Raw genomic sequence first — 57,671 nt, 5'->3', positions numbered from 1 at the left:
TACTTAAAACAGGAAGGGCAACCCAATTCCAGCATTACGGTTTCCGGTTTGGTTAGTAAGTTTGATAAAAAGGTAGAGGAAGCACTATTATTGTTCAAACAATTACCAGAATCCGAACTGACCATGGCCCGCACGGTGGGTCGTAAAAAACTACCCTCTACGGTACTCGGTCTCTTATTTCACGCTGCAGAACACAGTCAGCGCCATATTGGCCAGATGTTGGTGACTATACGCGTGTTATAATAAGACTATACCTTCTGTAATTGCTTCTTAAAATCTAGCAGCTTCCTTTTGCGCTTCTTTAAATTCAGTAATCATATCCTGAACAATGGTTGCAGCAGGTCTTATATCGTGGATGATGGCTGCCACCTGACCAATTTCTAGCTCTCCTTCTTCCATATCTCCTTCAAACATTCCACGTTTTGCTCTAGCACGTCCCAATAAAGTTTTAAGATCCTCTACGGTAGCTCCCTTAGCATATGCATCTTGAATATCGTGAAAAAACTTATTTTTAAGCATTCTCACGGGGGCAAGCTCTTTTAAGGTCAGTTTAGTTGCTCCTTCACCGGCTTCTACTACCTTTTGCTTAAAGTCGGGATGAGATGAAGCCTCATCACTAGCCACAAACCTACTTCCTACTTGAACCCCATCGGCCCCTAAAACCATAGCAGCCAACATTGATTTTCCTGTAGCGATTCCGCCAGCAGCAATAATAGGTATGTTTATTTTCTCCTTAACAGCAGGTAGTAGCGTTAGTGTAGTAGTTTCGTCCCTTCCATTGTGACCTCCTGCTTCAAACCCTTCTGCTACAATGGCGTCTACCCCAGCTTCTTCTGCCTTTAGGGCAAACTTTACACTACTCACCACATGTACTACGGTAATGCCCTTTTCCTTTAAAAAGCCGGTCCAGGTTTTTGGATTTCCTGCTGAGGTAAAAACAATTTTCACCCCTAGCTCCACAATAATATCCATGTGCTTATCAATATCTGGATATAACATGGGAACGTTTACGGCAAAAGGCCTGTCCGTGGCCTGCTTACATTTAAGAATATGTTCTCTAAGCACTTCTGGGTACATAGACCCAGCGCCAATAACTCCCAAGCCACCTGCGTTTGATACTGCAGAAGCCAATCGCCAGCCACTGGCCCAGACCATACCTGCCTGAATTATAGGATAGGAAATATTAAAAAGCGTAGTGATTCTGTTCTGCATTAATTGCCCGAATTTTGGAATGAATAACTTAGTGGATTAAATCCATTTGATATCGTAAAAGCTCAATAAAAAATCACCCAACAACCTTCTCAATAAATGAAGGAGTTATGGACAATTAAGATATTACTCCCGAACCTACTAATTCTTCACCAATATACCAAGCTACGAACTGTCCCTCTGTCATAGCGGATTGTTTTTCCTCAAAATCTACGTATAGACCAGCATCAATTCTGTATAGCGTAGCTTTCTGTAAAGGTTGACGATAACGTATCCTAGCCATAACCTCCATGGATTGGTCCACTTCCAAAGCCAAATCTGTGCGCACCCAATGAAGTTCTTCTAGATTTACAAAAAGCGTTTTTCTAAAAAGTCCAGGGTGCCTCTTGCCTTGCCCGGTATAAATTACATTCTCCTCAACATCGGTTTCAATGACAAACAAAGGCTCCTTGGTTCCACCAACATCTAGCCCTTTTCGCTGGCCTTTAGTAAAATAATGTGCTCCTTGGTGCTCGCCCACTACCTTACCATCTGTTACCTGATAAACTGGTTTTTGAGCATAAAAGGATAGCTCTTCCTGTTTGGAATTAAATTCAGGCGTTTCGTTATGAAGTTGTGGCAATTCCGAAGGTACCTCTACAATAACTCCTTTTTTAGGACTTAATTTTTGTTGTAAAAATTCAGGCAATCTTACCTTCCCAATAAAACAAAGTCCTTGCGAATCTTTTTTATCGGCGGTAATCAGCTCGTTTTCTGCAGCAATCTGTCTTACTTCAGATTTTTGTAACGCTCCTATTGGAAACAGGGTTTTTGCAAGCTGTTCTTGAGAAAGTTGACATAGAAAATACGATTGGTCCTTATTAGCATCGGCACCGGCCAATAACTGATAGGTTTCTGAACCATCTTCATTAATTATAGTCCCTTTTCTACAATAATGACCCGTAGCAACATAGTCGGCACCCAGTTGCAGGGCAATTTTCATAAAAACGTCAAATTTTATTTCCCTATTGCACAGTACATCGGGATTTGGTGTTCTCCCCATTTCGTACTCCCGGAACATATAATCTACAATACGCTCCTTATATTGGGCACTCAAATCGACAGTTTGAAAAGGGATTCCCAATTTTTCAGCTACAATAAGCGCATCGTTACTGTCTTCTAACCAAGGACATTCCTTCGAAATCGTAACAGAATCGTCGTGCCAATTTTTCATAAAAAGCCCAATCACCTCATATCCCTGCTCTTTTAAGAGATATGCGGTTACGCTGGAATCTACCCCTCCTGAAAGTCCTACTACTACCTTTTTCATCACCTTTAATTAATATGCAAAAATACAAAATTGACAATTGGTTGCCTTAAAATATAATTCTAATGATTTCCCAAAATTAGATAAACATCAAAAGCACCTTAGTTAACATACAAAAAGAATCCCTTTACAACTATTAGTTTGTAGAACTGAACATAATGTGAATCTTTACAGTCCCAAATGTTACCAAACTAAACCAAAAAGCTCCCAAAACCCAACATAAAATTGGATAATGGGAGCTTTTACTTTTTAAGGGTATAGGGGATTACTTCTTCCCTAACTTCTTTTGTTCTTCTGCCTGTTCCATCATTTCCCTCATCTTTCTTTGGAACTTATTTTCCTTTTTAGGTTTCTTTTTGTTCTCTTGAATTTGAGCGTGAATCTTATCCTCATCTAGGATAAAGTTCTTAATGGCCAACATTATAAAAATAGTAATTAGGTTAGATACAAAATAGTACAAACTCAATCCACTCGCATAGTTGTTAAAGAAAAACAACATCATTAGCGGCGATAAATAAAGAATGAACTTCATATTAGGCATTCCTGGTTGCGTCTGCATATTTTGTCCAGTAGTCATCATCATATAAAAGAAGATGGCAACGGAGGCCAAAATTGGAAACAAACTTACATGATCCCCATAGAATGGAATACTAAAAGGTAAATGTGCAATTGCATCATAAGATGAAAGGTCATCTGCCCATAGGAACGACTTTTGCCTCATGGCAAAGGAAGTAGGGAAGAACATAAACAATGCATAGAAAATAGGCATTTGCAACAATGCCGGTATACAACCACTCATAGGACTCACCCCAGCTTTGTTATAAAGCTTCATAGTTTCTTGTTGCTTTTTCATAGCATTGTCCTTGTACTTCTCATTTAGTTCGGTAATTTCTGGTTTTAAAACCTTCATCTTAGCCTGTGATAAATAAGACTTATACGTTACAGGAGACATTACCAAACGCACTAAAATGGTCATAACCACAATAGCGATTCCAAAAGGGATGAATGAGCTTAAAAAAGTATAGATCGGTGTAAACATGTATCTGTTGATCCAACCAAAAATTCCCCATCCGAAGGGAATAGAATCATCCAGACCTAATTCTTTATATTGTGCCAATACCTTTACATCAGTAGGCCCGTAGTACCAATTAAGATTATAAGCTAGCTCTCCACCTTCCAATTTCAATGGTATTTCTGCCGCAAATTCTTTCGTAAAACCTTGGGTGCGACTTTCTTCTTCCACCAAATTAACTGAACTTAATTTGGCCGACTCAAAATTATCAGAATTGGTTAATATGGAACTAAAGAAATGTTGCCTATACGACAACCACTTTACATCACTTTCCAACTCTTCCTCAGTACTTCCTTCTGAGAGCTTACTAATTTTACCTCCTTTATGATTATAGGTAAGCCTGGTATATCTATTTTCATACTGCACACTTTTAGAGTGTCGTATACCTTTTAATTTCCAATCTAAATTAATAGGGCCACTGTTATTTATTACCCCGTTTAATCCTTGTGAGCGCAATTGAAAACCAACCAAATACTCATCTGGTTTCATTTCATATCGATACTCCAAATACTTATCTGCCGAAACTTTGGCTTTCATGGAAAGCACTTGAGTATCTCCAGAGCTAGTTAGCGTAGGTTCAAAATACAAATCTTTGGAATGTAATACCCTATTATCCGAAGTGGAAAAAACTAAACCAAAACTTGCATTATTATCTTTTACTAGATAAACAGGAATAGAATCGTAAGTAACAAAATCCTTCATGGTGGCTTCTACAATCTGCCCCCCTTTGTTACTAATTTCTAAATAAAGAAGATCGTTTTCCAAGATAGTTGTCCCTTCCTTAGGTGAGGTATAACCAAACGACCCCATTGCATTTTTATAATTTGCAACAGCGATTGAGTCATTTGCATCTACAGGAATTGGTGCAGTAGCAACGGGTTCACTTGCTTCGGATTGTACCGCTTTGGTCGCCTCCACCTGCTCTTGTTCGGCTTTTTTCGCTGCCAACTCTTCTGGGGTCGGTTGGTTTTGCCAAAACATAAAAACAAGGATTCCAAAAATCAGCACAAAGCCAATTATGGTATTAATATCCAATTTATTCTCTTCCATCTAACGTATAATTTTACTTGATCTTTTGACTATTCAGAAAATTATTCCCGAATTGGACACAAGTTTTTCAATTTGCAAATATATGTCCATTAGCACTTAATATACTAGAGCGACATTATCTAATTCTTTTTACTGCTATTTTGTTTCTTCTTGATGCTTTAGTGCTGCCTTGATAAATGCAACAAATAAAGGGTGGGGATTAGCTACTGTACTCTTGTACTCGGGATGATATTGTACCCCAATGAACCAAGGATGCGACGGTATTTCTACAATCTCCACCAATCCAGTTTCCTTATTTATTCCTGTAGCTACCAATCCCGCTGCTTCAAACTGTTGCTTATATGCGTTGTTAAACTCATATCTATGTCTATGACGCTCCGAAATAACCGCTGCTCCGTGGTATATCTTATGGGCCAAGCTATCCTTTGTTAATTCACAGTCCCAGGAGCCTAAGCGCATGGTCCCGCCTTTATTTACAATATTCTTTTGCTCGTCCATGATATTGATAACTGGATCTGGTGTACTTTCATCCATCTCCGTAGAATTGGCTAGTTCCAATTTCAATACATTTCTGGCGTATTCTATCACAGACATTTGCATTCCAAGGCAAATTCCTAAAAATGGAATTTTATTTTCCCGTGCAAATTGAACTGCTTTTATCTTGCCTTCTATTCCCCTTTCGCCAAAACCAGGCGCCACTAAAATACCGTCTAGACCTGTTAATTGCTTCTCTAAGGCCTTCCCTTTTAAATGTTCGGAGTGAATAGTTTTAACTTTAACTTTTACGTGATTTACAGAACCAGCATGAATAAAAGACTCTAATATAGATTTATAGGAATCCTGTAATTCCACGTATTTCCCAACTAATCCAACTGTAACCTCATTCTTAGGATTTTTGTGCCATTCCAAGAATTGATTCCAATGGGTAAGATCGGGTATAACGTCATCCGGTAAATTTAATTTTTTCAAGGTTACCGTATCTAGGCCTTCTTCTTGCATTAGAATTGGCACATCATATATGGTAGACGCGTCTATAGACTGGATTACTGCCTCTCGCTTCACATTACAGAACAAAGCCAATTTTTCCTTTATATCATCAGAGATATCATGCTCAGTTCTGCACACTAGGATATCGGCCTTAATTCCACTTTCCATCAAGGTCTTTACGGAATGTTGTGTTGGCTTCGTTTTCAGTTCACCTGCGGCGGATAAATAAGGTACTAAGGTTAGGTGAATTACAATAGCATTGTTATCTCCCAACTCCCATAGCAACTGACGCACAGATTCTATATAGGGTAAGGATTCTATATCACCAACAGTACCTCCAATTTCGGTAATAACGATATCATAATCCCCACTTTTTCCTAAAAGCTGAATTCGTTCTTTAATTTCATTGGTAATATGAGGCACCACCTGAACGGTTTTACCTAAAAACTCACCCCTTCTCTCTTTCTCTATCACACTTTGATAGATTCTTCCAGTAGTAACGTTATTTGCCTGTGAAGTGCGAACATTAAGGAATCTTTCATAATGGCCCAAATCCAAATCGGTTTCGGCTCCATCATCGGTCACATAACATTCCCCATGTTCATAGGGATTTAAGGTACCTGGGTCCACATTGATATATGGATCTAATTTTTGAATCGTAGTTCTATAACCTCTTGCCTGTAATAATTTGGCAAGAGAGGCCGCGATAATCCCCTTTCCAAGGGATGAGGTAACCCCACCGGTTACAAAAATATATTTAGTTTGTGACATGAAGCGTTAGGTTGAATTCTTAACGCGAGCAAAAATACAAATTGCAATCACAATTTATAGTTAATACCGTGGAAAATCTTTTTGAATTTTACGAATTAGCCCCTCCAGTCCATTTATTTTAATCTCTAGCATTGATTTGAGCAAATCTCCCAACTTTCCTGTGGGAAATCCACTCTGTTGAAACCATATTAAATAAGGTTCGGGAAGGTCTACTAAATACCTCCCTTTAAATTTTCCAAAAGGCATCCGATAATGCGCCAATTCGATCAAATGTCTTTTATCTGGGACTACATTCATAACTTATATTATACCCAAAGATACCAACTTCGCATGGGCCTACCAATTCTTTGATATAAATGAAAGTCCATTATTTTTTATGAAGATAATAGAGAGTAATTAGATTACTTTAAGCTATTAAATTCAATTCAACTATATTTATACATAGACCAACTTTTCCTATAGGTAAATATTAACGCGTAAGCATAGCATTGATCGCGCTGAAAATTAACATCAAAACAATTCAACCATTAGAGAATTTTAGAACTTTAAAGAAAAGAGCCAAGGACTCCTCACAAATTTAAAAAGCCAATTAAAATGAAACGAAGAACATTTATAGGCACCTCAACAGTGGCATCTGTAGGAATGCTAACATACAGTAGTGGAAGCGCCATGAAGTCTAATATACATGGTTCTAATAAACTTAAGAACAATATTAATCACAGCGTTTGCTATTGGTGTTATGGTAAAATCCCCCTAGAAGATTTTTTACAATCATTAAAAAGCTTAGGGGTAAAGGCAATAGACCTAATTGGACCAAAAGATTGGCCTTTACTAAAAAAATACAATATACATTCGTCTATGTGCAACGGGGCTGAGATTAGTCTTACCGAAGGTTGGAACGAACCTAAATACCATAGAACCTTAATTAAAAATTATACTGAAATGATTCCCAAGGTTGCTGAAGCCGGTTACACCAATCTTATCTGTTTTAGCGGTAACAGGAGGGGCATGGATAACGAAGTGGGTCTAAAAAACTGTGTGGAGGGCCTAAAACAGATTCTGCCTTTGGCTGCCAAACACGATGTACTTATCCAAATGGAACTTTTAAACTCAAAAGTGGACCACGAGGATTACATGTGCGACAACTCGGAATGGGGTGTAGCGCTGTGTAAGGCATTCGATTCCGAAAATTTTAAATTGCTATATGATATTTACCATATGCAAATAATGGAAGGGGATGTGATTAGAACTATTAAGAAATACCATCCTTTTTTTCGCCATTACCACACTGGAGGAAATCCAGGGAGAAATGAAATAAATGAAACTCAGGAACTATATTATCCTGCAATTATGAAAAGTATTTTAGAAACAGGATATACAGGATATGTAGCTCAGGAATTTATTCCTACATGGGAAGATAAGATTGCTGCTCTTAAAGAAGGCGTAACTATTTGTGACGTATAATTAGTGAATAATAAAATTTTTAAACTTAGGTAATCTTAAAATTCATCTTTCAACAGGCTAGTGTTGTTCCAATGCCATGCTCACCTGTTTATTCCATTCCAATTGCTTTTCATAATTGCGAGAGAAATTGGTTTCTTTATCGTAAAGATTTTGAAAGTCGTTTAGCTCTTTTATGATTTGCTCATAGATTGCTTTCACCTCAGCTTTAACATTATCACTAAAAGTGGCCTCAGCAAATTCACGGCGTAACTTACGAGTATAGATTTCGGTTATATCAAAGTGCAGTTGCTCATGATTTAGGATCAAAGTATCTGTAATAGTATTCCTAACCCACGAATTTTGAGGATAGAAGTAGCTAGTGACCTGAAAATCGATTTCTATTTTGTCATTCTTTCGGAAAGTAGAAAAGCTATATGCTATTCCACTGGCAGTAACTGCTGAGGCATTGGATGTGCGGGAAGGCTTTCCTTTAAAATCGGACCATTCCAATCTATTTTCTCGCTGCCAAAGCACGTCATCCTTCTGCTGCGCAAGCCCTAACTGCACTATAAGTAAAAAGATAAAAGTAATACAGACCTTTATAGCTCCCAATGGAACGATATATTCCTAACAATATCAGGATGAAGACTATAGTGAACAGGACAGGTTCTTGCGGTATTCTCTAAGATTTTTCTGTTCTTATCAGAAATAGCTTTAGGTAGTTTAAAATTAACATCTATTCTTACTATACGTCTAGGATCGGCCTCCATAAACTTGGTAACCTCTGCCGTAGACTCCACGAGATTTACGTCCAAACTTCTTGCTTTTATTCCCATTACAGAAAACATACAACTTGCCAAACCTGTGGCAATAGTATCTGTTGGTGAGAAGGCCTGCCCCAACCCATGGTTGTCCAAAGGGGCATCGGTAACAAAACTATTTCCTGAGAGCAAATGCTCACAACTAGTTCTTAGATCTCCTAAATAGGTTACTTTTGAAGTCATTGTTATATTATTCTTTTAATTCTACCACTTCCATATTTTGGAACTCTAATATATAGACAGCATCATTAAAATAACCAGAAGTAAAGTTCTTAGTGTAATTAAATTTGTTGCCAATATATTCTGTACCCCCAATTAACTTGGAAGCATCTATCAGATTATTTTTATAAGCAATTTTCAATAGCAGGTCATAGGCAATATCAAAACCTCTTATCGCATACTCATCGGGCTCTGCTCCAAACCTAGCGCTATAAGCCTTAGTAAAGGAATTACTACTAACTCTTCGCGAAGCCGAAGGATAGGTGAATCTAAGGTTAGACATATGGGAATAAGAGACCACCTCATTATCAAAGGCAGCATTTTTATCCGTTGTTAACAGTTTAATGTTTTTCTTGTTACTTACCAAGGAATTGAGCAAGGATGCCGCATGATGAACCACAGTGGCCTGGTCTGTTTCCAAGAATATATAGTTATCTGATGTCTGCGACAATAAAGCAGAAATTTTATTTATATCCAAGGTTCTGTCCTCCTTTAAAGTTACCGTACTAGCACCTGGAAATTGCTTTAATAATACTGCTTCTGTGGACTTATTCTTTGAATCTGCAATGACGATAATTTTTTGATCAGTCCTAATATCGGAAACATAGGTCAACAATCGGTCTCTCATTACTTTTTTAGAGGGCATGGCAAAAAACACATTACTCAAACTTAAATCGCTCCCTTCAGTTAAAGGCGCAATTACTGGAATGTTATAATTAGCTGCTTGCAATGCTACTTCTTTAAGGGAAACAGGTTCTAATGGACCAAAAATAGCAGAAACCCCATTTAGATTTTCTTGTTGCAGAATAGTTCTCGTGCGGTCCATGCTCAATTCCGTATCATAGGTCTTTACGTCTACAGATATTCCTAATTTAGCTACCGAATCTATTGCCATCAGCGCTCCAGAATACAAACCAAGACTATATCTTACGTCCTTTCTTTTTTTAATAGCATTGGTTACCGATTCCGTTTCATTTAGGTTCAACCTATCGAACCTAAATGGCAATAGGAATAAAAGTTTAGGTTTAAACAGTGGATTGATACTATCTATTAAATTGATTTTATCTAGAATAAGGGCATTCTTCACATCAAAATTTCCAGTCTGATTTTTTGGAAGTTTCAATACCATTCCCGCTTTTAAACCATCTTTTAAATCTGGGTTTAAATCTAGCAGCTCCCTGTAAGTAATTCCCAATTTACGGGTAAGTGAAAATTCGGTTTGCTTAGGTTTAACTTCGTAAAAGTTAAAATTCTCGGTATTAACCACTCCCGAATTGGCTGTTTTTACAGGAATTTGAAGTACCATTCCCTCTTTTAATCCACCACGCTCTTTAATTTCCGGGTTCAATTTGATAAGCTCTTCCGAACTTAATCCAAATTTCTTCTCCAAACTATAAAAAGTCTGTTTTGGAGGAACAGTATATGAAGTATACAATTGAGTTTTTTGATTCTTAATCTCTCCTTTTACTAACTTAGGAACCAACAGCTCCTGTCCATTTGCCAAATGATCTGTAGTTTTAGACAAGTCGGGGTTTAAAACCAATAGGCTATCTAGCGTAATTCCAAATTTATGTGCAATACTCCATCTAGTTTCTTTGGGCTGAACTTTATACACCTCATAATTCCCTTCTTCATGAACATTTTCAGCTTCCTTTACTTTTCTGTATTTGGGAATCTTTAAGGTCATACCTCTTTTCAGCTGAACAGAATACAGCTCTCTATTGAACCGCTTTATGTCATCTTCTGTAACATCGTATCTTTTGGCTATCCCGTATAAGGTTTCCTTTCTCCTTGTTCTATGAGATATAAACCCAACAGGTTCCACCTTACCAACTTCCGATTCGCTCCCTTGTAGCTTATCCAGTAGGGCATTTACGCCCACCTCTGTTTTCTGTTTTACTTCCGATTTATTGGCATCACCAACCAAGGGAATAACAAGGATGGTGTTAGCTTTTATAGCTTGACCTTTCTTAACTTCCTTATTATAATTTAAAATTCCAAGTTCAGAAACCTTGTATTGTTTTGCAATACCTTCCAATGTCTCCCCTTCCTTAACGGAATGAGTTGTGAATTTTTGGGCAACGGCACATACCCCAATGAATAGCATGAGAAACGTGGTCAATATTGCTTTTTTATTTAATTTCACTATCCTGGATTTATTAAATTAAACTCAACTTAAGATTACTCTTTTAACGTATTTAGAATAATTTTATTCCTCTATATAGTCTTCTACTCCCACTCAATGGTTGCTGGCGGTTTAGAACTAATATCGTACACTACTCTATTTACACCTCTTACTTTATTAATAATATCGTTGGAGGTTTTTTGCAAAAACTCATAGGGCAGGTTTACCCAATCAGCCGTCATCCCGTCTGTACTTTCAACAGCTCTTAATGCTACGCACTTTTCATAGGTACGCTCATCTCCCATTACCCCTACACTATTTACTGGTAAAAGGATAGCTCCTGCCTGCCAAACCTTATCATATAGGCCCCATTCTTTTAGACCACTGATAAAGATTGCATCAACCTCCTGAAGGATTGCTACTTTCTCTCGGGTGATATCCCCTAGGATACGGATAGCTAATCCTGGACCTGGGAAAGGATGTCTTCCCAACAGTTCCTTATCTATTCCTAAACTAGCTCCTACCCTTCTTACCTCATCCTTAAATAACATTCTCAACGGCTCTACAACTTTCAACTTCATATAGTCTGGCAATCCACCAACATTATGGTGGCTTTTTATTGTTGCAGACGGCCCACCGGTTGCTGAAACAGATTCAATCACATCCGGATAAATTGTCCCTTGCGCCAACCATTTAGCATCTTCCACTTTATGGGATTCATCGTCAAAAACTTCAATAAACACCCTTCCAATGGTTTTTCTTTTCGTTTCTGGGTCGCTTTCCCCTTCCAGATTATCCAAAAAGCGTGCCGAAGCGTCCACACCTTTTACATTTAATCCCATTCCTTGATACTGATCCAGTACGGCTTGGAATTCATTTTTACGTAGCAAACCGTTATTGACAAAGATACAGTGAAGATTTTTCCCTATTGCCTTATGCAAAAGCACTGCAGCTACGGTAGAATCTACTCCTCCAGAAAGCCCTAGTATGACCTTCTCCTTCCCAATTTTATCCTTAAGCTCGGCTACCGTTGTTTCCACAAAAGAATCGGGTGTCCAAGTTTGTGCCAATCCAGCAATATTTACAAGAAAATTCTCCAACAATTGCTTTCCGTCCGTAGTATGATACACTTCTGGATGGAATTGGATTGCGTATGTATCTTCTCCATTAATTTTATAAGCCGCGTTCTCCACATCTGGGGTACTCGCCAATTTCGTAGATCCTGTTGGCAATTCCTTTATTGTATCGCTATGGCTCATCCAAACCTGACTTCCTTCGGAAATACCATTAAAGAAAGGTTCTTTATGATCTATGAATGAAAGTTTGGCCCTGCCATACTCCCGAGTGCTAGAAGGAGAAACCATACCGCCATTGAAATGCGCCAAATATTGAGCGCCATAACAAATTGCTAAAAGTGGTTTCTTGCCTTTTATCTGAGAGAGATCTGGATGCGGGGCATCTTCGGCGCGAATTGAAAATGGAGATCCGGAAAGGATTACCGCTTTGTACACCGATACATCTTCGGGTAAATGATTATATGGCTTAATTTCGCAGAAAATATTAAGCTCCCTAACCCTTCTGGCAATGAGTTGTGTATACTGGGAACCAAAATCTAAAATGAGGACGTTATTTTGCATGGGCAAAAATAGTAAATTGAAAATTTTTGAAAAACAACTTTAATGGTTATTTATGAAAACCATCATAAATCCGGCCCAAAAATACCCATTTAATTTACATCTCTCCCGATAAATTAAAACAATATAACAGGGAAAATATAGGAATCTTAATCTGGCAAACCAATAATTCAATATAAAAAGCCTAATCCCGATAAATCCCAATCCATCATATTTAATTTTACTAAGCCCACTTTATTAACTTGCCCTGTAGTAAAAATATTCCAAAAGTGCCCTACCTCAACATTTCTTTTTACCTTTATTTGATTAATTAAAATTCATGATGGGCACGGTTTATTTAGAGCAGATTAGACAAGAATTACAACGCGGTCCCACAGAAAAGGGCCATCCCTTTAGATTCTTTACTTTTGCAACGGTTGGACTAGACCAAATGGCCCGATTGCGAACGGTGGTAATGCGAGACGTGGACAAGGAATTGAAAATTACTTTCTACACCGACAAACGATCTAAAAAAATAACCCACCTAAAAGAAAATAAAAAAGTAAGCCTACTCTTATACCACCCAGAAAAACTACTCCAATTAAGAATAGAGGGAATAGCCAGCTATAAACATGATACAGCAACAAAGGAGGTATACTGGGATTCAATTCCAGATATCGCAAAAAAAGAATATACCACAAGCCCATCGCCCGGAACTATTATAAGCGATCCCAGCAAGTTGGAATACCTCTCTAAAGAAAATCATTTCTGCGTAGTAGAGATCTTCCCTTATAAAATTGAATATTTAAAATTGGGACAACCAAACCACACTCGGATCCGTTTCTCTAAGAAAGACAACGAATGGGATAGCGAATTCATTGTTCCTTAACTTCCGAAATACATATTTTATTCCATAGATGCCAAGATCATGCTTATATCGTTTTCGGTGGTTGCGGGATTAATAAAGCAAAAACGCGCCACCGTTTCATAATTCCCTTGAACTTTAAATTTTGTAGGTGTTACTAATGCAAATCCTTCCCTGTGATTTTTATAGGTCCAATCCGTATAGTCCTGGGCAGACCATCCTATCCTCCTAAAGAGCACACAAGAAAGACTTGGCTCCCTCACCAATTCTACCAAGGGGTTTTTAGTTATTAATTCACCCGCCAAATTAGCTAATTCAATACCTCTGTCTACTGCCCAGGAATATTTATCTGTACCGTGCATAGCCAAGGAGAACCACAGTGGCAGGCCCCTTACTCTACGGGTAAGCTGTATTTGATAGTCAGAAGGATTAAACCCGCGAGCGCCTTCATCGTTAAAAATCTCCAAATAAGAACCTTCTTGTGAGTGCGCTTCCTTGGCTAACTCAGGCTCCCTGTATAGAACGGCGCCACAGTCATAAGGCGAAAACAGCCATTTATGTGGATCTATGGTAATACTATCTGCTTTCTCCAATCCTTTAAATAGCGGCCTGGCCGTTTTGGAAGCCAACGCTCCTCCCCCATAAGCCGCATCTACATGAAACCAAAGGTGCTTCTCCTGGCAGAGCGCTCCAATTCCCCATAAGTCATCTATAATCCCTGCATTGGTAGTACCACCTGTAGCCACTACTGCAAACAAACGCTGACGTTCTTGCGGATCTAAACCCTCTATTTTTTCCTTGAGTGCCTCAGAGGTCATTTCTTCCTCCGTCTCTACTAGAAGCACATCGCAATCTATTACCTTGGCCATTGCTTTTACCGAAGAATGCGCTCCACTAGAAGTAATTATTATTCCTTTCTTTCCTCTATTATTAGGATCCTTTCTCCAATATTCTCTAGCCGTTACCATAGCAGAGAGGTTGGCCGCCGTTCCTCCACTTGTAAAAACTCCAAAAGCCCCCTTAGGTAATCCGGTTAAGGATACCAACCATTTCATGGCTTCATTCTCACAAAATATACCACCAGCTCCTTCCATCCAGTAGGCCCCGTGAATACTGGAGGCCGAAGTAACAAGGTCAAACATTACAGCCGCCTTAGTTGGCGATGCAGGCACAAATGCCAAATGTCTGGGGTGGTCTATTGGGACAGTAGCCTTTATCAAAACATCCTTGAACAAATTAAATGCTTTCTCTCCTCCAATTCCAAGGGGGGTGATAGTTTCTCCCACCAAATCCCTTAATTCAGCCTCGTTTTTAGGCTTTCCCAATTCCGGGGCAGGGTGGGTAAGACGACCTATGGCATATTTCATGACATCCAAGGTCATTTCTACCATTTCAAAATCTACTTTGTGCATGGACATAGTCAGCGGTGTTTTAAAAATAAAATCCTAAATACTAGTGTGATATAAATTGTGGGCATGGCTTTTGCTAATCCATCATTATAATCGTAAAATCTCCAGCAAATGGATCTAGCGCCTCCATCAAAGAAGGAATCAACCGTTCTCCATATTCCAAGTAGAGTTCTGAAAAATTAAGATTCCGCTCCTGTAGGGATCTATTAGGAAAAAGCTGGTTTTGAATTTCCGTCATTCGCACTACCTGATCTTCCAATTTTCTTTTTTGTGCTCGCAATAGCCGTTTCTCCAAATGATCCAACCCTTTAAGCTGTTTCACTTCCTGGGCCTTTACTGCTCCCAAAAACGATGCATCCGTAATGTTAGCCAATTCATAAAGACCTTTAAATTGTTGCTTTAGATGATCCTTTTGAGGAGTAAAATCGATATCGATATTAGAAATTTCTCGAATTTTCTTATTGATAAAGCTACTTTGCCCTAAAAACAAATCCGCAATGGAGATATTCATATTGTCTAATTTCTCATATTGCTTTTGAGTTATTACCAAGGCTGAATTTCGAAGCAAAAGCATTGGGAAAGGAACCTCCATTTCAGTAAACATAGCTTTTAGCTGGAGCCAATAAGCCAGTTCACCTCCCCCTCCTATATAACATAAATTAGGCAAAATCACCTCCTGATATAGGGGCCTGGTCAGTACATTTGGCGAGAATCTTTCCGGATGATTCATCAATTCCTTTAAAATTTCCTCTTTCGTAAATTGGATCTTAGTATCGTTAACGAAATATCTTCCATTCTGCTCTACTATTCTTTCGCGCACCCCATCTACCAAATAAAAATAATTGATCTCTCTAGGATTAACCTGAATCCCATAATTTCCCTTTAATTCCTCTAATCTTGCAGTGGTCTTATCCACCATTTTATAAGATTTTTGCTCCAAGAGATCCTTTTTTATATACGGAATAAAAATGCTCTTTAATTGCGGATCGTTCCCATCCAATATCACCAAACCATATTCTCCAAAAAGTTCATTGGCAAGGTAACGGGTAGCATCATCTAGGGTATCATGTTCCAAATAGGCTTTTTTAAACCATTCATTAAGTTTATTAGCATTTATACTTTTCCCCATTTCATTGGAAAAAGCATCACATATAGCTTGTAAACCATTCGTATCTAAAGAACCAACAGCTCCAGAGGCCTCTTTGTTCCATTGTAATTTTTTCCCTCGGAAATTAAAGAAATTAATTTCTTCAAAATCGTGATCCTCTGTTGCCATCCAGTAAATGGGAACAAAATCATTTTCGGGATATTTTCGTTTCAGGGTTTTGGTAAGATTTATGGTGGTAATAATCTTATATAGAAAATACAGGGGACCCGTGAATAAGTTTAATTGATGGCCTGTGACTACGGTATATGTGGATTTTTCCTTTAACAATAAAATATTGGTTTCCGTAGTACTGGAAGTTTTGGAATTCTGATATTGCTTCTTTAATACGGTATATAATATCTGTCTATTGGCAAGACTAAAATTAGACTTTTCCTTTATTTGTTCTTTAAACTCCGCCAGTTGAGGCTTTCTATTATAAAAGGGATCCAAAGTTGGATTCCCCTCCAAATAATCACATATTAAATCAGAAAAGTAACCGGTTTTTTTAAAGGGTATGCCTTTGATGTCCATAAAATATTGGTAATTGCTTCGGTAAATATAGGGGTTAACCCTTTTTTCACGTCCTAAAAATACGTTAAGAAGTTTAATTAACCATTTTATTAAGGCGATTTGACAATTGCCGTTGCCCTGAAATTGAATTATGCGGGTATATCCCTATACCAACATTATAATATCAGCATTATTCCTTAGATTTGGTTACTAGTTAATAAATCCACATTTAATATGAAAAGAGTACTATTCTCCCTACTGCTATTGGTTGCCACAGTTGGAATTGCACAAGAAATACAATCGCCCTCCCAATTTTTGGGATATGAATTGGGTACTGCCTTTACAAGACATCATAGAGTGGTGGATTACTACAATCACCTCGCATCCAAAGCTCCTGAGCGCGTACAGTTAAAGCAATATGGGGTAACTAACGAACAAAGACCGTTAATTCTGGCCTATGTATCAAGTGCTGAAAATATAAGCAATCTGGAATCTATCCGTGAAGCTCATTTAAACAACACCAAGGGTGGTGATTTGCCATCAAAAGCAATTGTCTGGCTCAGTTATAATGTTCACGGAAACGAAAGTGTTAGTACAGAAACCTCCATGCAAACCATCTATGAATTATTGACCAAAAAATCAGACTATTTGGAGGATACCGTGGTAATCATAGACCCCTGCCTCAATCCAGATGGGCGCGATAGATATGTTAACTGGTATTATCAAAACAAAAACACTCCTCACAACGTAGATCCAAACAGCAAAGAGCATCATGAAGGTTGGTTGAACGGGAGATCTAATCACTACATGTTCGATTTAAACAGAGATTGGGCGTGGTTAACCCAAGTGGAAAGTCAGCAACGTATAAAAATGTTTAACCAATGGCTCCCCCATATCCATGTGGATTTTCATGAGCAGGGTGTAGACAACCCTTACTTCTTTGCTCCTGCAGCCGAACCTTATCACGAAGTGGTCACTGATTTTCAGCGCAATTTCCAAAAAGTCATCGGAAAAAACCATGCAAAATATTTTGACGCCAACGGTTGGTTTTATTTTACTAAAGAGATTTTCGATCTGCTATATCCTAGTTATGGCGACACCTACCCCACCTACAATGGAAGCATTGGCATGACTTATGAGCAAGGTGGTAGTGGCCGCGCCGGATTGGGAATTAAAACCAGCATTGGCGACACGCTTACGTTAAAAGATCGTATTTCCCATCATTTAACAACTGGCCTTTCAACCGTAGAGGTAGCATCCCAAAATACAACCCTGTTAAATAAGGAGTTTCAAAAATTCTTTCAAAATATCGATTTCGAACATAAGAGTTACGTACTAAGCGGTGACCCCGACAAATTGGAGGCTCTGGAAAACTTATTGAAGTCACACGAAATAAACTACGGATGGGCGGAAAATAGCTCTGTAAAAGGTTATGATTACGGTTCTGGGAAAATAAATACCATAAAGACCTCATCCAACAATATGGTAGTTTCTACAGACCAAACCAAGGGAACTATGGTAAAGGTTCTCTTGGAACCCAACACCAAACTAAGTGATTCCCTTACCTATGACATAACTGCTTGGTCTTTGGCCTATGCCTATGGCTTAGATGTCGTTGCCTCAAAAACACTGGTAAAATCAAGTCCTAAGAATACTATTGCGGATACTGGGAAAACCTTTAGCGAACTGTCCAAGGACGCTTACGCCTATATTGCAAATTGGACAAGTATGAAGGACGCCCGATTTTTATCGCAACTTTTAAAACAAAATATTAGAGTGCGTTACGCCAACCTACCATTTACTGTAGAAGGTAAGGTGTTTGACCGAGGTAGTTTAATCATTACCACAGCCGATAATAAAAACCACAAAACCTTTTTAACGTCCTTAGAAGCCATTTCTAAAAAGCTAAAAATTAATCTTACCGCTACCGAATCGGGTTTTGTGGAAAAAGGGAAAGATTTTGGTTCTAGCTCTGTACCCATGATCACCGACTCTAAAATTGCCATTTTATCTGGTGAGCCAACAAGCACTCTGCAATTTGGCGAAATTTGGCATTTCTTTGAGCAACAATTAAATTACCCGGTCACTATTCTAGACTCCAATTATTACAACAGAGTAGCGCTATCGGAGTATGATGTCCTAATCTTGCCAAATGGATGGTATAATAGCTTCTTTGATGAGGCAAAATTGGCAAGCTTAAAGAAGTTTGTCAAAAATGGAGGAAAATTAATAGCTATGGAGGGTGCCATTAAAGGCATTAATGGGGAAAAAGGATTCGGAATAAAGGAGAAGAAAATTGAGAAAGACAGCCTAGTAAGCAATCACGTCTATGAGGATTCTGAACGAGAATATATTAAAAGTAGTATCACCGGGGCTATTTTCAAAACCAAAGTAGACCCTACTCACCCCTTGGCATATGGATATCCCGATCATTATTATACACTTAAACTCGGGAAAGCAGCATATGACAGGTTAGATACCGGTAATGTAGCCTATTTAGAAGAAAATAGTTCTCCTGTTTCTGGTTTTGCTGGAAGCGAGGCATTGAAAGAAATACAGAAAACACTAGTATTTGGAGTAGAAAATCACGGCAAAGGACAAGTTATCTATATGGTGGATAACCCTTTATTCCGAGGATTTTGGGAAAATGGGAAGCTCTTTTTTGTGAACGCCCTATTTATGGTGCAATAAATATAAAATAACCAGACCAATCATTATGGATAATATACAAGAGGTAGTAAACCTTCAAAGAGAGTTCTTCCAATCCAATGCTACCAAAGAGATAGAATTTAGGATTGCCCAATTACGAAAATTGGAATCCTTGCTAAGGGAAAATGAAGATGCGCTTCATGAGGCTATTTATAAGGACTTTAAGAAATCGGTCTTTGAAAACTATACAACTGAAATAAGCCTGCTATACCACGATATTAAAGAAGCTATAAAGAACGTTTCAAAATGGTCTAAGAAAAAAAGGGTGAGGACCAATTTGGCCAATCTTCCCGCAAGATCGTATATTATTCCTGAGCCCTTAGGAGTAAGTTTAATTATTGGCGCATGGAATTATCCGTATCAATTATCCCTTGCCCCTGCAATAGCTGCCATTGCCGCTGGAAACACTGTTGTGTTAAAACCAAGTGAGCTTCCCATAAATACCAGTAATGCCATGGCCAAGCTGATCAATGAGAATTTTAACCCAAATTTCTTTAAGGTAGTGGAAGGCGGCGTTCCAGAAACAACGGCACTATTGAATCAAAAATTTGATAAAATATTCTTTACTGGAAGCATTGGTGTCGGTAAAATCGTATATCAGGCAGCAGCAAAAAATCTTACCCCCGTAACTCTAGAATTAGGAGGTAAAAGTCCTGCTATCATTACCGAAAATTGCGACCTTAAGATCACGGTCAAACGATTAATTTGGGGCAAATTCCTAAATGCTGGTCAGACTTGTATAGCCCCAGACTATGTAGTGGTGCATCGGTCCATAAAAGACCAATTCTTAGAAATGGCCAAAAAAGAAATAGAACAATCCAAATTCTTAGTAGAGGAGGATAACTATGTACAAATTATTAATGATGCCAATGTAGAGCGACTAATTTCTTTGATAGATGCCGATAAGGTATACACGGGAGGAAAATACAATACTGAAACCCGAATAATTGAACCCACCATTTTGACCGATATCACATTTGACCACGAGGTAATGCAGGACGAAATTTTTGGACCAGTTCTACCCGTAATCGAATATGATGATCTAGATGCCATTATTGCCAAGATAAAGGAAAGACCAAAACCCTTGGCCTGTTATGTATTTACAAAAGATAGTGAGGCCAAACAAAAAGTATTGGATCAGATTTCCTTTGGTGGAGGTGCTGTTAACGATACTGTGATGCATATTGCCAACAGTAATTTAGGGTTTGGCGGGGTTGGTGATAGCGGCATAGGTGCTTATCACGGAGAACACGGATTTAGAGCTTTTTCACATTATAAAGGAATATTAGACAAGGCGACTTGGATAGAACCAGAACTAAAATATTATCCCCATACCAAAAGTAAACTAAAATGGATAAAACGACTTATAGGATAATGGACCACTGTATGAAAATCTTTAAGCTTTTAGGTCTCCCTTTTCTTGTACTGCTCCTCTACTTAAATCCTTTATCTTTAACTGGCCAGTCCACTAAGGAACCACTTAGGCTTGGTGTAGCCGGACTCTCCCATGACCATGTGCATTGGATCCTGAGCCGACCAGATAAAGGGGATATACAGATTGTAGGGATTGTAGAATCCAATAAAGAGTTAGTGGCAAGACATGCAAAGCACTATGGATTTTCTATGGACTTAGTGTTTAACAGTATGGAGGAAATGATTAGCCAAGTAAACCCTCAAGCTGTTGCCGCATTTGGCAGTATTTACGATCACCTCGCCGTGGTAGAAGCCTGTGCTCCTAAAGGGATCCATGTTATGGTAGAGAAGCCTTTGGCAGTAAGTATGGATCACGCTAATAAAATGAAGTCACTGGCCAAAAAGCATAACATTCATCTCCTCACCAACTATGAAACAACTTGGTATGCTTCTAATCATAGGGTTTATGAAATGGTTCAATCCAATAAAATTGGAGAATTGCGTAAGATTGTGGTCCATGACGGCCATGAGGGCCCCAAGGAGATTGGGGTGAGCAAAGAATTTTTAGAGTGGCTTACCGATCCAAAATTAAACGGTGCAGGAGCCTTAACCGACTTTGGTTGTTACGGCGCCAATTTAATTACTTGGTTAACAAAGGGCGAGAGACCGGAAGCGGTAATGGCATTGACCCAGACCATGAAACCCGAAATATATCCGAAGGTAGATGATGAGGCTACCATTATTTTGCGATATCCAAAAATGCAAGGTATAATTCAAGCTTCCTGGAATTGGCCGTTTTCTAGAAAAGACATGGAGGTATATGGGAATACAGGATACCTTATTAGTGATAATGGCACTGACATGAGATTTAGATATAAAAACGATAAGTCTGAACAAAAGGCGCGCCTTGAACCGCTTACCGATCCGTATAAGGATCCCTTCAGCTTATTAGTAGCGGTCATAAATAACGAGATAATTCTACAGGACCACGATCTCCCAGCGCTAGAGAACAATATGTTGGTAGTAGAAATTTTGGAAGCTGCTAAAAAAAGCGCCCACACTGGAGAATGGATAAATCTAAAGTAAATCTTTCAAGAAAATTATAAGCACCTCGTATATAAAGAAGGAGAAAAAGCGCTCAATAGATAGAATACTCTAGCAATAGTTATTTTCACCTAAATCGGCTCAATTCAAATTAAACTATATTTACATCCAATTAATTAATACATCATCCTACCCGAAAAGGACGCCAATACCAAAGTATCATGAAAAATATATTTGATCCCAAAGTTACTGAAGAGATCATTATTAGAATGAATACGCTAACCCCAACCACGGTTCCACAGTGGGGGAAAATGAATGTGGCCCAAATGTTGGCCCATTGTAATGTACCTTATGAAATGGTATATACAGATAAACATCCCCAACCCAACGGATTGATGAAGTTATTGCTAAAACTATTCGTAAAGCAAATCGTAGTGAATGAAAAACAGTATAAAAAAAATAGTAGGACTGCCCCAGCTTTCATTATTTCGGATGAAAGAGATTTTGAAAAAGAAAAAAACCAATTGACGGAATATCTAATAAAAACCCAGAAACTTGGAGCGGACTATTTTCATCAAAAAGAATCACATTCATTTGGAAAGCTAACTCAAACAGAATGGAACAACCTCTTCTACAAGCACTTAAACCATCATTTAGAACAATTTGGAGTTTAAACTTTAGGGCCACTTTGTTAAACCTGAAACATAATACTATTATACCCGCCTATCTATTACCTTTTATTTTATTCTATATATTTAAGGTTTTCCTGTCATACACGTTCCATGATTGAAAGTTATGATAAAAAAACAACGAATAATCCCCTTATTTTAAGACCATGAAAAAAAAATCTTTTATATTCCTTTTAACCTTTTCCATTTTTCTATTAGCCTGTTCTAACCAAGAGCAAAAAATGGGCGATTTTAAATTACTACCACAACCACAAGAATTTAACATCACCGGAATAAGCTCTTTTTCCCCCTCTACGGAAATTACACATTGGGCCATCAATCAAGAAAAGCTACCCATACTTACCCGAGGTATTCTACCGTTAAAAAAAGAAGATAACAATGGGCAAGCGCATCTCAACTATCAAATAGAAGCTAATATGGATATACCCTCTGAGGGCTATACCCTTTCTATAGAAAAAGAATCCATTCATATTAAAGCAAAGGATAAAGCCGGACTGTTTTATGCATTTGCTACCCTAGAGCAATTATATGAAGATGCCAAGGATCAGGAAGTAAACCTTCCCCTGTGCCAAATTATCGATTACCCCAAACTTTCCTATCGGGCCGTTCATTTAGATGTCAAGCATCACTTAGAAACAACGGATTACTACTACGGTTTAATGAATAAACTGGCCAGCTATAAGGTAAACGGTATAATCTTGGAAATAGAGGACAAATTAAAATTTAAACGCCAACCCACTATAGCCTCCGATGATGCGCTAAGCATTGAGGAATGGAGGAAAATTAGCGACTACGCTAAAGAGCGACACATAGAGATTAGTCCCTTAGTACAAGGTCTTGGTCATGCTTCATTTATTTTAAAGCATCCGGAATATCACAACTTACGGGACAACCCTAGCAGTGATTGGGCATTTAACCCATTGGACCCTAAAACTTATGAAGTTCAGTTTGATCTCTATTTGGATGCTATAGAGGCCTTCCCACATGGAAAATACCTTCATGTAGGCGGAGATGAAGTACATACTAGCGGCAGAGGGAGTAAAGAACCTGCTTTAAAACTACAATTGATTTGGCTAGACAAGGTATCCAAATTTGCAGAAGAGCATAACAGAACCCCCATATTCTGGGACGATATGCCCTTATTACAGGCAGATGTCTACGCTCCTATGTTTAAGCCAGAAATGACTGAAGAAGAAGTAGAAAAGGTTTGGGAAGAAAATGAACATAAATTACTTGCCTTTTTAGACGACTTCCCAAAGAACTGCATTTATATGCGATGGAATTACGAAACTCCGCAAGCACCAGGCAATATAAAAGCCATGCAATGGTTTACGGATCACGGGATGGAGGTTATGGGCGCTACCGCAGGTCAGACCAGATGGGTACTCATGCCACAAAACGACAGTAATATGGAAAATATCAGATCCTTTGCAGTTAGCTCTATAGAAAGTGGGTCTAAAGGATTATTATTGACGCTTTGGGATGATGACTCCCCCCATTTTGAATTGTACATGCGCGGAATTTTAGCTTTTGCAGAATATTCTTGGACAGGAGATAAACGCAGCAATGAAGAGATAAAAATGGCTTTTAGACAACGAGAATACGGCTTTCCCCTAGCGGCTATTGAAAATGCTTTTATTAGCGATTTGGAAGGACCAGTAGCGTTTTGGAAAAATGCACTATTAAAAGGAAACAAACGCAACTATTTAAAATCTATGGAACAGCCCATGGAAGATGGGCTGATGGACTTCCCAAACATTAACGATAAAGGAGCCTGGAGTGTTGCTAATGCAGACCGATTAGAAAAAGCAGCCCAGTATATGGAACTTACGGACAGCATTTCAAAAAAGATAACCCTAGCACGGTCCAATGCCCTTAGAAACGATTACAACCTACAAGTGTACGAGCAGGTGAACAAATTGGCACAGTATAGCCCAAAGATATTACTGACATTAGCAGAATATGACAACGCAGTAAGTCGGGATGAAATAATGGCCTCTGCAGCAAAATTAAAGGAACTGAAATCGGACTTTAACTCCCTTAGAAAGGAGTTGGAAAATGTATATAGGAAAACACGAATCCTCAATAAGCCAGCAAACTATATTTTAGATCAGGATCACCATGTTCATTTGGCAAATCAGTCCTTAAATTTCGATTGGCAATTTTATGCGGAGATGTTATTTTTTAAACAATTGGATAAGGGATTAGAAAAAGAAATGTATTTAGAAAATACAGACCCCTTAAAAAAATAAGCAGGAGATTCAATAGTGAAAGGACGGTGGTTCCAATAAATTTCTTACACTGATCTTACACCATATAAAAGTTTATTTCAGTATATTTCGGCTCTAAAACCCGATACTTAAATCGGGCTTAAGGAGCGAATATGAAAGAGAAGGAAGGTACTCGGATAAATAAGTATTTAAGTGAAATGGGCTACTGCTCTAGAAGGGCAGCAGACAAATTAATAGATCAAGGTAAGGTCACCATTAATGGTAAAGTACCGGAAATGGGTACAAGAATTTCAGACGGTGACGAAGTACGTGTTGACGGAAAATTAATTTCGGAACCACAAGACAAACCTGTCTATATTGCCTTTAACAAGCCTATCGGTATTGTATGTACCACGGATACTAGACGGGAAAAAGATAATATTGTAGATTACATTAACTACCCCAGTAGAATATTTCCCATAGGCAGGTTAGATAAACCTAGTGAAGGACTAATTCTATTGACCAATGACGGGGATATTGTAAACAAGATTTTACGAGCAAGTAATAATCATGAAAAAGATTACATAGTTAGCGTAGACCGTCCTATTACCAAGGAATTTTTGGAAAACATGAGTAATGGGGTCCCTATTTTGGGCCGTATGACCAAAAAATGCCAATTGGAGCAGCTGGGTAAATTTGAATTTAAAATTACGCTAACCCAAGGACTAAACAGACAAATACGTCGTATGTGCGAGTATTTTGACTACAATGTAACCTCATTGAAACGGATACGCATCATGAATGTGAAATTGGATATACCTGTAGGAAAATGGCGCGATTTAACCGAAAACGAGCTACTGGAGATCAACACCATGGTTAACAACTCCACTAAAACCCCAAAATCTTAACATTCACCTTACTGAAAACAACAAATGGACAATAAAATTAATATAGAGGACATAGAGAACATAGAACTGTCCTATTTAGGCTTGGACGACTATCAGGAATTAAAATCTGCTATGATAGCCTCTTACACTACCATGCCCCAATCCTATTGGAGAGAGCATCAGATAGAAACGTTGATCAACCAATTTCAGGAAGGCCAAGTGGTCATCAAGGTGAATAACCAAATTGCTGGTTGTGCGCTGTCTATTATTATAAACTATAACGATTTTGATAATCAACATACTTACCAACAAATTACTGGCGATTATTCTTTTAATACCCATACCGCTGATGGTGATATCCTATATGGTATTGATGTATTTATAAAACCCGAATATAGGGGAATGCGTTTGGGAAGACGACTTTATGATTACAGAAAAGATCTATGTGAACGACTAAATTTAAAAGGGGTAGCGTTTGGGGGGAGGATTCCCAACTATCACAAATACATGGATACCCTTACTCCTAAAGCCTATATAGAAAAAGTTAAAAGCAAGGAAATTCACGACCCTGTACTTAATTTTCAAATTTCTAATGACTTTCATCCCACTAGGATATTGAAAAATTATCTTGAAGGCGATGCGGCTTCCAATGATTACGCAGTTTTATTGAAATGGGACAATATTTACTACGAGAAAGTAAATAAAAACCCCTCCACCAACAAAAGAGTGGTTAGGCTAGGCTTGATACAATGGCAAATGAGGGCCTATAAAAATTTGGATGACGTACTTCAGCAAGCCGAATTTTTTATTGATTCCGTTTCTGGGTATCGTTCAGATTTTGCTCTGTTTCCCGAGTTTTTCAATGCTCCTTTAATGGCAGAGGACAATCACTTATCGGAGTCTGAAGCCATCCGTAAATTGGCCATGCATACCGCTACCATAGTTCAAAAGTTCTCCGAATTAGCTATTTCCTATAATATCAATATTATTGCGGGCAGCATGCCAGAAATGAAGGATGGTAAGCTTTACAACGTGGGCTATTTATGCAAAAGGGACGGCACCAAGGAGCGATACGAAAAATTACATGTTACTCCAGATGAAGAACGGGTTTGGGGAATGCAGGGCGGTAATCAATTAAAAACATTTGATACCGATTGTGGTAAGATCGGTATCCTAATCTGTTACGATTCCGAATTCCCGGAATTAAGCAGGCTCCTTGCTGATGAAGGAATGGATATTTTATTTATCCCCTTCCTTACCGATACCCAAAACGGATATTCAAGAGTACGGTATTGCGCCCAGGCGAGAGCTATAGAAAACGAATGTTATGTAGCAATTGCAGGTAGCGTTGGCAACTTGCCCAAAGTACATAATATGGATATCCAATACGCGCAATCTATGGTTTTCACCCCTTGCGATTTTGCTTTTCCTGCCAATGGGATAAAGGCGGAAGCCACCCCCAATACAGAGATGATCCTGATTGTTGACCTGGATTTGGATCTATTGACAGAGCTGAATCAGTTTGGGAGTGTAAGGAATTTAAAAGATAGAAGAAAAGATCTCTTTGATTTAAGAAAATTAAATACCTAAGCCCTACTTAGGCATACGGAATACCGTCCTAATTCCTAATTTTTGTATGGTATACCGAACTAAAAAATGCGGGCATGGTTTTCCTATGCCCGCACCTTTCTATTAAAAAACAGCATTATCTTCATAAACCTTCCCATCCCAAATAGTTCCTATCTTCATTAGGGTAATTCACTTAAATTCATTATCTTAGAAATAGGGATGTTCCTTATTTAAATATTCCTATTTTAACTAAAATCATGAATACGCACCATTCTCACTAAAAAGGATGAGTGATACTGGGCAGCACTGAAACAAGACCGAAACCCAATTCTGGACATTAGGGCAATTTGGCCATCGATCTCTCCACTTTAAGTGGGATATATAAAATTGATATGCTGTAATTATTAAAAATAGATTCACTTATATCGAATTAGTGTAGTTAACTTAATTAGTATAAATCATAGGGAACAAATCTTAACATTTAATAGTACGTATCATAAAAAATATCCCATGAAAGAAAAATTCATTCACATAAAAACAGGAATGTTAGTGGCAGTACTACAGGTACTGTTTCTGCTAGGAACATCCGGTCAGCTTTGGGCAACATCTATGTTTCAAGACATGCAAGACCAAGAGACTACGTTCAATCTCTATCAGGGTACTGTATCAGACAGCCAGACTAACAAACCTTTAGTGTTGGCGAATATTTCCTTGGAAAACACCAATATAACTACGGTGAGCAACGCGGAGGGCGTCTTTTCATTAAAAGTTCCTAAGGAAATTACAGAGGGTAAAGTACTATTTTCTTTCCTCGGATACCGTACTACAGAAGTGCCCTTAGTGCAATTAAAGGAAAATAAAAATAAGATTGCACTAGAGACATCAGCTATAGAATTGCCAGAAGTAAGTTTAGCGATTCCCAAAGATGCCAAAGCCTTGGTGTGGGAAACATTAAACCGGAGAGGAGACAATTACTTTGACGAGCCCACCATTATGACTGCATTTTATAGAGAAACTATAAAAAAAAGGAGAAAGAACGTATCCCTATCCGAAGCGGTAGTCAATATATACAAAACGCCCTATAACAATGACCGTAGGGATGCTGTAGAGCTCTACAAGTCTAGAAAAAGCACAGATTATAGTAAATTAGACACCGTGGTCTTAAAATTGCAGGGAGGCCCATTCAACACCTTGTTTGTTGATATGGTAAAATATCCCCAATACATTTTTACCGAAGACACCTTTGAAGATTACAATTTTAGTTTTGAAAACTATACCCGGATCAACAACAAACTAATCTATGTGATAAATTTTAAACAAAAAGAAACTATTACCGCCCCTCTTTATCAAGGCAAACTATATATAGATGGGGAAAACAAAATACTTACCAGTGCTGTCTTCTCCCTAAACATAACGGACAAGGAAGAAGCCGCAAGACTATTTGTCCGTAAAAAGCCAGCAAGGGCCAATGTATGGCCAACTGACATTGCTTATAGAGTAGATTATAGGGAAAAGAATGGAAAGTGGTACTATGGATATAGCAATGTATTATTGGTATTTAAAATTAATTGGGACGATAAGCTTTTTAACTCTGTTTATAGTATGACCTCTGAAATGGCAATCACCGATTGGGAAAAGAATGTTTCGGGAGATATTCCCAAGTTTAAAAATCGTTTAAAGTCATCGGTAATTTTAAGTGATGAGGCAACAGGCTTTGCAGATCCAGACTTTTGGGGCGAATACAATATCATTGAACCAGAAAAATCGATTGAATCTGCGATTAAAAAAATTCAACGACAACTTAGAAGGTCGGGGTCCGATAACGGAAAACCTGCTAAATAAGCCTGAAAACTAGTTTCGTGAATAGGGAGGACTGATACCTTTGTATCCCCTAAGTTTTTATATGGAATTTTGTTATTTTAGCCCATATTCCCATTTTCATGAAAGAGAGAAGACAATTCTTAAAGAAAGCAACAGGTGTAGGAATGGCTTGTTTAGCCCCATCATTATTGCTAGGCCATACATCGTCAATAGCACCCCCAATAACACCAGTAAAAGCCAAAGCATTAAAAAAAGGGGACATTATAGGGCTAATAGCTCCTGGGTTCGCAATTCCATCATTTATTTTAGAGAAAGCAAAAGAAACCTTGATAAAAATGGGGTTTATCCCATTCCATACCGACCGTATACTTGGAAATCATGGTTATTTTAGCAATACAGATGAAGAAAGGGTTGCAGACCTAAATGAAATGTTTGCAAATCCGAAGGTAGATGGCATTCTTTGTGCCCGTGGAGGTTATGGATGCACCCGTATTATGCACCTGATAGATTATGATATTATAAGCAAAAACCCAAAGGCATTCATCGGATTTAGTGATATTACAGCACTTTTAAACGGAATCTATCAAAAAACGGGGCTAATAACCTTCCATGGACCAGTGGGAAGTACTATTACAGAGGACTACAGTATTGCTCAATTGAAAAAAGTAGTAATGCATACCAAGTCAGAACAATCACTAAAAAACAAAAAATACCCCCTTATTTCAGAATACAAAAAGCCTGAGTACGATCAATATAATATCTGTCCTGGAAAGGTAAGTGGAAAACTAGTTGGCGGTAGCCTTACTTTAGTTAGTGCGCTAGTGGGTACTCCCGATGAAATAGATTTTACGGATGCCATAATATGCTTAGAAGAAATTGAGGAAGCTCCATACCGTATTGACAGAATGCTTACTCAACTAATCCACAGCAAAACCTTTCATAAAGCCGCAGGGTTGGCCTTAGGTGTTTTTAAAGGTTGTGACCGCATACCAGATCCTACAACATTCACCCTAAAAGAAGTTATAATGGATAGAATAGCACCCTTAAACATTCCTGCCGTATACGGACTTACTTTTGGTCATATAGATTATAATTTCACCTTTCCGATTGGAGCAATGGCCTCTCTAGATGCTGATAAAATGCGATTAACCTTATTGGAAAGTGCCGTACAATAAAGTGTAGATGTAAAAATCCCCGTTTATAAAAAAACGGGGATTTTTTAATATTTATAATCGATGCAGCCTAATTGGCCACTTCACTAATAAACTTGAGTCGATATAATCTAAGTTCCTCATCTTCGTAATCCCCATCAAACTCTTTTAATGCTTCTTCTAGATCATCGGATTCGGCTTCTAAAAAGTAATCGTGAATTTCCTCTTGTTGGTCTTCGTCCAAAATATCATCGATCCAATAATCCAAGTTTAATTTAGTCCCGCTGTAAACGATCTGCTCCATTTCCTTTATCAATTCATTCAACTCCAACCCTTTGGAAGAAGCAATATCATCTAAGGGTAGTTTACGGTCCACATTCTGAATGATATATAGTTTTAAGGCAGAATTGGCACCTGTACTCTTCACAACCAGATCATCGGGTCTTAGAATATCATTATCCTCAACGTAGGAAGCAATTAATTGCAAAAATGGTTTCCCATATCTCTTGGCTTTCCCTTCCCCTACTCCGTTAATATTAACAAGTTCTTCTAAGGTTATTGGATATTTTAAGGCCATGTCTTCCAAAGAAGGATCTTGGAACACTACAAATGGTGGAACTTCTAGCTTATGGGCTTGTTTCTTTCTCAAGTCCTTTAGCATAGCAAATAATTTACTGTCTGCCACTCCTCCACCGGTTCTGGCTGCACTTACAATAGCATCATCGGACTCTTTATTATACACATGGTCCATAGTCATCATAAATGAGCTAGGCTCTTTTTCAAACTCTTTCCCCATGGGTGTAACATGCAGAATTCCATACTGCTCTATCTCTTTTTTCAATAGTCCGGCCACCAACATCTGACGGATTAAAGCCATCCAGTACCCCTTATCCTTATCCTTTCCAATTCCGAAAAATTCTTTATCCTCAGTTTTATGGGATGAGATTAAGGCATTACTCTTACCTATTAAGGCTCTAACTACCTCCTTGGATTTAAATTTCTCACTGGTACCAGTAACTACTTGGATCACCTTAACAACATTATCCTTGGCTTCTTGTTTTTCTTTGGGGTTACGTGTATTATCATCCATATCCGCACCTTCTCCGTTTATCTCATCAAATTCTTCTCCAAAATAATGCAGAATAAATTTTCTTCGTGATATTGAAGTTTCAGCAAAAGCGACGACTTCCTGCAGAAGGGCATTTCCAATTTCCTGTTCCGCAACTGGTTTTCCGGACATAAACTTTTCCAATTTCTCAATATCCTTATAGGAATAAAATGCCAAACAATGGCCTTCACCGCCATCCCTACCAGCACGACCTGTTTCTTGATAATAGCTTTCTATACTTTTGGGGATATCGTGGTGGATCACAAATCGCACATCGGGCTTATCTATTCCCATACCAAAGGCAATAGTAGCTACTACCACATCTACATCTTCCATTAGGAACATATCCTGATGCTTAGATCTGGTTTTAGCATCAAATCCCGCATGATAAGGTACGGCGCTCACGCCGTTTACTTGTAATACCTGTGCCAATTCTTCCACTCTCTTACGGCTTAGGCAATATATAATTCCCGATTTTCCTTTATTCTGTTTTACGAAACGAATGATATCCGCGTCCACATTTTGCGTTTTTGGGCGCACTTCATAATATAGGTTAGGTCTATTAAAGCTTGCCTTAAAGACTTTAGCATCTCCAATACCCAAGTTTTTAATTATATCTTCCTGCACCTTGGGGGTAGCAGTAGCGGTAAGTGCAATTAGGGGAATACCATCTCCCAATCTTTTAACAATAGATTTTAAATTTCTGTATTCGGGTCTAAAATCGTGTCCCCACTCAGAAATACAGTGGGCTTCATCTACGGCAACAAAAGAAATTCTTTCGTTTTGTAGAAAGTCAACATATTCATGCTTGGTCAAGGACTCGGGGGCTACATATAGTAGTTTTGTAATCCCGGAGCTAACGTCCTTTTTCACCTGTTTAATCTCTGTTTTGGTGAGGGAGGAGTTTAGGACATGGGCTACACCTGCATTTTCAGATACACCCCTTATAGCATCTACCTGATTTTTCATTAAAGCTATTAGAGGGGAGACCACTATAGCGGTTCCCTCCTGCATTAATGCGGGGAGTTGATAACATAAGGATTTCCCCCCTCCAGTGGGCATAATCACAAACGTGTGTTTCCCTTGAATTATATTTTCGATTACACCTTTCTGTAATCCTTTAAATTGGGAGAACCCAAAAAACTTTTTTAGAGATGCAGCTAAATCGACCTCTTCCATACTCATACCGTACTTTACCATTTTCATCATGTTATTTGGCAACTACACCAAAAGTAAATCTTAAGTTAAGTAATTTTCCAGATTTAAATTAAATATTTCTCAGAAATAAATTTCTTAATATTTAATTATATCCTATATACTTTAGTTTATGTAATTTTACAGTTTTAAATATAATACTTTCTTTTACGATAGAAATTTCACAACATAATTTAACATTATTTTGAGCAATCATAATGCTATCCTGGCGATAGCGAAAAAAACTATTGAAACCGAGGCTGAGGCAATACATCAACTTTCCTCACTCTTAAATGATGATTTCTCCAAAGCCGTTGAATGCATCCGCACCTCCAAAGGTAGGGTTATTATTTCGGGTATCGGGAAAAGTGCCCTTATAGCTTCTAAAATTGTTGCTACTTTAAATTCTACTGGTACTCCTTCTATTTTTATGCATGCTGCAGATGCTATACACGGAGATTTAGGTACAATACAAGAAAACGATGTGGTAATTTGCATTTCCAAAAGTGGTAATACCGCGGAAATTAAAATGCTAGTTCCCTTAATTAAACGTGGCAAGAACAAATTGATAGGGATGACTGGAAATACAGAATCCTTTTTGGCACTGCAGTCAGATTATGTACTAAATACCTATGTAGAGAAAGAAGCCTGCCCAAATAATTTGGCCCCTACTACCAGTACAACGGCTCAATTGGTTATGGGGGATGCACTAGCAATATGCCTGCTGGAACTAAAGGGTTTTAGCAGTAAGGATTTTGCAAAATATCATCCTGGAGGCGCCTTGGGCAAAAAGTTATATCTAACGGTAGGAGACCTTGCCATTAATAATGAGGTCCCCATGGTTGATATTACCAGCGATGTAAAATCAGTGATTGTGGAAATTTCAGAAAAAATGCTTGGTGCCACAGCCGTAATGGAAAATAATAAAGTAGTAGGCATAGTGACCGATGGGGATATAAGACGCATGCTAAATAAATTTGATACTATCTACGGCTTAACTGCCAAGGATATTATGAGCAGCACCCCTAAAACGATAGAAGTAAACGTCCTGGCCATAAAGGCCCTAGAACTAATGCAAGCCAAAGGCATTTCACAATTGTTGGCTGTTGAAGGGGATAATTATAAAGGGATAGTACATTTACATAATTTAATAAAAGAAGGAATACTGTAATGGCAAAAAACAAAAAGACCCCCGATGAAATGTCTTTCCTAGACCATTTGGAAGAATTAAGATGGCATTTAATTCGTTCAACTTTAGCTATTGTAATAGTAGGGAGTATAGCCTTCTTAATGAAGGATTTCGTATTTGGAACCGTAATTTTCGGGCCAATGATGCCCGATTTCCCTACTTATGAAGTTTTCTGCAACCTATCTAAAATGTTAGGTTTTAGTGAAGCATTTTGCAGTGCAGAGCCATTGTTTACTGTCCAAAGTAGACAGATGTCCGAGCAGTTTTCCGCACATATTTGGACCTCTATTTGGGCTGGATTTATTGTGGGCTTCCCCTATATCCTCTATGAATTATGGAAATTCATTGCTCCTGGTCTCTATGACACCGAAAGACAGAGTGCAAAAGGTTTTATCTTTATTGCTTCTTCCCTATTTTTTACTGGGGTATTGTTTGGATATTACGTGGTTGCCCCGTTGTCCATCAACTTCCTAGGTGGTTATTCTATTAGCGATACCGTAATACGGGAAATTGACTTAAGTTCTTATATCTCTACAGTAAGAGCGGCTGTAATTGCCTGTGGACTAATCTTTGAACTGCCTATAATCATCTATTTCCTAACCAAAATTGGACTAGTCACTCCAGAAATATTACGTAAATATCGAAAAATAGCCCTAGTTGTGGTATTGATCATTTCAGCGGTAATAACGCCACCAGACGTGGCCAGCCAGATAATAGTAGCGATTCCCATACTAATACTTTATCAAGTAAGTATCTATATTTCAAAAGTTGTTTTAAGGAATGAAGCTAAAAAAATGAAGCGCAATGTCAAATCAAGTTAAGGAGTTTAATGAGTATCGATCCAAAATGAACGAAAAAATTTTGGGTGATAACAACAAATTATTAAAGCGGATTTTCAATCTAGACACCAATGCTTACGCTGCTGGCGCCCTAGATGTTAAAACTAAGGAATTATTAGGTTTGGTAGCCTCTGCCGTACTTCGTTGTGACGACTGCGTAAAATATCATTTGGAAAGTTCACATAAAGAAGGAGCCACTAAGGAAGAGGTTATGGAAACCCTGGGAATAGCCACATTGGTAGGTGGCACTATTGTTGTACCCCATCTAAGAAGAGCCTATGAATATTGGGAAGAGCTAGAAAATTTACAAGGTTAAAAAATCTACAAATACTTTCCCCTGAAAAAGATTAGGGTTAGTTTTGAGGAATACCATCAGAAAAATGAAGCTAAGAGCGGAAAATATAATGAAGTCCTACCGTGGACGACAAGTAGTTAAAGGAATTTCCCTGGAAGTAAACCAAGGAGAAATTGTAGGTTTACTGGGACCAAATGGAGCCGGAAAAACCACCTCTTTCTATATGATCGTAGGTTTAATTAAACCTAATGGTGGCAGAATTTTTCTAGATAAAAAAGAAATCACCAAATTCCCCATGTACAAAAGAGCACAAAATGGGATTGGATACTTAGCGCAGGAAGCTTCCGTATTCAGAAAACTAAGTATTGAAGAGAATATTCTGAGCGTATTACAGCTTACCAAATTAAGCAAGAAAGAACAGTTGATGAAAATGGAGTCCCTTATTGAAGAATTTGGACTCGGTCACATTCGAAAAAATAGGGGGGATCTTTTATCTGGTGGAGAAAGAAGGCGTACCGAAATAGCAAGAGCGCTAGCAACCGACCCAAAATTCATCTTATTGGACGAACCATTTGCGGGAGTAGACCCCGTAGCCGTTGAGGATATACAGCGAATTGTTGCCCAACTTAAGAATAAAAATATAGGTATTTTGATCACCGACCATAACGTGCAAGAAACCTTAGCCATAACAGAACGTTCTTATTTAATGTTTGAGGGCGGAATTTTAAAATCAGGTATTCCAGAAGATTTGGCAGCAGATGAAATGGTGCGTAAAGTGTACCTAGGACAAAATTTTGAACTGCGAAAAAAGAAATTGGACTTTTAGAGCAACCTAAAATCAGTTACTAAACTCCCAACATTTTCAAATAGCCCACCCCTAATTACAAGAATATTTCGCAGCAAAAATTAGTTTAAACCACTTCTAAGGCAACGGTTATTGAATTTTCTTTCTACTATCTAACTGAATAATTAGAGAACTTAATATATATAAGGCTATTATTGCTGGAATCGCCATAAACTTAATGGTCAAAATTAGCACCAAACTCACTAAGATGAATATATAACGCATTGCGTTGTCCCTAAAGCTCCAGTTATCAAATTTTAGGGCAAACAATTTAATAGGGGCATTTAATAAAAAAGTACTTATCACGGTGGTAACGATCAAAAAGAATTCGTTTAGGATAATATCATTTAAGAGATCATTATGATGATATAGGAGAATAAGAGGAAAGGATAATATTAGTAAAGCATTAGCTGGTGTTGGCAAACCAACAAAAGAAGACACTTGGTTTTCATCTACATTAAATTTAGCCAAACGATAAGCCGATCCCATCGTGATTAAGAATCCGACAAAGGGCAGCCAAGACAGACTGGAACCACTTTCCGTAATAGTTTCAGTAGGCACAGAAGTCCACCCTATATTCCATCCTCCATGTATTGACATGCTCAACAATTGATACATCACAATTCCGGGAACCAATCCACTAGTAATCATATCGGCCAACGAATCCAGCTGAAGGCCAAGTTCGCTTTTCACATTTAGGGCACGGGCAGCCAAGCCATCGAAAAAATCGAAAAAAATACCTAAAAAAACAAATATAGCTGCAATCTCCAATTGATTTTTAACCGCAAATACCGTTGCAATACAACCGCAAAGTACGTTTAACAAAGTAATAAAATTCGGAATATGCCTTTTCATAGGGTTAGTTTGCTTTATGTATACTATTTTGCTCCTAAATTTAACCTGAATCATATAATCATTCGGAACCAAGACAAGTTAGGGGTAAAAATACCATTTATTAAAAAATGCTGTTAAAATATATACACTTTTTTACAATCCCATCGTCCAGTGTTCTTAAATCCTTTTATTTATTCGATATTTGTGTCAATTATCTGCTATTAGCAGCGTCTCCGTTTAAAATATGTGGTTAAAATATCAAATCATCTTATTCTTTTTCAGTATTTCTATTTTCTGTGGGGCTCAACAGGGCCAGTTATCAGCTAGTGCCCAAATTAGCGTACTTACCTGCGGGGCTGGTGATGATCTATACACCACCTTTGGCCATAGTGCCTTTAGGGTTCAGGATCCCGTTCAAGGGCTAGATGTAGTTTATAACTATGGTACTTTTGATTTTAACCCTCCTATGTTCTATGTGGATTTTGCCAAGGGAAATCTATATTATTCCCTGAGCAAACAAGAAACACCCTACTTTCTATACGCCTATGAATTGGAAAACAGATGGGTTAAAGAGCAGCACTTAAATCTAGATCAAAAGGAAATAAATAGTCTATACCAATTTCTGGAAACAAATCACTTACCTGAAAACAGAGACTATAAATACGATTTTTTCTACAATAATTGCGCTACCAAAATTGGCGATGTCCTAGAAGAATCATTGGGTACCAAATTACATTTTAAAGACCAACTAGAGGAAAAATATACTTTCCGAGAGCTCCTACACCAGAAATTGACCTTAAATTCCTGGTCAAGTTTTGGAATAGATCTCGCTTTAGGTTCGGTAATTGACAAAACAGCCAGTAGCAAGGAACATATGTTTCTACCCGATTATGTGATGAAGCAATTGGGAAACACCTCTTTAGATCTTCAAAATTTAGTGAGCAAGGAACAAATGATTTTGAATAGAAAAGAAAGCAACACTGGGAGTAATTTTCTTACTACCCCCCTATTTTGGATATTGGCATTTTCAGTATTTGTTATAAGCATTACCTATTTGGACTTCAAAAACAAAAAGCGAAGCAGAATCCTGGATTTTGGTCTTTTTATCCTAACCGGGTTAGCAGGGATATTATTGCTATTTTTATGGTTTTTTACCGATCATACTGCCACTGTCGATAACTTTAATATATTATGGGTATTTCCATTAAATACGTTTATAGCTTTTATTGTCTTGAAAAAAAATGGGGAAGCTTCGTGGCTTCCTAAATATATGTTATTGCTCTTAGGGTTGTTGGTACTTACAACTATTTTTTGGATCCTTAACATTCAGTCATTTTCACCACTAATAGTACCGTTACTTATACTGCTTGGAATAAGATATCTTTTTTTATGGAACTATTTTCAGCAATCAATCCGTTTAAAATAAAATTATAAATGAATCTTCTCACTGTAGAAAACCTTTCCAAATCTTTTGGCGAGTTGACCCTTTTTTCTGAAATTTCTTTTGGCATCAACAAGGGCCAAAAAATTGCCTTCATCGCCAAAAACGGTAGTGGCAAGACCTCCATATTAAATATTATAGCGGGCAGGGATTCTTCTGATACCGGCCAGGTTAACATCCGTAAAGGAATTAGGATCTCGTTTTTGGAGCAAGAGCCTAGCTTAGACCCCGACTTAACTATTGAAGAAACTATTTTTGCTTCAGACAACGAAGTGTTAAGGGTTATACAGAATTATGAGCATGCCTTGGCAGACCCAGAGGATGCAGATGCGTACCAAAAGGCTTTCGAGGCCATGGAGCGATATGACGCATGGGATTTTGAAACCCAATACAAACAAATCTTATCTAAGTTAAAATTAGACGATTTATCAGTTAAAGTCAACTTATTATCTGGGGGACAGAAGAAGCGAATAGCATTGGCCAATGCATTGATAAACAGGCCCGACCTCCTTATCTTGGATGAGCCCACCAACCACTTGGACTTAGAAATGATCGAATGGCTGGAACAGTATTTCGCCAAAGAAAGTTTAACCTTATTTATGGTGACTCACGATAGGTATTTCCTAGAGCGGGTATGTAATGAGATTATAGAATTAGACAATGGACAATTGTATAATTATAAGGGAAATTATTCCTATTATCTAGAAAAAAAAGAAGCCAGGATAGAACAGGAAGCGGTAGAACAACACAAATCCAAACTTCTTTACAAAAAGGAGTTAGATTGGATGCGCAAACAACCAAAGGCCCGTACCACCAAATCTAAATCCAGGATAGATGATTTTCAGGACATAAAGGAAAGAGCCAATAAGCGTAGAAATGAGCATGAGATCCAATTGGAGATCAATATGGAACGTATGGGGAGTAAGGTTGTAGAGCTCAAAAAAATCTCAAAATCATATCCAGGAAAACCCATCTTGGATAAATTTGAATACAACTTTATAAAGGGGGAACGAATAGGAATCATAGGTAAGAATGGAACAGGTAAATCTACATTTCTAAATATCCTGACAGGAAGAGACACCCCGGACAGTGGTAAGGTAATAATAGGAGAAACCATCAAATTTGGATATTACACCCAGGGTGGTATCAATATAAAAGAAGGACAAAAAGTAATTGAGGTAATTAGGGAATTTGGGGATTATATCCCTCTATTAAAAGGTAGGCAAATATCTGCACAGCAATTGCTTGAGCGTTTTTTGTTTGATCGAAAAAAACAATACGATTTTGTAGAAAAATTAAGTGGTGGAGAGCGAAAACGACTCTATTTATGTACCGTTCTTATCCAAAATCCAAATTTCCTGATCTTAGACGAACCTACCAACGATTTGGATATAGTCACCTTAAATGTCTTGGAAAGCTTTCTATTGGATTTCCCAGGCTGTCTTTTAGTGGTTTCACACGACCGTTATTTTATGGATAAAATCGTAGACCATTTATTTGTGTTCAAAGGTAATGCAGAGGTGGAAGATTTCCCTGGCAACTATTCGGATTACAGAACGTATGAAGACAGTATTGAGCAGGACATCAGAGCTGCAAAACAGAAAGAAAGTGTAGTAAAAAACTCCAAGCCCATCCGGACTGAACCTGACAAAGAGAAAAAATTGAGCTTTCTGGAACAGAAGGAATTTAAACAACTGGAAAAGGACATTAAAAAATTAGAAGAAAAGAAGGTAGAAATCCAACATAAATTTACAGACACCACACTTTCTGGAGATAAAATAACCGAACTCTCTATTCAGTTAGGTGAAATAGAAAACGATATAGAAAAGAAATCAGAACGCTGGTTTGAACTTTCAATGTAAAATTAAGGTAAGTGATTCCATTTATATTTAAACCTAGGTTTAAAGTGATGAATATTGCAATGCGTTATAAATTAATTTCACATATAAAATTTCGCTTAACAGCTACCAATCAGCACGGGGTACACTCCCCGTTTGTATATAGTTTCGTAACCAAAAGTCTTTATCAACCGCCTTATTACAAGACGTCTAAAAGCACTGCTATCCTTCTAAAGGCAATAGATCACTTCGCCATAAAGGATGTGCAATTGATAGGCGATAATGAGGAGATTAAAAAACAACTATCACGTAAAGATATTTCTATATCCGATAGTACAGTTACATTAATCTGTTTGGAATCCGTATCCCAAAGAATATTGGATAAATACGTCTTAGAAAATTCAGAGATTAGAAACGGTAGTATTATCTATATCCCAGATATCTACCGTAACAAAGAAAGAAATGACTTTTGGCAAAGTATAATTAAATTAGAAAAAGTTACTGTAAGCATGGATATGTTTTATGGAGGATTACTTTTTTTCAGAAAAGAGCAGGCGAAGGAAGAATTTAAAATTAGGGTTTAAATCCTTAAATTTATACTTGCGAGAAGAAATTCCTAAATTTGAATAATGGACTACACAATATACATCGTTCTGGCAGTACTGGCGATATTATTTTTTATGGCCCAAGGCATGAACAGAAAAAAGAAGAAGGATAGAAAATCGAGAAGATTTATGGAGGGCTACAGGCAAGAAAACCATAATAGATCAAAAGAAGGGAAGAAGAGTTAAAGCCTACTAGTTATCCATCAATGAAACCAGCATCCATTAGGAATTCATGGATCTAAGGCTCTTAAATCCTTAAGTATGCTTACCATTCCATCCACGTCAAAAACTATAAAACATGAAAATATATACCAAAACCGGGGATGATGGCACTACGGGCCTTTTTGGAGGAACCCGTGTTCCAAAATACCACATTAGAATAGAAAGTTACGGTACCATAGATGAATTAAACTCATGGATAGGGCTAATTAAGGACCAAGAAATAGATTCCTTGAGCAAAAAAGTTTTAAAGACTATTCAAGAAAATCTGTTTACTCTTGGGGCATTATTGGCTATTGATCCTGCAAAGGAAAAATTGAAAAGTGGAAAAGATCGTTTAACCATTTCAAAAATAGGCATCAGCGATTTAGAATTTCTAGAACAAGAGATTGACCGCATGGAAAAAGGTTTGGTACCTATGACCCACTTTATACTTCCCGGTGGGCATCCCACTGTGTCATATTGTCATATCTCAAGAACTATTTGTCGTAGGGCCGAGCGATTGGTAGCTCAACTCCACCAAACCTCAGCAATAGATCCTAACATATTGGCATATATTAACCGACTTTCAGATTTTTTATTTGTATTGGCACGGAACTTGTCTAAACAACTTAAAGCAGAGGAAATTTTATGGATTCCTGATAAAAAAGACCAATAAAATCCGACAAACCTCTCTAAAAAATCATTAAAAGTAATATAATGTTAATAAATTAGTTATATTTCAGGTAAAATAACTTGCGTATTACACTTTAAAAATTACTTTTGCAAAAATTATAATATACTATTGCGATGTATTGGACTTTAGAATTAGCATCCTACTTAAGTGATGCACCCTGGCCAGCGACCAAAGATGAATTGATAGATTATTCAATTAGAACCGGTGCCCCCTTGGAGGTTGTCGAGAACCTACAATCTATGGAAGAAGAAGGTGGGGAAATCTATGAGTCAATTGAAGAAATTTGGCCAGATTATCCTACGGAAGAAGATTATCTTTGGAACGAGGACGAATATTAAAATATTAACGGAATTACAACAAAAAAGTCTCATCTGAGGCTTTTTTTTTACGTAAATTTGAAATTGCTTATTGTTATACTTAAACCTAGCGTATAAGTAAGCGCGTATAGAAAAACCCGACTTAGGGCCTTTCATTAATAATATTATATTTTATGAATTTTTTAAACTCCATTATAAAGGCATTTGTAGGCGATAAGTCTCAAAAAGACGTAAAGAACCTGCAGCCTGTGGTAGAACAAATAAAGTCTTTTGAAGCTGAACTAGAAAAACTGTCCCACGATGAGCTTCGTGAGAAGACTATTTTTTTCAAGAACAAGATCAAGGAAGCATCCAAAGAAAACCAGGATCATATAAACTCACTTTTGGAAGAGGTAAAAGCTTCCACGGACATCGATAAGAATGAGGATCTTTATGGGGAAATAGACAGGTTGAAAGACGAAATATATGCTACCTCAGAGGCTACATTAAATGAAATACTTCCTGAAGCTTTTGCCGTTGTAAAGGAAACAGCTAAAAGGTTTGCCAATAATGAGACCATAACTGTTACCGCTTCTGAGAATGACAGATTACTATCTGGCATCAAGGATTATGTAACCTTAAGTGAGGAAAATGCAATATGGAGAAATTCATGGGATGCTGCTGGAAAAGAGGTTACTTGGGACATGGTCCACTACGATGTTCAGTTAATTGGTGGGATTGCCTTACACCAAGGCAAAATTGCAGAAATGCATACTGGTGAAGGTAAAACTTTAGTAGCCACCCTACCCCTTTACCTAAATGCCCTTACTGGAAATGGTGCCCATTTGGTTACCGTTAACGATTACTTGGCAAAAAGGGATAGCGCCTGGATGGCTCCTATATTTGAATTCCACGGACTTTCCGTAGAATGCATAGATAAATATCAGCCTAATTCAGATGGACGAAGAGCCGCTTATAATGCCGATATCACTTACGGAACCAATAATGAATTTGGATTTGACTATCTAAGAGATAACATGGCTCATACCCCATCAGATTTGGTTCAAAGACCACATAACTTTGCCATTGTAGATGAGGTGGATTCCGTTCTTGTAGATGATGCGCGTACCCCCTTAATTATTTCAGGCCCTGTACCAGAAGGAGACCGTCATGAATTTAATGAACTTAAACCAAAAGTGGGGGATATTGTTAACAAACAAAAGGCCTATTTGACCGGAGTATTGGCCGAGGCCAAGAAATTAATTCACGAGGGGAATACCAAAGAAGGAGGATTCCTATTATTACGCGTATTTAGAGGGTTACCTAAAACCAAGGCTTTAATTAAATTTCTAAGTGAGGAGGGTGTTAAACAGTTACTGCAAAAGACAGAGAATTATTATATGCAGGACAACAACAGAGAAATGCCACAAGTAGATGAAGAGCTTTGGTTTGTAATAGATGAAAAGAACAATCAGATAGAACTTACTGAAAAAGGAGTAGAATATCTCTCTGGTGATGGTGACAAAGATTTCTTTGTAATGCCAGATATAGGCAACGAAATTGCCAAAATAGAAAATCAAGATCTTGAGATCAATAAAGAAGCGGAACTAAAAGAAGAATTGTTCAAGGATTTTGCCATTAAGAGCGAAAGGATACACACGATGAACCAATTGCTAAAAGCATATACCCTATTTGAAAAAGACGTGGAGTATGTGGTGATGGACAATAAGGTGATGATAGTAGATGAACAGACCGGACGTATCATGGATGGCCGTAGGTATTCGGATGGACTCCATCAAGCAATAGAGGCCAAGGAAAATGTAAAGATCGAGGCAATGACCCAGACCTTTGCAACCGTAACCTTACAGAACTACTTTAGAATGTATAATAAGCTTTCTGGGATGACCGGAACAGCTATTACCGAAGCTGGTGAGTTCTGGGAAATCTACAAGTTGGACGTAATGGAAATTCCAACGAATAGACCAATTGCCCGTGATGACAAACAGGATTTGATTTATAAGACCAAACGTGAAAAGTACAACGGTATTATTGAAGAAGTTACGAAAATATCAAAATCTGGGCGACCTGTATTGATCGGAACCACGTCAGTAGAAATCTCGGAATTACTTTCGCGTATGTTGACTATTAGAAAGGTTCCCCACAATGTCCTTAACGCTAAACTGCACAAAAAAGAGGCAGATATTGTAGCCGAAGCAGGAAATGCAGGAGTAGTTACCATAGCGACCAACATGGCAGGTCGAGGTACGGATATTAAGTTAAGTGCCGAAGTTAAAAAAGCAGGAGGTTTGGCCATTATAGGTACAGAACGCCATGATTCTCGTAGGGTAGACAGGCAGTTAAGAGGTCGATCTGGAAGACAAGGAGATCCAGGAAGCTCTCAGTTCTACGTTTCCTTAGAAGATAACCTAATGCGATTATTCGGCTCGGATAGAGTAGCTAAAATGATGGATAAAATGGGATTGGAAGAAGGCGAAGTAATCCAGCATTCCATGATGACCAAATCCATTGAGCGCGCACAAAAGAAAGTAGAGGAAAACAACTTTGGCATCCGTAAAAGACTGTTGGAGTATGATGATGTAATGAACGCCCAAAGGGAGGTAATCTACAAAAGAAGGCGGCACGCCCTACAGGGAGAACGTTTAAAGGTAGATATAGCCAACATGATCTATGACACCTGTGAGGTAATCGTAGACTCTAACAAGGGAGCCAATGACTACAAAAACTTTGAATTTGAACTTATAAAGTATTTCTCTATAACCTCTCCCATTAGTGAGGAAGAGTTTGCAAAGATGGGTGTTCAGGAAATAGCAAATCTTATTTACAAGGCTACTTATGAGCATTATCAAAATAAAATGGAGCGCAATGCTGCCATTGCATTTCCTGTCATCAAAAATGTTTATGAGGATAATGCCAATAAGTTTGAAAGAATTGTTGTGCCCTTTACAGATGGCATAAAATCCCTAAATGTGGTTACGAACCTCCAAGAGGCTTATGATTCCAACGGAAAGCAGTTGATAACCGATTTTGAGAAGAATATTTCCTTGGCCATCATTGATGATTCTTGGAAAACTCACCTTAGAAAAATGGACGAGTTAAAACAATCTGTCCAATTGGCGGTGCACGAACAAAAAGACCCTTTGCTTATCTATAAATTTGAAGCATTTGAACTCTTTAAACTAATGATAGAAAAGGTGAACAAAGAAATAGTCTCCTTTTTGTTCAAGGGAGAGTTGCCTAACCAAAGCAATGAAATTCAAGAAGCTAGGAATGTAAGGAAACCTAAGGAAAACCTAAAGACTTCTAAGGAAGAAATTCCAAATAGCGATGAAATGGCAGCTCAAAGCAGGACTGTGGGACAGAACCAGTCTGGTAGACCTCAAGTAACGGAAACCATAGTACGCGAAAAGGCTAAGATTGGTAGAAATGAAAAAGTCACAATAAAGAATGTGATGTCCGGAGAAAGTAAGACAGTAAAATACAAGCAGGCCGAACCTTTATTAATAAAAGGAGAATGGGTATTAATTGAAGAGTAGACCCAAAGGAAAAATAACTGCTTTAAGAACATAAGCGCGACAATTTTTGAATTGTCGCGCTTTTTTTTATAGATTTATAAGTAACAAGGTTTCATTTTACTTTAAAATAAGCAGAGGGAGATCTAGTTTTTAGCCCCACATTTATGAAACCTTACAATGTTATGGAAGTAAATGAAAATTCAAACTTATTGACTATCAGATTTTCCTTTAAGAAATCGACTGAACTCATTAGTTTGTTTAATTGGATATAAGCTACAGGTACTTTAATCCAAAGGTGTATATTTAACCACATTACAACCATTAACCAACCATAAATGTTCCAGCCCTTAGAGGAAATATACCGATTAAAGGATAAGGTACAATTGACTGTACGGGTGAATTATATTTCATCCCTACTTACTATTTTATTCGGAATCCTTTGTTTTACGGTACTGAAGATCACCCAAGTAATCCCCTATCTTTTTATAGCGTTTGGAATATTAAACTTGGTGAACACCTATTTTTATTTTAAACATAGGTCTCTTAATCTCACCTACAATATAAGCTCCATAATGGGCTTGGCTACTTCTATAACGATTACCTTATTTAGTGGTGGGATAAATAGTCCATTCATTTTTGTTTTGGCAATTATCGTTTTTACTGGTTATATTAGTACTCAGACTTACGGCAGGGTTTATTTAAACCTAAATATTTTGATTATTGTATTAATCTATTCCCAAAGTGTAGCTCAATTTAACTTTACCGAAAACGTAATCCCAGTTGCAAGTAGAAACCTCTTCAGCCTCTTCAGCATACTGTTCTCTGTTTATCTGTTGGGAAGTGTTGTGGGTAAAAACCTGCTTAAAGCACATAGCGACCTACATAAAATCAAGAAAGAGAATGAAATTAGCATTGAGGAAAAAGACACGCTACTTAAAGAGATTCATCATAGGGTTAAAAATAATCTTCAAACAGTATCTAGCCTCCTAAGTCTTCAATCTAGAAGCACCGGAGACAAGAAAATTAAAGACATCATTAAAAGCAGCCAAAACAGAGTAATTTCCATGGCTATGGTCCATGAGATGCTATACATGAGAAAAGACCTCTCTAGGATTGAATACAAATCCTATGTTTGTGAGTTGGGAGATTATTTAATAAAATCTTTTAAAGGATCAGAAAATAATATCACTCTAAACGTTAATATCCCGGAAGTAAAACTAGGAATTGACACAGCCATACCTTTGGGGCTTCTAATCAATGAAGTAATAACCAATGCCCTGAAGTACGGCATCGTAGACGAGGAACATGGTGAAATATCTATTGAAATAAAAGAAACGGGCAACCAAGACTATGAGTTATGTATTGGAGATAATGGTGTTGGATTTCCAGAAGAGGTAAGTCTAGTAAATTCTCAAACCTTAGGACTTAAGCTAATTCATAATTTAGTAAGACAACTGCAAGGAACAATTACTAGGGACAATTCTAAACAAGGAACCAATTACGTTGTAACCTTCTCCGAGGTTAACCATCAATTTTCTCCAGATCCAAGCACAGTAGTTCAATAATATAATCTTCCTTCTTGTTTGTAACAATTCCGTCAAATTATTATTAATGGGAATTATTTATGCTAATTTGGGATTATTCATTTTGGTTGCAAAAGCCAATGCTTTCTTTATCCTAGAATTTTTGAACTTATAAACTCGTACAACCTCATTAGAATTATCCTCTATAACTTCAGCATTATAATTGATCTCAACCTTCATAAGTAGTGTATTAATTTCACCTTCTTCAATTTCACTTTGAGCATGAGTAGAGATACTGATAAAAAGAATAAAAATTAAGGTCAAGATTGCTTTCATATGATGAGATATTGTGATACAAACTTAACGCTCATAAGTATCTCGCATGAAATTCAACACGACCAAAGTCTCAAGAATTCGTTGTTTAACAAAACATAAGATAAAGTGTAAAGTATATCCGTTCCCTGTTAAAATGGTATAAAACACCTTATCATTTTTATAGGTAGTTAATCGACAAATATTCCAAAAAACAATAATTATGAAAGGTTACTCAACACGTTCTTATGGAAAGATCCAACATTTAGGGGTATTTATTTCTTTTAGTAGGAGTTAATAGGTGATCTTTAAAATTACTATCTTATAACTCAATAGAGTATATCTAATTAATGGATCCGTAAGTCTTTTCTAATGTACTGCTCTGGATATTTTAAAAAATACAATTATGACAGAAAACTATAGGTTTCACACATTAATACGCTTATCCATGTTCTTGATTATGGTTTTCACCACAATGGGGTGTTTATCCAATAGCAAGTCGGAAAACAAATCAACTTCCAAAGACCCTCACCTACCCCAGAATCAACAAAATTTGGAAACTGCCTATTTTGCGAGTGGTTGTTTTTGGTGCGTAGAAGCTATTTTTGAACATGTTAAAGGAGTAAAAGAGGTTATTTCCGGTTATGCTGGAGGTAAAGAACTTAATCCAAGCTACGAAGACGTTGCCTCTGGTAGAACCTCCCATGCAGAGGCAGTAGCCGTGTATTACGACCCAAAAGTGATCTCCTATACAACTTTGGTAGCCGTTTTCTTCGGTTCACATGATCCTACCACAAAAAATAGACAAGGTCCGGATAAAGGTGCGCAATATCGATCTATCGCATTTTACAAAAGCGACCAAGAGAAACAAATCATAACTGATTATATTTCAGAATTAACAGACCAAAAGGTATATTCATCCCCCATTGTAACAGAAGTAAAGCCCTATTCCGTTTTTTATAAAGCAGAGGAGTATCATCAAGACTATGAAAAAAAGAATCCCAATAATCCATATATTAAGAATGTATCGATTCCTAGATTAAAAAACTTTCAACAAAAATTTCCTGAATTGTTAAAATAATAAATATTGAGCAGGATCCTAGTTAAAACTAAGGTCTTTTACTCTGTTTCATATTACGTGCATAAGGATTATTAAACTCTTTTTTATATCTTTCATTGTTAAAGATTTAAATTAATCCACCACAATTCAATCCATTACAATGAGATCAAAATTTAAAGACCATTTTTACCTTACTACTATTTTTTTATTTTCTTTATTGTTTACCGCTTGTTCCGAATCTAAAAAAGACAATACCCCATGGGTAGATCTGTTTGATGGGACCACTTTAAACGGTTGGACCCAAAAAGGAGGTGAGGCCAATTACACCGTCAAGGATAAAGCTATTGTTGGCACTACTGTCCATGGAACACCTAATTCCTTTTTGACAACCAATAGGATGTATGATGATTTTATTTTAGAACTAGAATATAAAGTAGATTCTAGCATGAATTCGGGTATTCAGATCAGGAGCAATAGTATCCCTACCTATCAAAACGGAAGAGTACATGGGTACCAGGTAGAAATTGACCCTTCTAAAAGAGCTTGGAGCGCAGGCATTTATGATGAGGGAAGGCGTGGTTGGTTAAATACTTTGGAGAATAATCCTGCAGCACAAAAAGCATTTAAACAGAACGATTGGAATCATTATAGAATAGAGGCAATTGGAGATACCATTAAGACTTGGATAAACGGGGTACCTGCGGCGAATTTAATAGACGATAAAACGGCAAGTGGTTTTATTGCCCTACAAGTCCACAGCATTGGAAAAGATAAGACTGAAGGCACTCCCATTATTTGGAAAAACATTAAAATTCTTACAGAAGATCTGGAAACCTATTCTAAAAAATCACCTTTGAGCCCAATAAATACCAAAAATCAGCTTACTATAGATGAAACAAAAAATAATTGGGAATTATTATGGGATGGCGAATCCACCAATGGATGGCGTGGCGCCAGATTAGATAACTTTCCAGAAAGTGGCTGGGAAATTAAAGATGGGATACTTACGGTATTATCATCAGGAGGAGAAGAGTCCACCGCTGGCGGCGATATTGTAACAACCGAGCTTTTCGGTGATTTTGAATTAAAGGTAGATTTTAAATTGACTGAAGGAGCAAACAGCGGTATAAAATATTATGTAGATACAGATATTAACAAAGGACCAGGTTCCTCCATTGGATTGGAATATCAAATCTTGGATGATGCGCGCCACCCAGATGCCAATGAAGGCAACCATGAAGGAAGTAGAACAGTCGCCTCTTTGTACGACCTTATTCAGGCAGATCCAGATAAGCCCATTAATCCAATTGGGGAATGGAATACTGCCCATATTAAATCCATTAACAATCATGTAGAACACTGGCTAAATGGCACCAAAGTTTTGGAATATGAACGTAAAAGCCCTGAATACCGTAAATTGGTAGCAGAGAGCAAATATGTAAAATGGCCCAACTTTGGAGAAAGCGAAGAGGGACACATTCTTCTCCAAGATCATGGGGACCACGTATCGTTCAAAAACATTAAAATAAAGCGAATAAAAAATCAGGAGTAAATGAACACAAGAAGAAACTTTATTAAAAAAACGGCAGCAGGAAGTGCCGCAGTCACCCTGGGCGGACTGGTTCTACCTCAAATGGGCTATGGAAATATTTTGGGTGCAAACAACAGATTAAACGTTGCAGTAATAGGAGTTAGAAGTAGGGCTAAGGCCCATGTTATAGCCATACATCAAGATCCTAATGCCAAAATCTTATACAATTGCGATGTAGATGATGTTATAATTGCAGAACATAATGAATGGTGCCAAAAAAATATAGGATATATCCCCAAGGTAGAAAAAGACTTCAGAAAAATCTTGGACGACAAAAAAGTAGATGCCGTATTTATTGCTACTCCTGAGCATTGGCACGCCCCTATGGCTATTATGGCATTACAAGCCGGAAAACATGTTTATGTAGAAAAGCCATGTAGTCACAATCCTCATGAGAATGAACTTCTGGTAGCCGCACAAAAAAAGTATGGCAAAAAAGTACAGATGGGTAATCAGCAACGGTCTGCACACAGTTCTATTTTGGCCGTAAAGGAAATTAAAGAAGGTATAATTGGAGAAGTTTATAAAGGAGAGGCTTATTATTCCAATAATAGGGGATCTATTGGAATAGGCAATAAGGTAGATGTTCCCAAAACTTTGGATTGGGATCTATGGCAAGGACCGGCACCTAGGGAAGACTTTCGTGATAATATTCACCCCTACAATTGGCATTGGTTTAGAACTTGGGGAACTGGTGAACTTCATAACAATGGCACACATGAAATAGATGTATGCCGATGGGCACTAGGAGTAGATTTGCCAGATAGCGTCACTTCCTTTGGTGGAAAATACACTTATCAAGATGACTGGGAATTTGCAGACAATCAACAAGTAACCTTTAAATATGGGGCCGACAAATTTATCACTTGGACTGGTCATAGTCGTGGAGTAATAAAACCGGATCAGCCGGGAAGAGGAGCAACTATATATGGAAGTAAGGGAACAATCACACTTTCTAGAAACGCTTATGAATTGTACAATTTAGACGGAAGTTTGATTAAAAAGGTGGAAGAAGGTGTTGAAAGCGCCACTACCAATACCCAAGGGATGGGAGGATTAGACGTGAACCATGTACATAACTTCTTTGATGCGATTAGGGAAGACAAGATTCAGAACTCCCCTATTGCCGATGCCAGTATCTCTACGATGCTCTGCCATCTTGGTAATATTGCACAGGATGTGGGAAGAACTATTAATATAGACACAGCAACGGGAAAAATTAAAAATGATGCTGAAGCCATGTCCCACTGGACTAGGGAATATGAACAAGGTTGGGAACCTAAAATATAATTAGCTTACATGTTGTAAACCATTTAGGCGAAGTAAAAATTACTTCGCCTTTTTTATTTCTCATTCAATCAATTTCCAATTTCAGCGCAGCAGCTATGAAAGCAACCCTTTATCCCCCTCTAATTCCAGAAACTGAAAAATGCGATACATTTATGTAAAGTATAGAGGAAAAATTCCTGTATTACAAAAAAGAGTATTTTTATACTTAACTAAAAAAGAAATACATTGAACCAGGTTACTATAAAAAACAGTTTTATTACCCTTACGGTATTAGATTACGGGGCAATCATTCAGAAACTCGTCCTTAAGGATAAATTTGGGAAAGCCACCAATGTAGTGGTCGGTTTTGAAGAACCGGATAAATATTTACAAGACAATAAGTCCCTTGGCGCATGTATTGGGCGTTATGCAGGAAGGATTTCTAATAGCAGCTTTACTATTGATGGAACCCATTATCCCTTATTCTCTAAGGATGGCGTTCATTTACATGGTGGAAAAGAGGGGTTCGGAAAAAAAACATGGAACATAGAAAAAGTCCACGACGGAGAAGACCCCTATGTTACCCTCACCTATTTTAGTATGGATATGGAAGAAGGATATCCAGGCAATCTCAGCGTTAGACTAACCTATAAATTGATAGCGACTTCTTTACATATTATACACGAAGCAACTACAGACAAGTCAACCCCTGTTAACCTTACAAACCATTCTTACTTTAATTTAGATGGTCAGAAAAAATTGGATCATTGTGACTTACAAATGCCCTGTCCAGAATTTATAGAACTTGATTCCAAGTTAATGCCCACAGGAAAATTAGTATCAGTTAAAGGCACGGAAAATGACTTCTTAACAAATAGAACAATGGGTCAGACCAAACTGGACACCCCTTTTGTAATAGATACAAATCTACCTTTCCATACTAAATTATCTTCGGACAGGTCTGGATTATCAATGGAAGTGATTACCAATCAGCCGTCAATAGTAGTATATACTCCCCCAGAATTTGCGGCAATTTGTTTTGAAACTCAGAATTTTCCAGATGCGCCCAATCAACCTAATTTCCCAAATAGTATTTTATATCCCGGAGAAACCTATCATAATGAAACGGAATATAGATTTGGTTTCGTAACTTAGTTAGACCAATAATCCAGAATCCGCTTATTATGAAATTCTTAAAATGGCTATTGATAATTATTGCGGTAATTGCCCTAGCTTTCTTTCTAGGGGGAAAATCCTATTTAAAAGAACAGACCAAAAAGAACAGTCCCGAAAAAACAGCCACCTATAATAAAAATGGAATGGATATTATTATTAATTATTCTAGCCCATATAAAAAAGGCCGTATTATTTTTGGTGAGTTGGTTCCCTACGGTATTGTTTGGAGGACCGGGGCCAATGAACCCACTACCTTTACAACTGCAACAAAGGTAAATATTGAAGGAAAAGATTTGGCTGCAGGCACCTATTCCCTTTGGACAATACCAAACGAATCTAGTTGGGATATTATATTCAATAGTGAAATTCCCGAATGGGGAGTATCTATTTTAAGCGGTGGTAAAGAAACTACTAGAGATCCAGAATGGGATGTAGTTCAAGTTACAGCACCAGTTACGGAGCTCCAGGATCCCATTGAGAGCTTTACGATTCAATTTGATCAGGGTGATAGTATCTATTTAAGTCTTTTATGGGATAAAACTAAAGTAAGCTTACCAATACATCATTAGATTGAATACAGATAAAGACTCCAGAATAAGTAATATTTCTAAAATTAAATCTTTTAGAAAAAAAAGTCCCTCTCCTTCAGAATTAGTTGCGGGGATATTAAAAGGCGACATATCTGCATTAGCTAGGGCTATAACAGTGATAGAAAGCAGTAGTGCAAAACACAGCGACCAATCCCAAGAGATCATTAAAAATTCTTTGCCCCATAGCGGTCATAGCATTCGTATAGGTATTACTGGTGTCCCTGGTGTTGGAAAAAGTACGTTTATAGAAGCTTTTGGAAGCACCCTAACCCAACTAGGAAAAAAGGTCGCGGTGCTTGCAGTAGACCCGTCAAGCACTATTAGCAAAGGAAGCATTCTGGGAGATAAGACCCGAATGCAAGAATTGGTACGGGACTCAAATGCCTTTATACGTCCCTCCCCTGCTGGTAGTTCTCTAGGAGGAGTAGCCAGGAAAACTAGGGAAAGTATTGTGTTATGCGAGGCGGCTGGGTACGATATCATATTAATTGAAACCGTAGGAGTGGGACAAAGCGAAACTGCAGTTCATGGAATGACCGACTTTTTTTTATTGTTAAAGTTAGCCGGTGCTGGTGACGAGTTACAAGGTATAAAACGCGGTATTATGGAAATGGCAGACCTTATTGTCATCAACAAGGCAGATGGTAAAAACGTAGAGCAAGCTAAATTGGCAAAAGTGGAGTTTTCTAGGGCATTACACCTTTATCCACCAAAGCATAATGGCTGGACTCCAAAAGTAAGGAGCTGCTCCGCAACGGAAAATACTGGCATTGGAGAGATATGGGACGTGATTAAAAACTTTGTGAAAAAAACCAAGCTCAATGGATACTTTAACTCCAACAGAAAAGAACAGAATAAATATTGGTTACTTCAAACAATAGATGACCAACTTAAACAGGAATTTTATCAAAATGAAAAAATAACCCCACTTTTAAAAAAGATGACATCTGAGGTGGTCGAGGGCAAGTTATCTCCATTTTCTGCCGCAGAAAAGCTTATCCGTCTTTCTAAAGAACAATAGCTACCATAAAATTATATAAAATAAGGAATGTCATTAATACCATATAGCTTTCCAAAGTTAGTATCTTTGAGCCATTAAACTTTAGATTCAGATGAACATAGCCCAGTAAAAATGACTTATGAATTCACTATAATCGTACCGGTCTACAACGAGGAGGAAAATCTAGAACGTGTAGAAAAAGAATTAGGCGACTACCTAACGATCTGCACGAAAAAAGCCAAAATACTTTTCGTAAACGATGGGTCTAAGGACAGAAGTCAGGAAATTATCGAAGCTATCTGCAACCGTAATGAAGATTTTCAATATTTAAAATTTGCCCATAACAGGGGATTGAGTGCAGCTATTAAAGCTGGTTTCGACCATGTGGATACTCCCTTGTTAGGTTATATAGATTCTGATCTACAAACCTCCCCTGAAGATTTTAACCTGCTATTGGAACATATAGGCACTTATGACCTGGTAACTGGAGTAAGGGAGAACAGAAAAGATTCCTTCGTAAAGAATGCATCCTCCCTTATTGCGAATGGTATTAGACGCACCTTTACCAATGATGGTATGGACGATACCGGATGCCCCCTAAAGGTCATAAAATCCGATTACGCCAAAAGAATACCCATGTTTAATGGGTTGCACAGATTTTTACCCGCCATGATTCTTCTTCAAGAGGGCTCCATAATTCAAGTACCTATACGTCATTTCCCACGAATGGCAGGAACGGCAAAATTTGGACTTTGGAACCGACTAATAGGACCACTTATAGATTGTTTCGCCTATTTATGGATGAAGAAAAAATATATCAACTACCAGGTAGACAAAATTGGATAAATGGCAGACTGGATAGTTTATGCAATTGGCTTTTTAGCCCAGATACTTTTTTCCAGCAGGATGCTGGTACAGTGGATTATCTCAGAAAAAAACAAAAAAGTTATTACGCCAAGGCTTTTTTGGCAGCTTAGTCTTTTAGCATCTTTTTTATTATTCGTTTATGGATGGCTTCGCGAGGATTTCGCCATAATGTTAGGACAAGCCATTACTTATTTTATATATATCCGGAATATCCAAATGCAGGGCGAGTGGCATAAACTGCCTAAATTTCTTCGAATATTTTTATATATATTTCCTATAATCGTAACTATTTATGGGTATAACAATAATACATATGACATAGACAGCTTCTTTAAAAACGAAAATATACCTCTATGGTTGCTTCTTTTAGGAGTCATAGCACAACTAATTTTCACCTTTAGATTTGTGTTTCAATGGTTGTATTCGGAAAAAAAGAAAGCATCTAGCCTTCCTTTTGGATTTTGGCTTCTTAGCGTAATTGGAGCTTCGTTAATTCTAACTTATGCCATATTTAGAAAAGATCCGGTTCTCTTCGCCGGACACAGCTTGGGACTGATCGTGTATTTAAGAAATTTATTTATCCTAAACAATGAAAAGAATGGATTGGATAAAAAATAATCCTGTTTCAGTCCTGCTCATATCGGGAGTGGCAATTTTCCTTTTTCATTTAGAAGTTATCCCCGTGAGTATCATGGAGGCTCGGAATTTTATTACAGCAAGGGAAATGGTCACTGATGGCAATTGGCTATTGACAACTATGAACGAACTTCCAAGGTATGAAAAGCCCCCATTACCAAGTTGGATCACCGCTTTATTTGGATGGGTATTTGGGATTGATAACGTTGCTGCACTACGATTCCCTACTATGTTGATGGCCATTCTTTTAGGTTATACCTCATATAGCTTATCGCTAAGGCTGCTAAACGATAAATTAGTGGCAATGACCAGCGCATTGGTACTCATAACCTCTTTTTATATCATTGGGATAACCATGGAAGCGCCTTGGGATATCTACACTCATGGTTTTATGTTAATGGGAATCTATTTTCTCTATCTATTGTTTATTGCCCCTTCTAATCAATGGAGAAATAGCGTTATAGCCGGACTCTTTATAGGGCTTTCGATAATGAGTAAGGGTCCCATTTCCTTTTACGGCCTCTTATTACCATTCCTATTGGCTTATGGAATAGTGTACAGATACAAATATTTTAGACGAAATAAGAAGATTTTACCTTCACTCCTATTGACTGTAATTGCTATTGTAGTAGGATTATGGTGGTTTGTTTATGTCCGGCTGGCAGATCCAGACGCATTCTTGGCCATCACGCAAAAAGAGACCGCCAACTGGCATAGTTATAATGTAAGACCTTTCTATTACTATTGGAGCTTTTTTGTACAAAGTGGGTTGTGGACTATCCCTGCATTGATAAGCCTTCTCTACCCGTATTTAATAAAACGGGTAAAGCACAAACAGGTTTATAAGCTCACTTTTTTATGGACTATTATTTCGGTGATTTTGCTATCCATCATTCCAGAGAAAAAGTCACGCTACTTAGTTCCCGTTTTAATTCCCCTAGCATTGAATGTGGGGATATACTTTTCATATCTCTTCTCTCATTTTAAAACTAAGTTAGGTAGACAAGAAAAAATTCCTGTTTACCTGCATTTTGGAATAGTAGGCCTTATTGGCATCGCATTTCCCATAGTTGCCTACTTAATATTAAAGGGTAATTTGGATAATCTTTGGATGTATTACATTACTTCTTCTTTAGCCCTTGTAGCTATAGGAGTCTTTATTGTAATTTATCTGGTAAAAAATAAAATATTCCATTGCTTCATCTTATCAATTGGTCTAATTGCCACCATAAAACTACTGGCCATTCCTTTGGCTGAAGGGATAGAAAAAAATAAGGAATATAGTTCCATATCCAATTTAAGGACAAGCATGTTGGATAAGGGGACAACATTATATAGCTTTGGGGAAATATCCCCAGAGATGATCTGGGACTTTGGAAGTAGTCTTGCAGACCTAAAAACAGAAAATAATATAAAAATACCTAACAATGAGACTTTTGGCGTTCTTGTTGCACAGGTAGATGAAAATGAATTTAAGCGTATATTTGGCCCTGAATATATGTATGAACTAATAGGGACTTTTGACTTAAATCCGTATGCAAATCCGGGTAGCAAAGCACATAAAGGCAGATTGGCAAACAATTTATATATAGTTAAAAAACAATGATGAACCATTTGACAAAATTTGAGAAATTAGCTTACGTTATATTACTCCTAATCGTTTTATTTGGACTTTATTTAGGCCTAACAGATGAAACTTATTTCAATACTAAGTTTGCCCAAGAAGACGGAACGGTGGAATGGGCTACTGCTGTAATGCTTTTTGGAATATCTGTCCTATCCCTATACCACCTAATCACGTTATGGAATTATAAAAAGGCCCTTTGGAAAATAGGTACTTTTGTTTTTGTGATGCTCTTTCTTTTTGGGGCGGGAGAAGAAATTTCTTGGGGTCAACGTATTTTTGAGGTAGAATCCAGTGAGTTTTTCCTACAGAATAACGCTCAAGGGGAAACCAACTTACACAACTTGGTAGTGGGAGAAAAGAAAATAAACAAACTCATTTTTAGTCAATTGTTGTTCGCGGTGATGTTCCTCTACCTAATTGTGTCCCCAATACTATATCGTAAACAAACTTGGTTTAAAAATTTAGCCGATAGTTTTGCAGTCCCCATCGTTAAATGGCACCACACTATTGCTTTCTTGATAACGACGGTTTTAGTTGCCCTTAACACAGCAGACAGAACGTGGGAAGTGTACGAGTTTGCCTTCGGATTAATATTCTTTATGATATTTCTTGGTCCCTTAAACGATTGGATATTTAAAAAGAAACAGAAGGAAACTGATTCTTAAACCTGATTCTGGAAGTATATTCCCAAATAGTTTCCCTTTTAGATCAATAGGCGATAGAAGCATTTATGCTAGCCTATAAGTGAATAATATAGGCGCATTCAGAATTGACGCAACTGCTTGTTTATCAGGTATTTAATTCGTATATTTAGATATAATAAAACCCCGAAAACGAGTCTCTAGCTCAAAAAACGGGGTTTTTATCTTAATGTCTATGTCCAAGATACGAAGAATCCACGATTTCCAGCACAGTTTTACATTTTCCTCCCAGACCGAAGAGTTCGATGCGTTTTACGCCCGGTTTCTCGAAAGCGATCTTGGCAAGATCTATATCGCCATCCCTTGGGACGAACTGGTAGCGGCCCTTGGTCTGAAGGAAGCCAAAAAGGGCCCAAGGTGCATCTTCT

General features: G+C 37.7%; 49 protein-coding genes (1 of these 49 running past the window's edge). 35 read left to right on the top strand and 14 right to left on the bottom strand.

Annotation, left to right across the window (positions count from 1 at the left end; genetic code table 11):
- Positions 1-243, top strand: the 3' portion of a protein-coding gene (locus G466_RS0106135) for a DinB family protein (protein WP_026812875.1). It extends 270 nt beyond the left edge of the window; the window shows 243 of its 513 coding nt (coding positions 271-513); its start codon lies beyond the left edge, outside the window; its stop codon occupies positions 241-243.
- Between the two features lie 27 nt (positions 244-270).
- Here G466_RS0106135 and G466_RS0106130 read toward each other — a convergent pair whose 3' ends face one another.
- From G466_RS0106130 to G466_RS0106110, 5 genes are all read right to left on the bottom strand, one after another.
- On the bottom strand, positions 271-1,212 hold the full coding sequence (locus G466_RS0106130) for an NAD(P)H-dependent flavin oxidoreductase (RefSeq protein ID WP_026812874.1): 942 nt from the start codon (positions 1,210-1,212) through the stop codon (positions 271-273).
- Positions 1,213-1,327: 115 nt separating this feature from the next.
- Positions 1,328-2,518, bottom strand: coding sequence for a tRNA 2-thiouridine(34) synthase MnmA (gene mnmA / locus G466_RS0106125; protein ID WP_026812873.1), 1,191 nt, complete (start codon positions 2,516-2,518; stop codon positions 1,328-1,330).
- Between the two features lie 262 nt (positions 2,519-2,780).
- A complete protein-coding gene (yidC, locus tag G466_RS0106120) occupies positions 2,781-4,637 on the bottom strand; it encodes a membrane protein insertase YidC (RefSeq protein WP_026812872.1) in 1,857 nt (618 codons plus the stop codon).
- Between the two features lie 135 nt (positions 4,638-4,772).
- Positions 4,773-6,395 (bottom strand): CTP synthase, encoded by a 1,623-nt coding sequence (locus G466_RS0106115; protein WP_026812871.1) that lies wholly within the window; start codon positions 6,393-6,395, stop codon positions 4,773-4,775.
- A 60-nt stretch (positions 6,396-6,455) separates the two neighbouring features.
- Complete coding sequence (locus G466_RS0106110; RefSeq protein WP_026812870.1) at positions 6,456-6,692, bottom strand: DUF3820 family protein; 237 nt, start codon at positions 6,690-6,692, stop codon at positions 6,456-6,458.
- Between the two features lie 297 nt (positions 6,693-6,989).
- Here G466_RS0106110 and G466_RS0106105 point away from each other — a divergent pair, with 297 nt between their 5' ends.
- Positions 6,990-7,859 carry a hydroxypyruvate isomerase family protein gene (locus tag G466_RS0106105; RefSeq protein WP_026812869.1) on the top strand — a complete coding sequence of 290 codons (870 nt, stop codon included), beginning with the start codon at positions 6,990-6,992 and terminating at the stop codon, positions 7,857-7,859.
- 57 nt (positions 7,860-7,916) lie between these two features.
- Here G466_RS0106105 and G466_RS0106100 read toward each other — a convergent pair whose 3' ends face one another.
- From G466_RS0106100 to guaA, 4 genes are all read right to left on the bottom strand, one after another.
- Entirely contained in the window at positions 7,917-8,450 is a 534-nt protein-coding gene (locus G466_RS0106100; RefSeq protein ID WP_026812868.1) for a DUF922 domain-containing protein, read from the bottom strand.
- A complete protein-coding gene (locus G466_RS0106095; RefSeq protein WP_026812867.1) occupies positions 8,438-8,842 on the bottom strand; it encodes an OsmC family protein in 405 nt (134 codons plus the stop codon). Before G466_RS0106095 ends, G466_RS0106100 begins: the two co-directional genes overlap by 13 nt.
- A 7-nt stretch (positions 8,843-8,849) precedes the next feature.
- Positions 8,850-11,000, bottom strand: coding sequence for a LysM peptidoglycan-binding domain-containing protein (locus G466_RS0106090; protein ID WP_229797179.1), 2,151 nt, complete (start codon positions 10,998-11,000; stop codon positions 8,850-8,852).
- A 107-nt stretch (positions 11,001-11,107) separates the two neighbouring features.
- A complete protein-coding gene (guaA, locus tag G466_RS0106085; protein ID WP_026812865.1) occupies positions 11,108-12,640 on the bottom strand; it encodes a glutamine-hydrolyzing GMP synthase in 1,533 nt (510 codons plus the stop codon).
- A gap of 316 nt (positions 12,641-12,956) precedes the next feature.
- On the opposite strand from guaA, the gene G466_RS0106080 reads away from it, so the two are divergent.
- Positions 12,957-13,505 (top strand): pyridoxamine 5'-phosphate oxidase family protein, encoded by a 549-nt coding sequence (locus G466_RS0106080; protein ID WP_051315542.1) that lies wholly within the window; start codon positions 12,957-12,959, stop codon positions 13,503-13,505.
- A gap of 17 nt (positions 13,506-13,522) precedes the next feature.
- Here G466_RS0106080 and G466_RS0106075 read toward each other — a convergent pair whose 3' ends face one another.
- Both G466_RS0106075 and bshC read right to left on the bottom strand, forming a co-directional pair.
- On the bottom strand, positions 13,523-14,893 hold the full coding sequence (locus tag G466_RS0106075) for a pyridoxal phosphate-dependent decarboxylase family protein (RefSeq protein ID WP_026812863.1): 1,371 nt from the start codon (positions 14,891-14,893) through the stop codon (positions 13,523-13,525).
- 73 nt (positions 14,894-14,966) lie between these two features.
- Positions 14,967-16,568 (bottom strand): bacillithiol biosynthesis cysteine-adding enzyme BshC, encoded by a 1,602-nt coding sequence (gene bshC / locus G466_RS0106070; protein ID WP_026812862.1) that lies wholly within the window; start codon positions 16,566-16,568, stop codon positions 14,967-14,969.
- A 213-nt stretch (positions 16,569-16,781) separates the two neighbouring features.
- Here bshC and G466_RS0106065 point away from each other — a divergent pair, with 213 nt between their 5' ends.
- From G466_RS0106065 to G466_RS0106025, 9 genes are all read left to right on the top strand, one after another.
- On the top strand, positions 16,782-19,238 hold the full coding sequence (locus G466_RS0106065) for a M14 family metallopeptidase (RefSeq protein ID WP_026812861.1): 2,457 nt from the start codon (positions 16,782-16,784) through the stop codon (positions 19,236-19,238).
- A 25-nt stretch (positions 19,239-19,263) separates the two neighbouring features.
- Positions 19,264-20,631, top strand: a complete 1,368-nt coding sequence (locus G466_RS0106060) for an aldehyde dehydrogenase (protein ID WP_026812860.1) — start codon at positions 19,264-19,266, stop codon at positions 20,629-20,631.
- 11 nt (positions 20,632-20,642) lie between these two features.
- On the top strand, positions 20,643-21,755 hold the full coding sequence (locus tag G466_RS0106055) for a Gfo/Idh/MocA family protein (RefSeq protein ID WP_026812859.1): 1,113 nt from the start codon (positions 20,643-20,645) through the stop codon (positions 21,753-21,755).
- 179 nt (positions 21,756-21,934) lie between these two features.
- Positions 21,935-22,387 carry a DUF1569 domain-containing protein gene (locus G466_RS0106050; RefSeq protein ID WP_026812858.1) on the top strand — a complete coding sequence of 151 codons (453 nt, stop codon included), beginning with the start codon at positions 21,935-21,937 and terminating at the stop codon, positions 22,385-22,387.
- Between the two features lie 161 nt (positions 22,388-22,548).
- Positions 22,549-24,654 (top strand): glycoside hydrolase family 20 zincin-like fold domain-containing protein, encoded by a 2,106-nt coding sequence (locus tag G466_RS0106045; protein WP_026812857.1) that lies wholly within the window; start codon positions 22,549-22,551, stop codon positions 24,652-24,654.
- Between the two features lie 131 nt (positions 24,655-24,785).
- Entirely contained in the window at positions 24,786-25,520 is a 735-nt protein-coding gene (rluF, locus tag G466_RS0106040) for a 23S rRNA pseudouridine(2604) synthase RluF (protein WP_026812856.1), read from the top strand.
- Positions 25,521-25,544: 24 nt separating this feature from the next.
- The gene (locus G466_RS0106035; RefSeq protein WP_026812855.1) at positions 25,545-27,089 is read left to right on the top strand and encodes a carbon-nitrogen hydrolase family protein; all 1,545 of its coding nucleotides are present in this window, start codon (positions 25,545-25,547) and stop codon (positions 27,087-27,089) included.
- 489 nt (positions 27,090-27,578) lie between these two features.
- A complete protein-coding gene (locus G466_RS0106030) occupies positions 27,579-28,910 on the top strand; it encodes a carboxypeptidase-like regulatory domain-containing protein (RefSeq protein ID WP_026812854.1) in 1,332 nt (443 codons plus the stop codon).
- A 98-nt stretch (positions 28,911-29,008) separates the two neighbouring features.
- A complete protein-coding gene (locus G466_RS0106025) occupies positions 29,009-30,064 on the top strand; it encodes a S66 peptidase family protein (protein WP_026812853.1) in 1,056 nt (351 codons plus the stop codon).
- Positions 30,065-30,131: 67 nt separating this feature from the next.
- On the opposite strand, the gene recQ is transcribed toward G466_RS0106025, so the two are convergent.
- The gene (gene recQ / locus G466_RS0106020; protein ID WP_026812852.1) at positions 30,132-32,333 is read right to left on the bottom strand and encodes a DNA helicase RecQ; all 2,202 of its coding nucleotides are present in this window, start codon (positions 32,331-32,333) and stop codon (positions 30,132-30,134) included.
- Between the two features lie 214 nt (positions 32,334-32,547).
- Here recQ and G466_RS0106015 point away from each other — a divergent pair, with 214 nt between their 5' ends.
- The 4 genes from G466_RS0106015 (at position 32,548) to lptB (ending at position 35,491) form a co-directional block, all read left to right on the top strand.
- Positions 32,548-33,513, top strand: coding sequence for a KpsF/GutQ family sugar-phosphate isomerase (locus G466_RS0106015; protein ID WP_026812851.1), 966 nt, complete (start codon positions 32,548-32,550; stop codon positions 33,511-33,513).
- Positions 33,513-34,352: a twin-arginine translocase subunit TatC gene (gene tatC, locus G466_RS0106010; protein ID WP_026812850.1), complete on the top strand. Its 840-nt coding sequence runs from the start codon at positions 33,513-33,515 to the stop codon at positions 34,350-34,352. The genes G466_RS0106015 and tatC overlap by 1 nt, the downstream gene beginning before the upstream one ends.
- The gene (locus G466_RS0106005; protein WP_026812849.1) at positions 34,336-34,686 is read left to right on the top strand and encodes a carboxymuconolactone decarboxylase family protein; all 351 of its coding nucleotides are present in this window, start codon (positions 34,336-34,338) and stop codon (positions 34,684-34,686) included. Before tatC ends, G466_RS0106005 begins: the two co-directional genes overlap by 17 nt.
- A 64-nt stretch (positions 34,687-34,750) precedes the next feature.
- Complete coding sequence (gene lptB, locus G466_RS0106000; RefSeq protein WP_026812848.1) at positions 34,751-35,491, top strand: LPS export ABC transporter ATP-binding protein; 741 nt, start codon at positions 34,751-34,753, stop codon at positions 35,489-35,491.
- Between the two features lie 108 nt (positions 35,492-35,599).
- On the opposite strand, the gene G466_RS0105995 is transcribed toward lptB, so the two are convergent.
- Complete coding sequence (locus G466_RS0105995; RefSeq protein ID WP_034234844.1) at positions 35,600-36,364, bottom strand: CDP-alcohol phosphatidyltransferase family protein; 765 nt, start codon at positions 36,362-36,364, stop codon at positions 35,600-35,602.
- A 223-nt stretch (positions 36,365-36,587) separates the two neighbouring features.
- On the opposite strand from G466_RS0105995, the gene G466_RS0105990 reads away from it, so the two are divergent.
- The 8 genes from G466_RS0105990 to G466_RS0105955 all read left to right on the top strand — a co-directional run bounded on the left by G466_RS0105990 (position 36,588) and on the right by G466_RS0105955 (position 46,516).
- Positions 36,588-37,769, top strand: a complete 1,182-nt coding sequence (locus tag G466_RS0105990) for a lipoprotein N-acyltransferase Lnb domain-containing protein (protein WP_026812846.1) — start codon at positions 36,588-36,590, stop codon at positions 37,767-37,769.
- An 8-nt stretch (positions 37,770-37,777) separates the two neighbouring features.
- Positions 37,778-39,646 carry an ABC-F family ATP-binding cassette domain-containing protein gene (locus G466_RS0105985; RefSeq protein ID WP_026812845.1) on the top strand — a complete coding sequence of 623 codons (1,869 nt, stop codon included), beginning with the start codon at positions 37,778-37,780 and terminating at the stop codon, positions 39,644-39,646.
- A gap of 11 nt (positions 39,647-39,657) precedes the next feature.
- Positions 39,658-40,206, top strand: coding sequence for a hypothetical protein (locus G466_RS0105980; RefSeq protein ID WP_157373815.1), 549 nt, complete (start codon positions 39,658-39,660; stop codon positions 40,204-40,206).
- A 45-nt stretch (positions 40,207-40,251) separates the two neighbouring features.
- Positions 40,252-40,413: a hypothetical protein gene (locus G466_RS24090; RefSeq protein ID WP_169720737.1), complete on the top strand. Its 162-nt coding sequence runs from the start codon at positions 40,252-40,254 to the stop codon at positions 40,411-40,413.
- Between the two features lie 112 nt (positions 40,414-40,525).
- Positions 40,526-41,104, top strand: coding sequence for a cob(I)yrinic acid a,c-diamide adenosyltransferase (locus G466_RS0105970; RefSeq protein WP_026812843.1), 579 nt, complete (start codon positions 40,526-40,528; stop codon positions 41,102-41,104).
- Positions 41,105-41,235: 131 nt separating this feature from the next.
- Positions 41,236-41,460 (top strand): DUF2795 domain-containing protein, encoded by a 225-nt coding sequence (locus G466_RS0105965; protein WP_013994285.1) that lies wholly within the window; start codon positions 41,236-41,238, stop codon positions 41,458-41,460.
- 152 nt (positions 41,461-41,612) lie between these two features.
- A complete protein-coding gene (gene secA, locus G466_RS0105960) occupies positions 41,613-44,972 on the top strand; it encodes a preprotein translocase subunit SecA (protein WP_026812842.1) in 3,360 nt (1,119 codons plus the stop codon).
- Positions 44,973-45,286: 314 nt separating this feature from the next.
- Complete coding sequence (locus G466_RS0105955) at positions 45,287-46,516, top strand: sensor histidine kinase (RefSeq protein ID WP_026812841.1); 1,230 nt, start codon at positions 45,287-45,289, stop codon at positions 46,514-46,516.
- Between the two features lie 57 nt (positions 46,517-46,573).
- Here G466_RS0105955 and G466_RS0105950 read toward each other — a convergent pair whose 3' ends face one another.
- Positions 46,574-46,810, bottom strand: coding sequence for a hypothetical protein (locus G466_RS0105950; RefSeq protein ID WP_026812840.1), 237 nt, complete (start codon positions 46,808-46,810; stop codon positions 46,574-46,576).
- A gap of 382 nt (positions 46,811-47,192) precedes the next feature.
- On the opposite strand from G466_RS0105950, the gene msrA reads away from it, so the two are divergent.
- The 11 genes from msrA to G466_RS24230 all read left to right on the top strand — a co-directional run.
- Positions 47,193-47,867 (top strand): peptide-methionine (S)-S-oxide reductase MsrA, encoded by a 675-nt coding sequence (gene msrA, locus G466_RS0105945; RefSeq protein WP_034234817.1) that lies wholly within the window; start codon positions 47,193-47,195, stop codon positions 47,865-47,867.
- 139 nt (positions 47,868-48,006) lie between these two features.
- Positions 48,007-49,398 (top strand): 3-keto-disaccharide hydrolase, encoded by a 1,392-nt coding sequence (locus tag G466_RS0105940; protein ID WP_026812838.1) that lies wholly within the window; start codon positions 48,007-48,009, stop codon positions 49,396-49,398.
- Positions 49,399-50,727: a Gfo/Idh/MocA family oxidoreductase gene (locus tag G466_RS0105935; protein ID WP_026812837.1), complete on the top strand. Its 1,329-nt coding sequence runs from the start codon at positions 49,399-49,401 to the stop codon at positions 50,725-50,727.
- Positions 50,728-50,952: 225 nt separating this feature from the next.
- Positions 50,953-51,861 (top strand): aldose epimerase family protein, encoded by a 909-nt coding sequence (locus G466_RS0105930; RefSeq protein ID WP_026812836.1) that lies wholly within the window; start codon positions 50,953-50,955, stop codon positions 51,859-51,861.
- Between the two features lie 29 nt (positions 51,862-51,890).
- Entirely contained in the window at positions 51,891-52,451 is a 561-nt protein-coding gene (locus G466_RS0105925) for a DUF2911 domain-containing protein (protein ID WP_026812835.1), read from the top strand.
- Between the two features lies 1 nt (position 52,452).
- The gene (gene meaB, locus G466_RS0105920) at positions 52,453-53,493 is read left to right on the top strand and encodes a methylmalonyl Co-A mutase-associated GTPase MeaB (RefSeq protein ID WP_034234814.1); all 1,041 of its coding nucleotides are present in this window, start codon (positions 52,453-52,455) and stop codon (positions 53,491-53,493) included.
- A 111-nt stretch (positions 53,494-53,604) separates the two neighbouring features.
- The gene (locus tag G466_RS0105915) at positions 53,605-54,318 is read left to right on the top strand and encodes a glycosyltransferase family 2 protein (RefSeq protein WP_026812833.1); all 714 of its coding nucleotides are present in this window, start codon (positions 53,605-53,607) and stop codon (positions 54,316-54,318) included.
- Entirely contained in the window at positions 54,319-54,957 is a 639-nt protein-coding gene (locus G466_RS0105910) for a lipid-A-disaccharide synthase N-terminal domain-containing protein (protein WP_026812832.1), read from the top strand.
- A complete protein-coding gene (locus tag G466_RS0105905; RefSeq protein WP_051315548.1) occupies positions 54,938-56,581 on the top strand; it encodes an ArnT family glycosyltransferase in 1,644 nt (547 codons plus the stop codon). Before G466_RS0105910 ends, G466_RS0105905 begins: the two co-directional genes overlap by 20 nt.
- Entirely contained in the window at positions 56,578-57,267 is a 690-nt protein-coding gene (locus G466_RS0105900) for a hypothetical protein (protein ID WP_229797180.1), read from the top strand. The genes G466_RS0105905 and G466_RS0105900 overlap by 4 nt, the downstream gene beginning before the upstream one ends.
- 211 nt (positions 57,268-57,478) lie before the next feature.
- Positions 57,479-57,671, top strand: a 193-nt coding sequence (locus G466_RS24230; RefSeq protein WP_205622013.1) for a hypothetical protein, incomplete at its 3' end; no start/stop codon positions are given.

It is taken from the genome of Arenibacter certesii DSM 19833 (assembly GCF_000429545.1).
Classification (GTDB): domain Bacteria; phylum Bacteroidota; class Bacteroidia; order Flavobacteriales; family Flavobacteriaceae; genus Arenibacter; species Arenibacter certesii.
Note: the sequence above shows the minus strand (reverse complement) of the source record. Positions and strands in the feature narration are given on the sequence as shown.

Bases quoted from the DNA above. Each gene is read 5' to 3' on its own strand.
- yidC (WP_026812872.1), bottom strand. From the start codon at position 4,637: ATGGAAGAGAATAAATTGGATATTAATACCATAATTGGCTTTGTGCTG.
- G466_RS0105935 (WP_026812837.1), top strand. From the start codon at position 49,399: ATGAACACAAGAAGAAACTTTATTAAAAAAACGGCAGCAGGAAGTGCC.
- msrA (WP_034234817.1), top strand. From the start codon at position 47,193: ATGACAGAAAACTATAGGTTTCACACATTAATACGCTTATCCATGTTC.
- G466_RS0106115 (WP_026812871.1), bottom strand. From the start codon at position 6,395: ATGTCACAAACTAAATATATTTTTGTAACCGGTGGGGTTACCTCATCC.
- mnmA (WP_026812873.1), bottom strand. From the start codon at position 2,518: ATGAAAAAGGTAGTAGTAGGACTTTCAGGAGGGGTAGATTCCAGCGTA.
- lptB (WP_026812848.1), top strand. From the start codon at position 34,751: ATGAAGCTAAGAGCGGAAAATATAATGAAGTCCTACCGTGGACGACAA.
- G466_RS0106080 (WP_051315542.1), top strand. From the start codon at position 12,957: ATGATGGGCACGGTTTATTTAGAGCAGATTAGACAAGAATTACAACGC.
- G466_RS0106065 (WP_026812861.1), top strand. From the start codon at position 16,782: ATGAAAAGAGTACTATTCTCCCTACTGCTATTGGTTGCCACAGTTGGA.
- G466_RS0105950 (WP_026812840.1), bottom strand. From the start codon at position 46,810: ATGAAAGCAATCTTGACCTTAATTTTTATTCTTTTTATCAGTATCTCT.
- G466_RS0106030 (WP_026812854.1), top strand. From the start codon at position 27,579: ATGAAAGAAAAATTCATTCACATAAAAACAGGAATGTTAGTGGCAGTA.
- G466_RS0105970 (WP_026812843.1), top strand. From the start codon at position 40,526: ATGAAAATATATACCAAAACCGGGGATGATGGCACTACGGGCCTTTTT.
- G466_RS0105905 (WP_051315548.1), top strand. From the start codon at position 54,938: ATGGATTGGATAAAAAATAATCCTGTTTCAGTCCTGCTCATATCGGGA.
- G466_RS0105995 (WP_034234844.1), bottom strand. From the start codon at position 36,364: ATGAAAAGGCATATTCCGAATTTTATTACTTTGTTAAACGTACTTTGC.
- G466_RS0105965 (WP_013994285.1), top strand. From the start codon at position 41,236: ATGTATTGGACTTTAGAATTAGCATCCTACTTAAGTGATGCACCCTGG.
- G466_RS0106045 (WP_026812857.1), top strand. From the start codon at position 22,549: ATGAAAAAAAAATCTTTTATATTCCTTTTAACCTTTTCCATTTTTCTA.
- recQ (WP_026812852.1), bottom strand. From the start codon at position 32,333: ATGAGTATGGAAGAGGTCGATTTAGCTGCATCTCTAAAAAAGTTTTTT.
- G466_RS0105900 (WP_229797180.1), top strand. From the start codon at position 56,578: ATGATGAACCATTTGACAAAATTTGAGAAATTAGCTTACGTTATATTA.
- G466_RS0105910 (WP_026812832.1), top strand. From the start codon at position 54,319: ATGGCAGACTGGATAGTTTATGCAATTGGCTTTTTAGCCCAGATACTT.
- G466_RS0106050 (WP_026812858.1), top strand. From the start codon at position 21,935: ATGAAAAATATATTTGATCCCAAAGTTACTGAAGAGATCATTATTAGA.
- G466_RS0106095 (WP_026812867.1), bottom strand. From the start codon at position 8,842: ATGACTTCAAAAGTAACCTATTTAGGAGATCTAAGAACTAGTTGTGAG.
- G466_RS0105940 (WP_026812838.1), top strand. From the start codon at position 48,007: ATGAGATCAAAATTTAAAGACCATTTTTACCTTACTACTATTTTTTTA.
- bshC (WP_026812862.1), bottom strand. From the start codon at position 16,568: ATGGACATCAAAGGCATACCCTTTAAAAAAACCGGTTACTTTTCTGAT.
- G466_RS0106110 (WP_026812870.1), bottom strand. From the start codon at position 6,692: ATGAATGTAGTCCCAGATAAAAGACATTTGATCGAATTGGCGCATTAT.
- G466_RS0105915 (WP_026812833.1), top strand. From the start codon at position 53,605: ATGACTTATGAATTCACTATAATCGTACCGGTCTACAACGAGGAGGAA.
- G466_RS0106105 (WP_026812869.1), top strand. From the start codon at position 6,990: ATGAAACGAAGAACATTTATAGGCACCTCAACAGTGGCATCTGTAGGA.
- G466_RS0105990 (WP_026812846.1), top strand. From the start codon at position 36,588: ATGTGGTTAAAATATCAAATCATCTTATTCTTTTTCAGTATTTCTATT.
- G466_RS0106055 (WP_026812859.1), top strand. From the start codon at position 20,643: ATGAAAATCTTTAAGCTTTTAGGTCTCCCTTTTCTTGTACTGCTCCTC.
- G466_RS0106060 (WP_026812860.1), top strand. From the start codon at position 19,264: ATGGATAATATACAAGAGGTAGTAAACCTTCAAAGAGAGTTCTTCCAA.
- guaA (WP_026812865.1), bottom strand. From the start codon at position 12,640: ATGCAAAATAACGTCCTCATTTTAGATTTTGGTTCCCAGTATACACAA.
- secA (WP_026812842.1), top strand. From the start codon at position 41,613: ATGAATTTTTTAAACTCCATTATAAAGGCATTTGTAGGCGATAAGTCT.
- G466_RS24090 (WP_169720737.1), top strand. From the start codon at position 40,252: ATGGACTACACAATATACATCGTTCTGGCAGTACTGGCGATATTATTT.
- G466_RS0105925 (WP_026812835.1), top strand. From the start codon at position 51,891: ATGAAATTCTTAAAATGGCTATTGATAATTATTGCGGTAATTGCCCTA.
- G466_RS0106035 (WP_026812855.1), top strand. From the start codon at position 25,545: ATGGACAATAAAATTAATATAGAGGACATAGAGAACATAGAACTGTCC.
- G466_RS0106005 (WP_026812849.1), top strand. From the start codon at position 34,336: ATGTCAAATCAAGTTAAGGAGTTTAATGAGTATCGATCCAAAATGAAC.
- G466_RS0106075 (WP_026812863.1), bottom strand. From the start codon at position 14,893: ATGCACAAAGTAGATTTTGAAATGGTAGAAATGACCTTGGATGTCATG.
- G466_RS0105985 (WP_026812845.1), top strand. From the start codon at position 37,778: ATGAATCTTCTCACTGTAGAAAACCTTTCCAAATCTTTTGGCGAGTTG.
- G466_RS0105955 (WP_026812841.1), top strand. From the start codon at position 45,287: ATGTTCCAGCCCTTAGAGGAAATATACCGATTAAAGGATAAGGTACAA.
- G466_RS0106025 (WP_026812853.1), top strand. From the start codon at position 29,009: ATGAAAGAGAGAAGACAATTCTTAAAGAAAGCAACAGGTGTAGGAATG.
- rluF (WP_026812856.1), top strand. From the start codon at position 24,786: ATGAAAGAGAAGGAAGGTACTCGGATAAATAAGTATTTAAGTGAAATG.
- tatC (WP_026812850.1), top strand. From the start codon at position 33,513: ATGGCAAAAAACAAAAAGACCCCCGATGAAATGTCTTTCCTAGACCAT.
- G466_RS0106130 (WP_026812874.1), bottom strand. From the start codon at position 1,212: ATGCAGAACAGAATCACTACGCTTTTTAATATTTCCTATCCTATAATT.